49 protein-coding genes and 3 pseudogenes (1 of these 52 running past the window's edge) are annotated in these 57,671 nt (G+C 46.8%); 29 read left to right on the top strand and 23 right to left on the bottom strand.

Annotation, left to right across the window (positions count from 1 at the left end; translation table 11 throughout):
- Both ACFVS2_RS15660 and ACFVS2_RS15655 read left to right on the top strand, forming a co-directional pair.
- Window positions 1-1,014 carry the 3' end of a BclA C-terminal domain-containing protein gene (locus tag ACFVS2_RS15660; RefSeq protein WP_390235328.1) on the top strand. Its footprint begins 1,611 nt before the window's first position, so the window shows 1,014 of its 2,625 coding nt (coding positions 1,612-2,625); its start codon lies beyond the left edge, outside the window; its stop codon occupies window positions 1,012-1,014.
- 146 nt (window positions 1,015-1,160) lie between these two features.
- On the top strand, window positions 1,161-2,303 hold the full coding sequence (locus ACFVS2_RS15655; protein ID WP_390235325.1) for a histidine kinase N-terminal domain-containing protein: 1,143 nt from the start codon (window positions 1,161-1,163) through the stop codon (window positions 2,301-2,303).
- Between the two features lie 85 nt (window positions 2,304-2,388).
- Here ACFVS2_RS15655 and ACFVS2_RS15650 read toward each other — a convergent pair whose 3' ends face one another.
- The 7 genes from ACFVS2_RS15650 to ACFVS2_RS15620 all read right to left on the bottom strand — a co-directional run bounded on the left by ACFVS2_RS15650 (window position 2,389) and on the right by ACFVS2_RS15620 (window position 9,843).
- Window positions 2,389-3,429 (bottom strand): acyltransferase family protein, encoded by a 1,041-nt coding sequence (locus ACFVS2_RS15650; RefSeq protein WP_390235323.1) that lies wholly within the window; start codon window positions 3,427-3,429, stop codon window positions 2,389-2,391.
- A 189-nt stretch (window positions 3,430-3,618) separates the two neighbouring features.
- Window positions 3,619-3,927, bottom strand: coding sequence for a hypothetical protein (locus ACFVS2_RS15645; protein WP_016741286.1), 309 nt, complete (start codon window positions 3,925-3,927; stop codon window positions 3,619-3,621).
- Between the two features lie 84 nt (window positions 3,928-4,011).
- Window positions 4,012-4,218 (bottom strand): cold-shock protein, encoded by a 207-nt coding sequence (locus ACFVS2_RS15640; protein WP_016741285.1) that lies wholly within the window; start codon window positions 4,216-4,218, stop codon window positions 4,012-4,014.
- Window positions 4,219-4,370: 152 nt separating this feature from the next.
- Window positions 4,371-7,259 (bottom strand): ATP-binding protein, encoded by a 2,889-nt coding sequence (locus ACFVS2_RS15635; protein ID WP_390235320.1) that lies wholly within the window; start codon window positions 7,257-7,259, stop codon window positions 4,371-4,373.
- Window positions 7,256-7,618: a response regulator transcription factor gene (locus ACFVS2_RS15630; RefSeq protein ID WP_390235318.1), complete on the bottom strand. Its 363-nt coding sequence runs from the start codon at window positions 7,616-7,618 to the stop codon at window positions 7,256-7,258. The genes ACFVS2_RS15635 and ACFVS2_RS15630 overlap by 4 nt, the downstream gene beginning before the upstream one ends.
- A 12-nt stretch (window positions 7,619-7,630) precedes the next feature.
- Complete coding sequence (locus ACFVS2_RS15625) at window positions 7,631-9,253, bottom strand: GGDEF domain-containing response regulator (protein ID WP_390235315.1); 1,623 nt, start codon at window positions 9,251-9,253, stop codon at window positions 7,631-7,633.
- 110 nt (window positions 9,254-9,363) lie between these two features.
- Window positions 9,364-9,843, bottom strand: coding sequence for a hypothetical protein (locus ACFVS2_RS15620; RefSeq protein WP_173616780.1), 480 nt, complete (start codon window positions 9,841-9,843; stop codon window positions 9,364-9,366).
- Window positions 9,844-9,921: 78 nt separating this feature from the next.
- Here ACFVS2_RS15620 and ACFVS2_RS15615 point away from each other — a divergent pair.
- Window positions 9,922-10,124: pseudogene (locus ACFVS2_RS15615) on the top strand (YwbE family protein).
- 49 nt (window positions 10,125-10,173) lie between these two features.
- Here the strand turns inward: ACFVS2_RS15615 and ACFVS2_RS15610 are convergent.
- The 3 genes from ACFVS2_RS15610 to ACFVS2_RS15600 form a co-directional block, all read right to left on the bottom strand.
- Window positions 10,174-10,599 carry an NUDIX domain-containing protein gene (locus tag ACFVS2_RS15610; protein WP_390235312.1) on the bottom strand — a complete coding sequence of 142 codons (426 nt, stop codon included), beginning with the start codon at window positions 10,597-10,599 and terminating at the stop codon, window positions 10,174-10,176.
- Between the two features lie 114 nt (window positions 10,600-10,713).
- A complete protein-coding gene (locus ACFVS2_RS15605) occupies window positions 10,714-11,271 on the bottom strand; it encodes a cysteine hydrolase family protein (protein WP_390235309.1) in 558 nt (185 codons plus the stop codon).
- A 215-nt stretch (window positions 11,272-11,486) separates the two neighbouring features.
- Window positions 11,487-12,035: a GbsR/MarR family transcriptional regulator gene (locus tag ACFVS2_RS15600; protein ID WP_173616776.1), complete on the bottom strand. Its 549-nt coding sequence runs from the start codon at window positions 12,033-12,035 to the stop codon at window positions 11,487-11,489.
- Between the two features lie 260 nt (window positions 12,036-12,295).
- Here ACFVS2_RS15600 and ACFVS2_RS15595 point away from each other — a divergent pair, with 260 nt between their 5' ends.
- From ACFVS2_RS15595 to ACFVS2_RS15585, 3 genes are read left to right on the top strand one after another with little or no spacing between them, the layout of a single operon-like run.
- The gene (locus ACFVS2_RS15595; protein WP_390235306.1) at window positions 12,296-13,522 is read left to right on the top strand and encodes a quaternary amine ABC transporter ATP-binding protein; all 1,227 of its coding nucleotides are present in this window, start codon (window positions 12,296-12,298) and stop codon (window positions 13,520-13,522) included.
- Window positions 13,519-14,364 carry an ABC transporter permease gene (locus ACFVS2_RS15590; protein WP_173616774.1) on the top strand — a complete coding sequence of 282 codons (846 nt, stop codon included), beginning with the start codon at window positions 13,519-13,521 and terminating at the stop codon, window positions 14,362-14,364. Before ACFVS2_RS15595 ends, ACFVS2_RS15590 begins: the two co-directional genes overlap by 4 nt.
- Window positions 14,365-14,381: 17 nt before the next feature.
- The gene (locus tag ACFVS2_RS15585; protein ID WP_390235490.1) at window positions 14,382-15,308 is read left to right on the top strand and encodes a glycine betaine ABC transporter substrate-binding protein; all 927 of its coding nucleotides are present in this window, start codon (window positions 14,382-14,384) and stop codon (window positions 15,306-15,308) included.
- Between the two features lie 53 nt (window positions 15,309-15,361).
- Here ACFVS2_RS15585 and ACFVS2_RS15580 read toward each other — a convergent pair whose 3' ends face one another.
- The 3 genes from ACFVS2_RS15580 to ACFVS2_RS15570 form a co-directional block, all read right to left on the bottom strand.
- Window positions 15,362-16,783 (bottom strand): DUF1254 domain-containing protein, encoded by a 1,422-nt coding sequence (locus ACFVS2_RS15580; RefSeq protein WP_390235304.1) that lies wholly within the window; start codon window positions 16,781-16,783, stop codon window positions 15,362-15,364.
- 94 nt (window positions 16,784-16,877) lie between these two features.
- Window positions 16,878-18,362, bottom strand: coding sequence for an amidase (locus tag ACFVS2_RS15575; RefSeq protein WP_390235301.1), 1,485 nt, complete (start codon window positions 18,360-18,362; stop codon window positions 16,878-16,880).
- Window positions 18,363-18,441: 79 nt separating this feature from the next.
- A complete protein-coding gene (locus ACFVS2_RS15570) occupies window positions 18,442-19,299 on the bottom strand; it encodes a helix-turn-helix domain-containing protein (protein ID WP_390235298.1) in 858 nt (285 codons plus the stop codon).
- 124 nt (window positions 19,300-19,423) lie between these two features.
- Here ACFVS2_RS15570 and ACFVS2_RS15565 point away from each other — a divergent pair, with 124 nt between their 5' ends.
- Complete coding sequence (locus ACFVS2_RS15565) at window positions 19,424-20,035, top strand: DedA family protein (RefSeq protein ID WP_390235295.1); 612 nt, start codon at window positions 19,424-19,426, stop codon at window positions 20,033-20,035.
- A 9-nt stretch (window positions 20,036-20,044) separates the two neighbouring features.
- On the opposite strand, the gene ACFVS2_RS15560 is transcribed toward ACFVS2_RS15565, so the two are convergent.
- Together ACFVS2_RS15560 and ACFVS2_RS15555 are read right to left on the bottom strand one after the other, a co-directional pair.
- On the bottom strand, window positions 20,045-21,586 hold the full coding sequence (locus tag ACFVS2_RS15560) for a vWA domain-containing protein (RefSeq protein ID WP_390235292.1): 1,542 nt from the start codon (window positions 21,584-21,586) through the stop codon (window positions 20,045-20,047).
- Window positions 21,587-21,744: 158 nt separating this feature from the next.
- The gene (locus ACFVS2_RS15555) at window positions 21,745-22,632 is read right to left on the bottom strand and encodes an alpha-helical endospore appendage domain-containing protein (protein WP_390235290.1); all 888 of its coding nucleotides are present in this window, start codon (window positions 22,630-22,632) and stop codon (window positions 21,745-21,747) included.
- Window positions 22,633-22,879: 247 nt separating this feature from the next.
- Here ACFVS2_RS15555 and ACFVS2_RS15550 point away from each other — a divergent pair, with 247 nt between their 5' ends.
- From ACFVS2_RS15550 to ACFVS2_RS15530, 5 genes are all read left to right on the top strand, one after another.
- Complete coding sequence (locus tag ACFVS2_RS15550; RefSeq protein ID WP_173616768.1) at window positions 22,880-23,944, top strand: AAA family ATPase; 1,065 nt, start codon at window positions 22,880-22,882, stop codon at window positions 23,942-23,944.
- Between the two features lie 3 nt (window positions 23,945-23,947).
- Window positions 23,948-25,747 carry a vWA domain-containing protein gene (locus tag ACFVS2_RS15545; RefSeq protein ID WP_390235288.1) on the top strand — a complete coding sequence of 600 codons (1,800 nt, stop codon included), beginning with the start codon at window positions 23,948-23,950 and terminating at the stop codon, window positions 25,745-25,747.
- Window positions 25,748-25,995: 248 nt separating this feature from the next.
- Window positions 25,996-27,204, top strand: coding sequence for a chromate transporter (locus ACFVS2_RS15540; protein ID WP_390235287.1), 1,209 nt, complete (start codon window positions 25,996-25,998; stop codon window positions 27,202-27,204).
- Between the two features lie 408 nt (window positions 27,205-27,612).
- Window positions 27,613-28,212, top strand: coding sequence for a TetR/AcrR family transcriptional regulator (locus ACFVS2_RS15535; RefSeq protein ID WP_173616765.1), 600 nt, complete (start codon window positions 27,613-27,615; stop codon window positions 28,210-28,212).
- A gap of 64 nt (window positions 28,213-28,276) precedes the next feature.
- Entirely contained in the window at window positions 28,277-29,506 is a 1,230-nt protein-coding gene (locus ACFVS2_RS15530; RefSeq protein WP_173616764.1) for an MFS transporter, read from the top strand.
- 38 nt (window positions 29,507-29,544) lie between these two features.
- Here the strand turns inward: ACFVS2_RS15530 and ACFVS2_RS15525 are convergent, their stop codons facing one another.
- Window positions 29,545-30,723, bottom strand: coding sequence for an oxalate decarboxylase family bicupin (locus tag ACFVS2_RS15525; RefSeq protein ID WP_390235284.1), 1,179 nt, complete (start codon window positions 30,721-30,723; stop codon window positions 29,545-29,547).
- Window positions 30,724-30,904: 181 nt separating this feature from the next.
- Between ACFVS2_RS15525 and ACFVS2_RS15520 the strand changes: the two genes are divergently transcribed.
- Window positions 30,905-31,660 carry a DUF4241 domain-containing protein gene (locus ACFVS2_RS15520; protein WP_390235282.1) on the top strand — a complete coding sequence of 252 codons (756 nt, stop codon included), beginning with the start codon at window positions 30,905-30,907 and terminating at the stop codon, window positions 31,658-31,660.
- 14 nt (window positions 31,661-31,674) lie between these two features.
- Here ACFVS2_RS15520 and ACFVS2_RS15515 read toward each other — a convergent pair whose 3' ends face one another.
- Entirely contained in the window at window positions 31,675-32,235 is a 561-nt protein-coding gene (locus ACFVS2_RS15515) for a YEATS domain-containing protein (protein WP_390235280.1), read from the bottom strand.
- Window positions 32,236-32,390: 155 nt separating this feature from the next.
- On the opposite strand from ACFVS2_RS15515, the gene ACFVS2_RS15510 reads away from it, so the two are divergent.
- The 9 genes from ACFVS2_RS15510 to ACFVS2_RS15470 all read left to right on the top strand — a co-directional run bounded on the left by ACFVS2_RS15510 (window position 32,391) and on the right by ACFVS2_RS15470 (window position 41,261).
- Complete coding sequence (locus tag ACFVS2_RS15510; RefSeq protein ID WP_390235278.1) at window positions 32,391-32,978, top strand: TetR/AcrR family transcriptional regulator; 588 nt, start codon at window positions 32,391-32,393, stop codon at window positions 32,976-32,978.
- A gap of 293 nt (window positions 32,979-33,271) precedes the next feature.
- A complete protein-coding gene (locus tag ACFVS2_RS15505) occupies window positions 33,272-34,360 on the top strand; it encodes an ABC transporter ATP-binding protein (RefSeq protein WP_390235276.1) in 1,089 nt (362 codons plus the stop codon).
- Window positions 34,357-35,511: an alkaline phosphatase family protein gene (locus ACFVS2_RS15500; RefSeq protein WP_390235274.1), complete on the top strand. Its 1,155-nt coding sequence runs from the start codon at window positions 34,357-34,359 to the stop codon at window positions 35,509-35,511. Before ACFVS2_RS15505 ends, ACFVS2_RS15500 begins: the two co-directional genes overlap by 4 nt.
- Entirely contained in the window at window positions 35,512-36,399 is an 888-nt protein-coding gene (locus ACFVS2_RS15495) for a carbohydrate ABC transporter permease (RefSeq protein WP_390235271.1), read from the top strand.
- Window positions 36,400-36,415: 16 nt separating this feature from the next.
- Complete coding sequence (locus tag ACFVS2_RS15490) at window positions 36,416-37,237, top strand: carbohydrate ABC transporter permease (protein ID WP_390235268.1); 822 nt, start codon at window positions 36,416-36,418, stop codon at window positions 37,235-37,237.
- Between the two features lie 32 nt (window positions 37,238-37,269).
- Window positions 37,270-38,595: an ABC transporter substrate-binding protein gene (locus ACFVS2_RS15485; RefSeq protein WP_390235265.1), complete on the top strand. Its 1,326-nt coding sequence runs from the start codon at window positions 37,270-37,272 to the stop codon at window positions 38,593-38,595.
- 34 nt (window positions 38,596-38,629) lie between these two features.
- Window positions 38,630-39,364, top strand: coding sequence for an HAD hydrolase-like protein (locus tag ACFVS2_RS15480; protein ID WP_390235263.1), 735 nt, complete (start codon window positions 38,630-38,632; stop codon window positions 39,362-39,364).
- A gap of 17 nt (window positions 39,365-39,381) precedes the next feature.
- On the top strand, window positions 39,382-40,293 hold the full coding sequence (locus ACFVS2_RS15475) for a sugar phosphate isomerase/epimerase family protein (RefSeq protein ID WP_390235261.1): 912 nt from the start codon (window positions 39,382-39,384) through the stop codon (window positions 40,291-40,293).
- A 17-nt stretch (window positions 40,294-40,310) separates the two neighbouring features.
- Window positions 40,311-41,261, top strand: a complete 951-nt coding sequence (locus ACFVS2_RS15470) for an NAD(P)-dependent oxidoreductase (RefSeq protein WP_390235258.1) — start codon at window positions 40,311-40,313, stop codon at window positions 41,259-41,261.
- A 46-nt stretch (window positions 41,262-41,307) separates the two neighbouring features.
- Here ACFVS2_RS15470 and ACFVS2_RS15465 read toward each other — a convergent pair whose 3' ends face one another.
- From ACFVS2_RS15465 to ACFVS2_RS15445, 5 genes are all read right to left on the bottom strand, one after another.
- Window positions 41,308-42,456, bottom strand: coding sequence for a Ger(x)C family spore germination protein (locus ACFVS2_RS15465; protein WP_390235255.1), 1,149 nt, complete (start codon window positions 42,454-42,456; stop codon window positions 41,308-41,310).
- Between the two features lie 2 nt (window positions 42,457-42,458).
- Window positions 42,459-43,985, bottom strand: a complete 1,527-nt coding sequence (locus ACFVS2_RS15460; RefSeq protein WP_390235253.1) for a spore germination protein — start codon at window positions 43,983-43,985, stop codon at window positions 42,459-42,461.
- Window positions 43,963-44,724: a GerAB/ArcD/ProY family transporter gene (locus tag ACFVS2_RS15455; RefSeq protein WP_390235251.1), complete on the bottom strand. Its 762-nt coding sequence runs from the start codon at window positions 44,722-44,724 to the stop codon at window positions 43,963-43,965. Before ACFVS2_RS15455 ends, ACFVS2_RS15460 begins: the two co-directional genes overlap by 23 nt.
- Window positions 44,694-45,005: a GerAB/ArcD/ProY family transporter gene (locus ACFVS2_RS15450; RefSeq protein ID WP_390235489.1), complete on the bottom strand. Its 312-nt coding sequence runs from the start codon at window positions 45,003-45,005 to the stop codon at window positions 44,694-44,696. Before ACFVS2_RS15450 ends, ACFVS2_RS15455 begins: the two co-directional genes overlap by 31 nt.
- A 267-nt stretch (window positions 45,006-45,272) precedes the next feature.
- A complete protein-coding gene (locus ACFVS2_RS15445) occupies window positions 45,273-45,401 on the bottom strand; it encodes a hypothetical protein (protein ID WP_390235249.1) in 129 nt (42 codons plus the stop codon).
- A 185-nt stretch (window positions 45,402-45,586) separates the two neighbouring features.
- Between ACFVS2_RS15445 and ACFVS2_RS15440 the strand changes: the two genes are divergently transcribed.
- The 3 genes from ACFVS2_RS15440 to ACFVS2_RS15430 are packed head-to-tail and all read left to right on the top strand — an operon-like array spanning window position 45,587 to window position 49,739.
- On the top strand, window positions 45,587-47,869 hold the full coding sequence (locus ACFVS2_RS15440) for a DEAD/DEAH box helicase (RefSeq protein ID WP_173616748.1): 2,283 nt from the start codon (window positions 45,587-45,589) through the stop codon (window positions 47,867-47,869).
- On the top strand, window positions 47,859-49,229 hold the full coding sequence (locus tag ACFVS2_RS15435) for a ribonuclease H-like domain-containing protein (RefSeq protein ID WP_390235247.1): 1,371 nt from the start codon (window positions 47,859-47,861) through the stop codon (window positions 49,227-49,229). The genes ACFVS2_RS15440 and ACFVS2_RS15435 overlap by 11 nt, the downstream gene beginning before the upstream one ends.
- A 45-nt stretch (window positions 49,230-49,274) precedes the next feature.
- On the top strand, window positions 49,275-49,739 hold the full coding sequence (locus tag ACFVS2_RS15430) for a hypothetical protein (protein WP_390235244.1): 465 nt from the start codon (window positions 49,275-49,277) through the stop codon (window positions 49,737-49,739).
- 49 nt (window positions 49,740-49,788) lie between these two features.
- Here ACFVS2_RS15430 and ACFVS2_RS15425 read toward each other — a convergent pair whose 3' ends face one another.
- Window positions 49,789-50,775: an SRPBCC domain-containing protein gene (locus ACFVS2_RS15425; RefSeq protein WP_390235241.1), complete on the bottom strand. Its 987-nt coding sequence runs from the start codon at window positions 50,773-50,775 to the stop codon at window positions 49,789-49,791.
- A gap of 242 nt (window positions 50,776-51,017) precedes the next feature.
- Here ACFVS2_RS15425 and ACFVS2_RS15420 point away from each other — a divergent pair.
- The 4 genes and pseudogenes from ACFVS2_RS15420 to ACFVS2_RS15405 all read left to right on the top strand — a co-directional run.
- Window positions 51,018-51,521, top strand: a pseudogene (locus tag ACFVS2_RS15420) (MBL fold metallo-hydrolase); the annotation flags it as partial.
- Window positions 51,522-51,668: 147 nt separating this feature from the next.
- Window positions 51,669-51,926 carry a hypothetical protein gene (locus tag ACFVS2_RS15415; protein WP_390235495.1) on the top strand — a complete coding sequence of 86 codons (258 nt, stop codon included), beginning with the start codon at window positions 51,669-51,671 and terminating at the stop codon, window positions 51,924-51,926.
- A pseudogene (locus ACFVS2_RS15410) lies at window positions 51,895-52,150 on the top strand (type II toxin-antitoxin system RelE family toxin). The gene ACFVS2_RS15415 and the pseudogene ACFVS2_RS15410 overlap by 32 nt, the downstream one beginning before the upstream one ends.
- Window positions 52,151-52,464: 314 nt before the next feature.
- Window positions 52,465-57,582, top strand: a complete 5,118-nt coding sequence (locus ACFVS2_RS15405) for an ATP-binding protein (RefSeq protein WP_390235238.1) — start codon at window positions 52,465-52,467, stop codon at window positions 57,580-57,582.
- The last annotated feature ends 89 nt before the right edge of the window (window positions 57,583-57,671 follow it).

Below are 57,671 nucleotides of genomic sequence, written 5' to 3'. Positions count from 1 at the left end.
GGAACAGCTGGAACAACTGGAACAACTGGAACAACAGGAACCACAGGAACCACAGGAACCACAGGACCAACTGGAGCCTCGGGAGAGACCGGAGCAATCGGATCAACTGGACCAACCGGAACGACTGGAGCAACAGGGGCGACCGGAACAACCGGAACAACCGGAACAACAGGAGAGACTGGAACAACTGGAGTAACAGGAGAGACTGGATCGACTGGAGCCACCGGAGCCACCGGAGCAACCGGACCAACCGGAGAGACCGGAGTAACCGGAGCAACAGGGGAGACCGGAACGACCGGAACGACCGGAACGACCGGACCAACCGGAGCCACTGGAACGACTGGAGCCACTGGATCAACCGGAGCCACTGGAACGACTGGAGCCACTGGAACGACTGGAGCCACTGGAACGACTGGAGCCACTGGAACGACTGGAGCCACTGGAACGACTGGAGCCACTGGAACGACTGGAACCACTGGAACGACTGGAGCCACTGGAACGACTGGAACCATTGGAACCACTGGAACCACAGGAGCGACTGGGACAACCGGAGCCACCGGCCCCACCGGCCCCACCGGATCAACTGGAGCCACCGGTACAGTCTTCACCAACATCAACGCCTTCGGGGCCAACACCTCAGGATCTCTCATATCCGTAGTCCTAGGAGGAACGAATATCCCTCTACCGAACAACCAGGTGTTAGCAGGTGGCATTACGGTGAATGGCGCCAATACGGTATTTACGGTTCCTTCGGCAGGTAACTACTTGATTTCGTATTCCATCAATACAACAGCTGCCTTACTGGTTAGCTCGAGGATCTTGATAAATGGGACGGCATACACTCCAACTATCATCTCACCAGCTTTATCACTTTCATCGTTCAATAATACCGTCATCGCCCCTCTCACGGCGGGAGCCACAATCACGCTGCAACTGTTTGGATTATTGGGAACGGCTACCCTTCTGACAGGGGCTGGAGCGACCTTGACGATTATAAAAATAAGTAATACGTAGTATGCAAAAGGAGCTACGATGACAAGTAGCTCCTTTCCCCTTGCTATTTCTTTTTTATTAAAGTAGTAAAAATATTTAGTTAATTAACGGTGATGATAGTATAATAGCTTGGAAGGGGATTTGCCTATTATTCGGAGTGGGGATAGATGCCGATGGATGACTTGGCAGTATATTTGGACGAGCACGAGGCAACGATCGTGAAAGAATTCAAGCGAGGAATTGCCGTTTCGGACAGTGATCAATACAAAGGATTGATCCATCTGAATGGGCGAGCACTGTATCGTATGGTTATTGAATATTTTCGTTCGGAAATCACTCTTGAGGATATTAAAGAATTGGCTTACAAGGTCGCCTATGAACGAAACCGGGCAGAGACCAACATTGGTGATTTCGTTTCCAACGTGTGCATGGGCCGGGAAATGGTTATCGATCTTCTCCAAAAAGGTCCGTTTACGCCTGCCGCTTTAATGCCTGCCTTATTGAAAATAAACGAATGCTTTGATGTCTTTTTGGTACACGCTGTTTTCAAATACACCGATCTCAAATACAACGATTTGGAAGAGAAGAAGCTATTTATCGAGCGTTCTCACAAAGACAGGCTCACGATTCTGGGGCAAATGGCATCTAGCTTCGTCCATGAATTCCGAAATCCGCTTACTTCCATTATGGGATTCTCTCGTTTGTTAAAAGAAGATTATCCGAATCTCCCTTACGTAGAGATTATTGAAAATGAGCTGCGGCAATTGAATTACCGGATTTCGCAGTTTTTGCTGGTCTCGAAAAAGGGCGCGGTCTATAAGCAAATGGAGGTTTTTAGCGTTTGGGAGTTGTTCGATGAGATTCTGTCCTTCCTCTATCCGAATATCGTTGACGTGAATGTGGATATCAAATGCAGTATCGATCCTACCTTTCAACTAAAAGGCTACAAGGATGAGATGAAGCAGGTGTTTATCAACATCATTTCCAATGCGCTGGATGCGTTACATAAAAAAACAGGTGATAAGGAGATTGACATCGAGGTGTCCCAAATGCCTGACAGGTCCTTAATTACCGTTTCCAACAATGGATCGCCCATTCCACCTGATCTGCTCTCGGTTATTTTTGAACCGTTTTTCACGACGAAGGAGCTCGGTACTGGAATTGGCTTATACGTCTGCAAAGAAATCATTGAGCGGCATGGAGGAACGATTACGTGCGAGTCTACTGATCAGCAGACGAAATTTTCCATGCAGTTCAAGCCTTGCGACACATGTACAAGTGGCTCGATGTCGATGAGTCATCATATCTAATGCCACAAAAAAAGACCTATCCATGAAGGCACGCTCTTTAACAGACGTGCACCATGAATAGGTCATTTTTTTGTGAAAAAGCTGTTTATTTGCTAGCGTGAAGTGGCCTGCGTGTTTGTCGTATGGTTTTGGAGATACGCTCCAGTCTGTTTACCAGCCAGACCAGCATGAGCGCTAACAGACAACTGCACCCGATAATCAGGAGCAAATACAGCAGCGAGTACCATGTGTTTTCAAACAGCCAAGCGACCTCACCGTATTTCGCAAACAGATAATCTTTGAACATGATCAAAAAAGCAGAGTGGAACAAGAAAATAAAATACGTCAGCCCTTTTCGAAACTTGATGTGCAAACGGTCGACGCGTTCCAGAAAGAAGACCATGAGCACAAGAAACGACAGAAGCGTGGCGAAGACAAAAGTTAAATGCACAGCCACATACAGCTTGTTTGAGACAACAAAAAACAGCGCAGCCGCAGTGGAAACACCCGTCATCAGCGTCAGGATGGAGCGGTTGTTTCGCAAAAAGGATAGAATCGATTCACGGTACCAATACAACACGTGCCCCATGTACAGGGTAAAAATCCAGCTCGGGAGCATATGACGCGTGGTAAGCCCGAACCAGCCCTGATGGATGTAGTTGATGTACACGTACTGAATACCGAGCAGAATCCAAATGACATACACAATGTTGCGCTTGGTGATCACACGGCGAAACAGGTAGGCAAAAACGTAATACTGGCAAATCATAAACACAAAGTACAGATGGTCACCCGTTTGGCCTAAAACAATGTTCGTAAAGTCCTGGGCAGTTTGAGGCATCCCTTTTTTCAACAAGTAATGGTACAGGACACCAGATACTAAATAGGGGACAAAAATATACAGAAGCTTCCCTGAAAAAAACTCGCGAGCAGTAGGGCTCTTGGCTTCAAAAGAATAAGCAGTCAAATAACCAGTGGCGATCGTCAACAGGACAGTGCCGTAGCGACTGATCTGATTGAGGGCCACGATCCAAAACGGATCTGTAAAAGAAAGTGCAGAAGCCGTGAAATGACCGACTACAACGAGAAAACTTGAGAAGAGCTGGATGTAAAACAGAGATTTCAAGATTTTTGAATCTGTATACATTTCGATATTCTCCATTTCATCGTTTGTCGGCTGACGTTGTCGCTCAAACAATTAACTGTGAATGGTTTTTATGATAATAAAGTTTTCTTTGAATCATATTTGGACAGGAGAGGGGAGTTCTGGAAAGGGAAAATAGAAAGAAAGCCACACCCGCGCGCGTAGCTTTCGCACGAGTATGGCTTTCATACATTATTTCGGATTCTTTTTCATTTCATCGATGGTCTCACTGACCACAAACGCCAAATCGTCATTGCCAAACAGCGACAATACACCGAGGAGAGTCGCATCAGGAATATCCTCTGCTTCTTCTTTGGGAACGGTATTGTCCAGCATTTGAGCGAGTAACGTATTTTCCCCTTGAGCGGGATAAGCGCGGCGGTATAATTCGCGTGCATCTAGACCGTGATTCACACACCATTGGGCAAAAACGAGAATCATCATACCCTCGTCACGCTGATAGGCTTGAATCACTTGATCTTCCATCTCTTTTCGGTTCATGGGCATACTCCTCTAACATTCGTACGTCATGAATTTATTGTAGAGAAGAGGAAGAATCCCCGCAAGAAAAAAGAAAAGAAGGGCTCAAGAGTTCCGCTTGCTGCTGTGATTGGTTAGGACCGGTAGCATGCGCGTGTCTTTTACCATACGGGCATGGCAAAAGGGGCAGCTCGGGCTCTTATCAAAGGAAAAGTTATCTCTCATCCAGCACGTACAGCCCTCATTACTGCACGTCCATACATCTGTTTCCTCTTCTTCGATTGGAACGACTGCTTTTTTTGAGAAATACACATGAACTCCTCCTTTGCAGGGCAAAAGTGCACAAAGTAACCTCTATTAATGTGTGATGGAAAGCGCATGAATATACCAAGATTTTCTTTGGTAGAAGGTAAAAAAAGAGGCCGCACTTGCATAGCTGCAACCTCTTCTGTCCATTAATATCCTTACTGTTCATCGGGAATGAAGATTTGTCCCGTTGTTTCTTGATTCGTGATGGCCAGCAAAATCGCTTTAGATAAGGTATCTGGATGATAAGGCTTGATCAGATAGCCAGTTGCTCCCAAATCAAATGCTTTTTTCTTTTCCTCAAAAGCACTGGAGATCACGATCGGAATAGTCCGTAAATCCGGGTTTTTCCGTATTTCCTCAATGACCTTCCAACCACTCTCGCCGTCCTTCAAGATAAGGTCAAGTACGACAGCATCCGGTCGAAGCTCCTCGATTGCTGCTACTGCTTCAGTCGCCGTAGAGAAGGAATTGACATGGAATCCAGAGCTCGTCAACTCATCACGCAACAGCTCGGTTAAGTTCAAATCGTCCTCGATGATCACAACGTTTCCTATGCATTGACCAGTTGGAGAAACTGCCTCCTCACTTCCTGCTGGATGGCCAGGGGACAAAGCATGCTCAGTCAGTGGAAGAGTAACCGTAAATGTACTACCCTTGCCCGATTCGGACGTAACGGCAACTTCTCCATGGTGCATATGGACGATCTCCTGAACAATGGCGAGACCCAATCCTGTACCGCCGATCTCGCGGCGATCCGAATTATCTACGCGATAAAATTTGGTAAACAGGTGAGGGATGGCTTCGGAAGGAATGCCTAGCCCTTCATCCTGGACCTCCACGAGCAAGCGATTGCCATCTTGTCGACAACTCACCCGGACATGACCACCATGCGGGGAGTATTTGACGGCATTACTGATCAGATTCACAAATACTTGTCGCAACTTGGCTTGGTCTCCATAAACAACCGTTTGCTCCGTTTGCAAATCGAGTTCAAATCGATGGAGAGGGGACTGGACTCGATGAAGTCCGAAAATATCCCGGATCACTTGATCAATCGCAACGCTCTCTAGCTCGTACGTCTGTCTGCCGGATTCCATGCGTTGCAAATCCAAGAAATCGTTGATTAGCGCAGTCAGGCGGTTAGCTTCTTGATAAATGGTCGCTATATACCGCTGTTGACGTTCGGGCTTGAGTTCTTTCGTTAACAGCAGCTCCGCAAAGCCAAGCACACTGGCGAGAGGGGTACGCAGCTCATGGCTGACCGTACTGACGAATTCCGATTTCATTTGGTCGATCTCGTATTCCTTGGTGAAGTCACGGTAAACGAGCAAGGTACTCCATTTCTCTTGGTTCCGGTACAGTGGCTCTGCATAGAGCTGAATATAGCGTACTTGCGGTCCGGTCATCTGAAACACAATACCGCCTGAAGGAACGGCACCTTCGTCTAAAACGACAGCTCTGACATACTGAATCAGCCGATCAGTCTCTGAGGTTCGACTCTGTAGATGGGAAAGGAACTGTTCCAAGTCAAATCCTTGCGAAGCGAGCTGATGGTCGTAACACAAGAGCTCACAAAAATTCCGGTTCACCTGCAGTGTTTCTCCATTCAGATCAATGAGCTGAATGCCTTCTTGTACAGAATCGAGCATATCCTGCGTCATTTTGCGCTGTCGCTCCGTCTCTTCAAACATCGCGAGCTTATCGAGCGCCAAGGAGATCTGCTTGGCGAGCCCGATGATGACTTGTAGCTCCTGATCCGTGAATTTGCGATCGATACGGGAGAGGATGATACATGCCACAATGGTTTGATGTGCATCCAATACGGGAAGGTAGAGCTCGGAAGCACGTGAGATTTCATCCGTGTAGCCGCGCTCAGCGTCTGTACTTTCACGGATCAGGACATATGGCTGGCTCGTTTCCTTGATTCGCAAGAACGGACCGTCGTCCAATCCTTTTCGCAGTTGCTCCAGCACGTTCTGGGAAACGCCAAAGCTAGCTGCATCCCTGTCAGCGTTCAGCATGAAGATGACACCTTTATCGGCATCCATGACCTCGGTAATATTGCGAATGATACTGGACAGTAGCTTGCTTTTATCCAATGTATTCGCGAGAGAGAGGATGAAACGGTTTTTCTTTTCCAAATACCGTTCATTTTCCTCCATCTTACCTAACGCTTCTTGCAGCTCTTCTTGCTGCATCATCAGTTCATCCTGCTGGGCTTGCAGTTCTTCGTTTTGAGCCATGAGAACTTCTTCTTTGGCTTGAATTTGCCTGATCAAATAGTCGAGGGAGCGGGAGAGCCTGCCGATTTCGTCAACCCTGTTCAAATCCTGCAAAAGAGGTGTACCGCCATTGGCAAATTGCTCGGCATCTTTGGATAGACGAACCAACGGCCTACCGATATCCCGTGTGGTTTGAATGGTGACTACCACCATGATCACGAGTACCATCAGCGCGTACACGAGAAACCAGGTACTTTGCTGTGATAGCTCTTGGAACAGTGTTTGATTTTTCTTGTACAACACCTGTTCATGCTCATCCTCGTAACGCACAGCATATTGAAGCAGGTTGTTCACTGTCTGATTCAAGCCACTGGACGAGAATTTTCGCAGGGATTCATAGTCTCCGGTCTTTGCATAATTCGAAGCTGTCGGAAACACATTGGTGAAAAAGTTCGTGAAGAAAGACTCGATGGAAGCGACAAGCACTTGTTCCTCTTGATTGAGCGGCAGTTTTTTGAATGCTTCCAGAGCTTGTTCCAGCTTCTCTTTCTCTAGAAATAGCTCATTGTACTCATATGGGTTCAAAAAAGCGTAATAACCCCTGGCCCTAAAAAAGATCTGGCTCGTATGCTCAGAGATTTCTCTGACTAAATTTTGTTTTTGCGTGGTAGTTTGTAATGCTGTCTGATATTCGGTGAGTGCGCTGTGATTCAAATCTTGAACGATGCCAGCGCCCGCAATCAACAGTGACAGAAAGAGAAGCATCATTGCCATGAAGCGACGCGTGATGCTTTTTCTGATAATCGCCCAGAGCCCGGTCATGTGAGCATTTCCTCCACTTTCCGGATAAGATCCATCGGGCTAAAGGGCTTCGGCATGAAGTCATCAGCACCAGCTGCACGCATTTTCTCCTGTTCGGCATGTTGACTTTTTGCCGAGAGGATCAGGACCTTGACTGCCTTTTTATCGTCCATCTGTTTGAGCTGCTGCAATACTTCAAAGCCTGTCAGCTTTGGCATCATATAATCTAAAATAATCAAGTCATACTCATTTTGACCGATTTTTTGCAGGGCTTCCTCTCCATCGCAAGCGATATCGAGCTCATGTCCCTCGTCTTCGAGCGTGTCGCCAATCAGCATGCGCAACACGGCTTCGTCTTCGGCCAGCATAATCGTTGCCATCTCACTACCTCCTTACAACATTCGCTTAACCAGTCGCTTGATGCGAGCCTCCAGTTCGCGTGTACGGAATGGCTTGGTCATATAGTCGTCAGCACCGAGCTGAAGGGCACGGACAATGTCTTGCTCTTCAGTACGACCTGTTAGCATAATCACCGTATATTTCTTGGCATTCGGCAAATTCCGGATTTTCTGGAGAACCTCGAGGCCATCCATCTGTGGCATCATCCCATCTAAAATGACGAGATAAGGCTCTTGTCCCTGATGCCAGGTGGAGTCAAAGAAAGCGGCTCCTTCTTCGTATGTTTGGATGTCGACGTGCATCCAACCGTCAAAACTGGTTTGGATGGAATCGGCAAGCATCACGCGAATCATCGGATCGTCATCAATAATGGCGACTTTCAGCTTTACCTTAGGGGAGTCATGCGTCTCTGTGATATGGGCGGTTTCAATCCGGCGCCGCCCTGCATTTTTGGCCGCATACAAAGCAGTGTCCGCAGCTTCTACCCAATACGTATGCGGTTTATGAGGATCATCTACTTGTACGATTCCGCCGGAAAAGCTCAAAGAAAACGTTCCTTCAGAAGCATCGAACGTAAGAGAACAAAAAGAAGAGAGCATCTGCTCCAGGCGCATCTTTCCTGTCTGTACAGTCGTACGCGGCATCAGCAGGATAAATTCCTCTCCGCCGTACCGGAATAATACATCATGTTTTTCCGCGCTCTGCCCGATGAAAGTAGCAAAACGAGTCAGCACCTCGTCGCCAATCAGATGACCGTATGTATCATTGACCCCTTTGAAAAAATCGATATCTAAAAATGCCAGTGAGAAGGGGGTGTTGGTTCGTTGGGCATCAGAAAGAAGCCGTTGGTACGTATCAACAAAAGAATTGCGATTGTTGACACCCGTGAGCTCGTCCAAAAACAAGATGCTATTCATCCAGCGCTTCCGGCGAAGCTGGCGATCGAGGCGTACAATCAGCTCTTCCATATCAAGCGGTTTGCACATGACGTCATCTGCCCCCAAACGATAGGCACTCAGACGCGTCTCCCGTTCGCAATCGATGCTGATGATGGTGGTAGGCACGTATTGCTTCTTTATTTTTTCACTGATCGTCTGCATCACTTGGAAGCCGTCCGTTTCCGGGATGTTCAAATCCAGAATGAAGCAGTCAGGGTTCATGTCGTGAAAATAGTCGAGAGCCTTGTGAGGATAGACCGTTGCGATGACAGACCAGTTGCGTTTTTCTAAATATTCTTTTAGATACATAAGCAGGGTGACGTCATCATCCAGGATGAGGACCAAAGGCTGTTGCTCACAAGGGGATTCCCGGTGAAGAGTGGGGTTCTCGATAAAAACTTCCCGTTCTGGTCGCTTCTCGCAGCATAAGGTGATCAGCTCTTGCAAAAACGCTCGCCATTCACTCGTTGGCCAGTTCTTGGCAGGCATGTCGTCCATTTGTTCCAAGAGAAGCTGAGACAGATCAGACAAGTCGGTCAATCCAATCGTCCCCGCTGTCCCCTTTAACGAATGGAGAAAGCGATACAGATCATCATGAGAGACGGGAACCTCCTGGTCGTACCACGTCTCAATCTGTTTGTGGATATTCGTAAGAAGCGTATCTCTGTACTTGATCATGTCGTACCGTCCCCCTGTGTTGGGATGGCGCAAGCAGTCGGTCGCTTGCGCCAGTTTGATCAAAACATCTACAATTTGGTATGGTACATGTAGCAGGGAGAAGGAAGGGCTTATTGTTGCAGGGAAAATCCTTCTTCAATCAGATACTGCTCCGCTTCCACGTACGATTCAAAGGAAGCTTCCAGGTTCATCCCGTGGTATACGTTCCACAGCGCGTCTTCCTGTTGCAGCAAGAGCGTGCGGTTTTGCTTGTCGACCCATGTTTGCTCCAATTGTTCAGCTTCATTAGTAGCTTTCGGAGCTGGTTCACGTTTCACAGAGAGGGATTGGATTGAAGCTTCGACTACCTTGCGCAGCTCGTCCGCCGAGAAATCACGGATGTTGACATAGCCCTTGTCGTCTTTTTGGTAGCCCTTCAAAAACGCGGCAAACACAAAGCCGTTGCCGTTCGGATGCAGATGATAGACCACTGTCTTTTTATCATGAAGGCTTTCCTCATAATGAAAATTAACCCGTTTCATGGAGACGTCATTCCGAGTCAGTTGTGGAAAAGATTCAATAATCGCTAGTTTTTCTTCAAAAGTAAGCATGGATTCCTCCGGTGAGATGGATTTGTTTGTCGATTATATCACAGGTGGGACATAGAACGAAAAAAGGAGAAGGGAAAAATGAACGGAAAAAACCGAAAAGATATCGTAGCAGTCTTGAAGTCGAGATTGTATTGAAACAGGACCAACGCACTGGCAAGCGCATCCGTGGGATCGTCAAGGATATCCTGACGAACTCCAGTACACATCCGCATGGAATCAAGGTTCGTTTGACAGATGGGCAAGTGGGGAGAGTGCAAGAGATTATCCAAAAAGGGGAGTAATCTTCTTCAAAAAACGGACAGGCCACATGGGCACTGTCCGTTTTACCTTTCATGAACGGTTCCGGTTCTGCAAATGCTCGATAGCTGGTACGGCGAAGAAAGCCAGATTCGACGGAAGTGCATCGAGCGAAAACCAGCGCATGTCTCCAATCGCCCCGCCTTCCTCTAAATTACGTGCTTCTCCACTCAGGATCGTGACTTCGTAAATGACCGAAACCCAATGCTCGGCACTTTCTGGGCGGATGGTTTCTGCGGTGCATAGCAGGGCCTTTACCTCGACATCGAGATTGACTTCTTCTTTGATCTCACGGATGACACTCGTCTCCAGTTGTTCATAGGGATCAACTTTTCCCCCGGGAATGCTCCACGTATTCTTCTCTGGATCTCTGTTTCGTAAAACCAGCAAAAGCTCATTCTTGTCGTTTAGGATGACAGCTCCTACGCCCAATCTTGGTACAGCTATAGTAGTAGACATGGTTTCTCCTTCGATAGGCAGTTTCGTTTCTTCCATATATAGCAAGGCCCAATCGTAAGCAGGACAAAACAAGAAACCGCCTGAAGAGACGGTTTCGAGAAGTTCAGCAAAACGTTAGCGGTAAGTATCATGGGTAGGGGCGAAGACATCCTCTGTTGATTCCCGTACCAAAATAAATGGTTCAATATTCCCCAATCCATGCAAGCATGTATTGTGATGGGCGATGATTTGTTCTGCTGACAGTACCTGATTGTCCGATGTAGAGTGCCCGTCTTTGACGAGCGTCACATCATAGCCGAGTGTCGTCGCTTTGCGGCAGGCGCTGTCGATACAATACTCGGTTTTGCACCCCATGATGACAAGGTGGTTAATCCCGAGTGCTTGTAGTTTTTCGTGCAGATCTGTTCCGTGAAACGAGTCTGTCGCTAGTTTTCGAATCACCGTTTCTGATGGCAGAGGGGCGATCTCAGGGTGGATCGCATTGTCGTCTGAACCGACTTCTCCGACATCATCATCCTGAACGTATAGCACAGGAATATCCTTGCTATAGGCATCTTCTCTTACTTTTTTCAATGTTTGGACAAGTGTAGCTGGCTGAAAAACAGGACCAAATTGCCCTTCGATGATACCTACTTGCGCATCAATAATCAGTAGAGCTGTTTTTCGAATCAATCCATTTCCTCCTAGGTGAAAGGGGGTTAGTATTGGTGTTCCCCTTTTTGGTTGTCTGGTACACGCACAGCTTTATAAGAACGTTGATTCATGTCCTTTTTCATAACTGACCCCTCCTTTCATCATAGAAGAGCGTGAATCCGCTCTGGATAATTGTACCACAAAAAAGACTCATTCCTATTGTTAGGAACGAGTCTTTTTCGATTGCGAACTTCTTATGATTCATTTTCCTTTTTCGGTACAAACTGAAAGATATCATGTGATTCGAAGGAGTCGATCAAACGGGATAGCCACAGATAATATTCCAACCCATTTTCAATGCGCTTGATACTAAGGTCAACCTGTTCCTTAACTTCTTCCGTAAGCTCCTCGGATTTCTGGAGAGCGCGAAGCTCAAGGAGCGACTTTTTCAAGGCGTGTACATTATGTTCACAGGCGTGTCGCCACTTCACGGAAAAGAGGTCGATGAAGTTCTGGTACCAATCCAGGTTGACCTCGTAATGATCCTTCCGTGTCCCTTTTTTCCATATCTTTTCTACCATATTTAAGTCCATCAATGTGCGGACGCCAGTGCTCATGCTGGTTTTGCTCATGCCCAGTGCTTCGCCCATCTCATCGAGTGTCATTGACTTGTCCTGAAAGAGCAATGTGCCATACAGCAGTCCCGTTGACATGGTAATTCCATACAGATCCATGTTGCGAGCTAGCGTTTCAATCACGCGTTCCTGAGCTTTTTCGAGGATTTTTTCTTGATTGGTATCCATTTTGAAAAAAGCAGCTCCTCTAGTCATAGTAACCTGACTAGAATTGTACGTCTCCAAAAGCAAAAAGTAAATGGAGATATCGTACAGTATATACGTGATAAACTGAGAATACAGGAAGTAAAGTACGTAAAGTTTTTTCTGAACGCTGAAAATGCCCGATTATCCTGCCTCATCCAGTTTGAGGTAAAAAAATTGGCTGGTTACAATTGTAAGGGTAAAGAACAGTCCGGATGCCGGGCGTAAAAGTTGGAGGTGACCATATGCCCAAGATCAAAGTAGAGAATTTGACCAAAATCTTTGGACGCCAACCCCAACGCGCATTGTCCCAGGTGAAGCAGGGGAAGACCAAGCAAGAAATCTTGAAGGAAACGGGTCTTACCCTTGGGGTGAATCAAGCGAGTTTTGAGGTGCATGCAGGCGAGATATTCGTCATCATGGGGCTTTCGGGAAGCGGGAAGTCGACCTTGGTTCGATTGTTGAACCGGTTGATTGAACCAACAGAAGGCAAAATCCTGATTGACGGTACGGATATCGTCAGTATGAACACCGAGCAGTTACAGGATGTAAGAAGAAAGAAGCTGGGAATGGTATTTCAAAAGTTCGCCTTGTTCCCTCACAGGACAGTACTTGAAAATGCGGAGTACGGCCTGGAGATTCAAGGGATGCCAAAGGCCGAGCGTGAGGCAAAAGCGAGAAAGTCACTCACACTCGTCGGACTCGGCGGTTGGGAAGCAAGCTACCCGGATCAGCTGAGTGGCGGGATGCAGCAGCGTGTGGGCCTCGCCCGTGCACTCGCGAATGAACCCGATGTGCTGTTGATGGATGAGGCATTCAGTGCCTTGGACCCGTTGATTCGAAAGGACATGCAGGATGAGCTATTGGAACTGCAGAGCACCATGCAGAAGACCATTATTTTCATTACGCATGATCTGGACGAAGCATTGAAGATCGGGGATCGAATCGCTCTGATGAAAGACGGAGCGATCGTACAGATCGGCTCGCCGGAAGAAATCATGACCAATCCAGCAAACGAATACGTAGAACGCTTCGTAGAGGATGTGGATCGTTCCAAGGTGTTGTCCGCTGAAAAAGTCATGAAGCGGGCAGAGACGATCACACTGGACAGAGGGCCTCGCGTCGCACTGCAAATGATGCGTGAGCGCGGTGTCTCCAGTTTGTACGTGGTGGATAAACGAAAAACATTGCTGGGTGTGCTGACGGCAGACGCAGTAAACGGAGCCAAGGAAGCAGGACAGTCGCTGGAATCTGTGCTGCGAACTGAGGTACCAACTGTCGGACCACAGACGCTTCTCAATGAGATGTTTGACCTTGTCGCGTTTTCAGATATTCCCGTGGCGGTTACAGGAGAACAAAATCGTCTGTTGGGCGTGATTGTAAAAGGAGCCGTCTTGGGTGGATTGGCAGGAAAAGTAAATCAACAAGTTCCAGAGCCAACGATTGAAGAGGGGCAGGTGAATCCATCATGAGTCAAAACCAACTTTTTCCGAAGCTGCCGCTCGACAGTTGGATAGAAACGATTGTAGATGGACTGGAAGAGCATTTGGGCTTCTTGTTCGACTTTATATCAGCTGTAATCGGTGGAACCGTTGACTTGTTTTCGTGGATTCTAACAGGAATCCCGTTTTGGGTCCTGATCATTTTGTTTACGCTGCTGGCGTATCGCGCTGGCAAAGTGGCAATTGCTCTTTTTACCTTCATTGGACTTCTTCTGATTCAGAATCTGGGTTATTGGGAGCATTCAATGGAAACACTTGCGCTGGTATTGACGGCAGGGTTGATCTCGGTGATTATCGGGATTCCCGTTGGTATCTGGTGCGCGAAGAATGATTCCGTGCAAAAGGTCGTCACACCGCTGCTTGATTTCATGCAGACGATGCCGGCGTTTGTGTACTTGATTCCTGCCATCTTTTTCTTTGGGCTCGGTAAAGTACCGGGGGTTATCGCTTCTGTCATTTTTGCGATGCCACCGACGATCCGTCTGACCAACCTGGGAATTCGTCAAGTTCCTGCCGATCTGATCGAGGCTTCTGAAGCGTTCGGTTCTACCTACTGGCAAAAGCTGACGAAGGTACAGCTACCGATTGCCAAGACGACAATGATGGCCGGGATTAACCAGAGCATTATGCTCGCGCTGTCCATGGTCGTGATTGCCTCCATGATTGGAGCAAAGGGCTTGGGGGCGGACGTGTATCGTGCCGTAACACAGATCAAGATCGGTGAAGGTTTTGAGGCGGGTCTGGCTATCGTTATTTTGGCGATTCTGCTGGATCGTCTCACGCAAAGTGTTGGAAAGAGAAAAAACGCGTAGGAGGGGTTTTCATGAAAATGAAAAAAGGCACCTTGAAAGGGCTGGCAGTCGCACTCGGACTCAGTATGGTGATGGCAGGATGTTCAAATGCGGGAACACCGCAGGGAAATCAGCCTGCCGAGGGCAATACCGGTACGTCTGCACCGAATAGCGTTGGGGCACAAGTGGATCATAAAATTATCGGAATCGATCCTGGCGCTGGTCTGATGAAAGCGACGGAAAAAGCCATGAAAGACTACGATCTGAAAGATTGGGAACTGGTGGAGGGCTCCAGTGCAGCGATGACGGCAGCTCTGACACAAGCCTACAAAGACAAAAAGCCGATTATCGTGACAGGCTGGACACCTCACTGGATGTTCTCCAAGTTTGAGATGAAATACCTCGAAGATCCGAAAGGCACTTTCGGGAAGGATGAACAAATTCATACCATCGTGCGCAAAGGACTGAAGGAGGAGCACCCAAGTGCGTATGCGTTCCTCGATAAGTTTTCGTGGACACCTGCGGACATGGAAAAAGTGATGCTCGATATCGAGGGCGGCAAAAAGCCGGAAGAGGCAGCAGCCGAATGGGTGAAAAACAATGAGGCTACCGTCAACAAGTGGGTAGAAGGCATCCAGCCTGCAGAAGGCAAAAAATTGACGCTCGCCTACGTCGCGTGGGATTCTGAAATCGCCAGCACGAATGTGGTGAAGACGGTTCTGGAGCAAAAGCTGAAATACAAGGTGGAGCTTAGCCAAGTAGAAGCCGGCCCAATGTGGGTAGGTGTATCAAACGGTGATGTGGACGGAATGGTAGCAGCATGGCTGCCAACGACGCACGCAGACTACATGGAAAAGCTGGGTAAAGACGTAGAGGATCTCGGTCCGAACCTGCAAGGAACCAAGCTGGGCTTGGCTGTTCCAGCCTATATGGAGATCAACTCCATTGAAGATTTGAAGAAGTAACAGACTCAATACAGAAGGCACCGCTCACGATGGGGCGGTGCCTTTTTGCTGTGTTACGGTATTGGGTTGCTTTCCGTGACAGCGGGCCAAGCGTGCTGTTTGTCCAGCGTTGCAGGCTCCGGTGCAAATACCCGCAAAACGAGATTGAACTCGCCTTCAGGGAGCGGGAGCCAGTTGCCTTCTTTGCCTTTGGGCGGTTGCTGTTGCAAATACAGATCGAGGGAGCCATCTGGATTGTACGCTAGCGTTCCTGTATTGCTGCGAACCGATGCGCGATCGGCCGCTGTTTTGGCTAAAAACAGTTGGTTGTCATAGACGTTGATCGACCAGAATGCAGACGTCCTGGGAAGCTGTTCCTTTGTAAAATGCAGCGTATAGCTTTTGGCTCCCGTCAGTGGTTTTCCTAATCCATCTGTCAATGCACGATAATAGGCTTCCTCTCTCGGTACATTGGCTCCAATACCGGAATAGGCGATAAAGGAACGGGCGAGAAACTGATTTCCATATGTGCCGATGGGGGAAAAGGAGCCCCATCCATTACGGAAGGTGGCGTAGCTGGGAAAGCCATTTTGTACGATGGACGGGGCATCCTGTAAGGCATGCTGTAGGCCCGCAAGTTTGGCTGGACCGAGCCCGGAAGGATCAAAGCCTTTTTGGACATCGATCCCGGCTTGAGCGAATTGATCGAGCAGGACGCGATCACATTCGGGCGGGGGATTGCTCTGGATCCATTTCGTCATGACTTGAAAAAAGGAAAGGGATGACAACACATCAGGGGGAAGCGCTTCGGGAACATGTGCCGTTTGCAATTTTGGGTGGACAGGGGCAATCGCGATTTGTTTTTCAAACGAGACAGCCTGCGGCAAATCAGCTTCACCCTTTACCTCGACACGTCCAATGAGCCAAACGGTATTCGTAGGGGCGTAGATCACAGATATATGGGCAGGGGTAGGCCCTTTCCATTGTGGGCTTGCAATGATGTATTGCCCGGCCTGCTGTTTGGTGGAACGATTGGAGACATTGCGAAACGTATTTGTGTACGCATCCAGCATTTGCACGGTATAGTAGCGGTTTTGCGGATTAGCGGGGACAGTCAAGCGGACGGGCGTCTCTGACAAATCCAGCCATGCGCTCATATACAATGTATCGGAGTTCGGCGTCACGATATCCCGATAAGCTGGGGAAGCGAGTGTGTCCGCATAAAAAAACTGGTTGATTGGCGCCCGATTTTTGACCATGGCTTCCATCGTTTTGGCGGACATCACTAATGGATAGCCATAGATGTATGCTTGAATGCCGAGCGAGTAGGCAAGCCTCTCCTGCGATGGAAGAAACGACTTCGTTTGGGAGAGATGTGACTGTTGGATAGATGGAACGTTTGTTGTCTCTTTTGCAAAGGACAGGCCGGACAGGTGCAGCGTCATACAAAGCATAGAAACGATCAGTGTCAGGCGCTTTTTCAATAATAGAAGCATAAAGCCCCTCCTAACTACCAGAAATGGGGTTCGCACTGGTAGTTTTCTTCATAGGAAAGGGGCTTTATGCAAGTTGGGCTGGAATATTTTATTCTCAATGCGGCTCCACAGAAATTTCAGGCGCCCGCCACTCTGGGCAGGTCGCATACAATTTCGACGCTCCCTGTAGCAATTCCCTATCACGCCATCGCTTGCCCACACACTGTATGCCAATAGGAAGACCTTGCACATCAAAACCAATCGGCATCGTTACGACCGGACTTCCGGTAACATTAAACAGATTCGTATAAAAAGTCGTAGCGGCCCAGTAGTTTTGCGGGTTCTCGTCTACGTACAGCGGTTTGTTGTAAAGCGGCTTGTAGCCCCACATTTTCGATTTTGCCAAATGTGGGAAAGCTGTCGTGCAGCTAACCGGACACAAGAACAAGTCACAGTCTGCCATGAATTGCTCAAAGCCGCGAATGAGCTGCTCCCGAATGGTTAAGACACGCATGTAATTTTTGAACGTCAGCGGGATGAGCATGGTAGCCGTGGGAAGCTGGCGGTAAATCGGCATCGTTAGGAGATGAGCAAAACCACGAATGAGTGGAGGTGTCGTTGAGTTTAACTCCGCGTCGATGATTTTTCCCCATGTTTCCCAAGTTTTGCGTACATCTAAAGGTGGTGCCGTCACTTGTTCTACGCGCATGCCTTGTTGCTCCAGCATTTTGACAAAGCGACGCAACTGATCGCGAATGGCTCGACTCGTCGGGTAGCCGGGCAGTTCCTCCATCCAGCGAATGCGTAGGGGCTGTTCCTGGATGGTCGGTGGCAAGACTTGTGGTCCATGAGGCAGGCCAGCGTTGCCGTTTCCACCACTAATGATGGAAAACGCCACTTCCAAATCCTCGATCGATCGGGCCAAAGGACCATAGCAGGCCAAGTGACGAGACGATGTAAAATCAGACATTCCTTCAAAGCCGGGCATGTGTCCTCTTGCCGGAACGGCTCCTTCTGTCGGCTTCAAGCTAAATACGCCACAGAAATGAGCCGGAACACGCAACGATCCGCCAATGTCACTGCCAATATCCAAATAGGAAAGCCCGGCAGCAACTGCGGCTGCCGATCCTCCGCTGCTTCCGCCTGTTGTTCTCTCCAGATTCCACGGATTATTCGTCCTGCCGTAAATATCATTGTCTGTTTGCATGTCCATCAGAAGAGGAGGGACATTCGTTTTGCCCAGGATGATGGCTCCTGCCTGCTTCAGTCTGCTAACGACTGCTGCGTCGTGTTGTGGAATGTACCCTTTTAGAGGTGGGAAACCAGAAGTCGTGGCGAGTCCTGCTGTGGCAAAAGAATCTTTGATTGTGATTGGTACCCCGTGAAGAGGGCCACGATAGTTGCCTTCCCCTATTTCTTTATCTGCTTGTTTGGCGGTTTCGATTGCAGCTTTTTCATCATACGCGACGATGGCATTCACTTTGCCATTGAGGGAGTCGATTCGTTTAAAAATATGCCGGGTAGCTTCCTCGGCGCTTATTTTCCGCTCGCGAATCCAAGTGCCCATCTCCGTTGCTGTCAAATAGGTCAGTTCTTTCATTCGATTCACTCCTTTTCACACGTCTAGCGTACGACAGGAAAACGAGGAAAACTTGATCGAAAATGCGAACCGCTATCGACTATTCTCGGGCTAGAACGGGTATATAAATGAAGCAAAGCGAATCAGGATGGTCATTTCCGAGAAAGCGGTGATCGTAGTATTCAAAATCGTATCGGGCATAAAGCTGGTCGGATGCGGATGCATGTGTCATCCAGCTCCCGTATATGTATTGATACGTCAGTTTGAGATTTTGCACCGATCCTTTGTGAGGGAAAACAAGATAACCAGATGCAGGCAGCGTGAGTGATTCCAATCCGTCTGTGCCAACCTGCTCCGTAGTGTGTATACCAGCAAAATAGGCAAAGCTCAACGAAAGCCCGAAAGCATCCGGGTAGCGAATGACCCCATAACGCTTCTGGTTCTTCTGCACCTCGATTTTCTGCCCCAATTGGTTCCAGCAATGGACAATATCTGCTGTCGAACGGGTAGTGGAGGAGTAGCCTACCAGGTTCAGTTCGTCGTGGGCAGGGACATAGACGGGTTCAATCGATTGCAGCTGAATATTTTCTAAATATGATAGCTCGAGACGCTCCAGCATTGTGTACCGCGGCATTTTTCCAGATCGCCTAAGTGCAGAAGGAGGCAGGCCAAAGCGTTTGGTAAAGGCGCGAGTAAAGGCTTCGTGAGAATCAAAGCCGTATGTAAAGGCGACCTCCGTCACGCTCTTTTGCTCTAGCAACAGTGCTTTGGCAGCCTCGGTCAAGCGTCTCTTCGAAATGTATTGGCCGACAGTGTCTCCTGTCACGTGAAAAAACAACCGTTGAAAATGGTACTTGGAATATCCGGCGGCTGATGCCACTTCATCGAGTGTGACTTTTTCCGTTAACTGCTTCTCAATAAAAGAGAGGGCATATGTTATTTGCTCTATATAGTTCATGACGTCACCTGAAAAAGGAAATAAGATCTTTTTTTAGGATACCATATGCTCTGACCTGGTTTTTTGTAAAAAAGCCAGAATGCCAAAGAATAGGGAGAGAATACAATGAAGTAGGACAACATTATTGGAGGTAGCCGTGGAGCAGCATTTGGACCTTTTTTTGATGAAATATGGATATGTCGGCATCTTTTTTTCGCTCACACTTGGTGTTGTAGGGCTCCCCATACCCGATGAGGTACTGATGACATACGCTGGCTATGCGGTTTCCCGTGGTGTTTTGCATATGCCGTTTACAGTGCTGAGCGCCTTTTTGGGAGCGGCAGTAGGGATTACGATCAGCTATGCCATCGCGTGGAAGTGGGGGCTGCCGTTGCTGATGAAGGTTGGACCGTACTTGCATATTTCGCCGAAAAAAATAGAGTCAACCCAAAAGATGTTTGCCAAGTACGGTCCATACCTGTTATTGATCGGCTATTTTTTGCCTGGCGTCCGTCATATTACCGCCTATTTGGCAGGAGTCTCTACAATGGGGTTTCGACGATTCGCTTTATTTGCTTACGCCGGCGCATTTCTTTGGAGTGTCACTTTTTTACTGTTGGGACGGGCGCTTGAGAAAGAGTGGCTCAAGGTTGTCGTTTATATACGTCATTACGGCATCACATTTTTGCTAATCAGTTCGGCGATTGGAATGATGGTTTATATTTGGATGAGATACAGGCGCGACACCAGAGCCTAGGAACAAGCATTAGTTCCTGCTGATCGCCATGCTATCTTTTACCAAGCGGACAAATTCGAGCTGTTCCTCTCCAGTGGCTGTGGCTTCCGCCAGTTTGAGTACATCGCCAAGGGAGCTTCTTTCGGCATACGGACTCTCTCGCAATATTTCCCCGTACTCTGCTACAGCAGCAAGGAACGTCACATCAGGAGACAAGGTATTTTGCACCTTCACGGGCTCGGAGAGTTCCTCAACTTTTTGGGAAGAGGCATGATGATAGCGCACGCGAACCGTCCCGAGATCTGCATGGGCAGGGGAAGCGAGCTTCACTTCATAAAGAGCGGTCACACTATGTCCAGCGCCGATCTCGCCCGCATCTGTCTTGTCGTTGCGAAAATCTTTGTCGCGGACATCGCGGTTCTCATAACCGATCAAGCGATACGAGTCTACCTTCTTAGGATCGAATTCTACCTGAATTTTTACGTCACGAGCGATCGTTTGGAGGATGCCTGTCAATGATTCCGTAAAAATGCGGCGCGCCTCGGAAAACGTATCAATGTAGGCGTAGTTGCCTTCTCCTTTGTTCGCCAGCTGCTCCATCAGGACATCATTATAATTTCCCATCCCAAAGCCAAAAGTGCTCAAGTAAATGTCTATTCGCGCATAGTCCTCGATCGAACGCAAAATGCCCTCGGCCCCTGTTTCTCCGACATTGGCTACCCCGTCGGAGCATAAAATCACCCTGTTAATGGCAGTAGGCTTGAAGGAACGGGCCGCCATTTCATAACCGAGGACCAGACCTTCTTCCGCATTAGTGGATCCTTCGGGTTGCAGCTCATCGATGGCTGATAAAATCGCCTGTTTGTCTTCGGCAGAGGTTGGAGGCAAAAGAACGCGTCCCTCTGATCCATAGACGACGATCCCTACTGAATCTGTAGGTTGGAGTTGATCGACAAGAACATGTAAGCTCTTTTTCACCAGCTCTAAACGATTTTCCTGATTCATCGAGCCAGATACGTCAATGACAAAGACGAGATTAGCGGGCTTCCGCTCTTGGGCGTGTAATTCCTTTCCTTTGATCCCGATTCGCACTACTTGAAGATTTTTTTGAAAGGGAGAGGGGCCACTATCAGCCTGAATCGCAAATGTTTGATTGGTTGGCGCGGGATACGAAGTGGGGAAAAAGTTGATGAATTCCTCCACCCGAACAGCTTCTGCTGGCGGGAGATTCCCGTCTTTTATAAAATTGCGCATCATGGTGTAAGAGGCGGTGTCCACATCAGCGGCAAAAGTAGACAGGCGGTCCTTCGCCGTAGAAACAAATTGGTTGGTGCCGTAATCTTTGAAGTACATGTCATTGGGGAGGGGATCGACCGATTTTTTCAGCGCGTAATCAGCTAGTTGGCTGGGAGGACTTGGACTGGAGGCTACCTGATTGTTTTGACTTTGCGCAACAGATGCTGCTGGTTTGTTTCCACTTTCGCTTCTTGATGCGAACTGCTCGCTCGAGCTGCATCCGATCAAGGATGCGACCAATAGGGTGATGCCACTGGCTTTCACGATTTTTCTCATCTTTAATGATTCCCCCTTTGCCTATGTGACGTGGTAAAAAAAGGAATGTTACATAAGGAGGAGAAGTAGGCTTGTCCGCAGCAAGGGCTTCACTCGCAACGACAGCCAGGATCGAGTCGTAGCTGCGGCTCCGAGTGGCGTAATGATTTATGTTTGGATTAGTCGGCGATCTTCACTAAAGTGAGGAAGCCGGTAACCGTCGTCGTTCCGTCTGCGAAGCTTTGCAAAAACTGGTCTGCGATACCTCCCGTACGGAATATGTCTACGATGTCTCCTGCTACTAATCGGGTGAAAGAGGTAACCATGCCGAATGCATTTCCATCCTCTGCACTATCCGCACTGCTTGAAGTTCCGGCAGAGCCCGTAATATTGGCGCCATTCCTTCTGATAATGAAAGACGCTTCACTCGCTTGTGCAGTAGTAACACGATAGCTGATGAGATAGATGCCGCTTGCAGGTACGGTCACTTGCCCGCCAGCGAGTAAAAAGCCAAGTGAATTGTCTGCATTCGACACATTAAGTGGGACGATCGTATTTGGCGAAATATCGATAGCCGAGGATAGCCAGAAGTTACCGAAAACACTGGAAACAGTACCTGTTGCCCCCGTTACCCCGATGGCTCCAGTAACACCTGTAACACCTGTAACACCGGTGGCCCCTGTTGTTCCTGTTCCCCCTCCATCTAGTCCGGTGGCTCCTGGTAGACCAGTCGCTCCAGTGGCTCCCGTTGGTCCTGTGAGACTAGCGATAAACGATGCTGTTAATACGGAATTCAGCTTGTTGTACAGCAGAATCTCTTTCTTTGTTATCTCTCTGAGCGTATTTACTACACTAGCATTAACGTTCAGCAAATCACTAATGGTTGCAGTGGGACCTGTTAATCCTGGAAGCGTACCAAGGACATATTGAAACTTTTCCGCCTCTGCATTAATGATATGGCTTAACCCTAGCTCTTCCAATGCGATAGATGCCAGTAGCAAGTTTGCGACTTGGCTTTGTGTGATGGTAATGAGCGGGGTAATGTTAGGGATATTTGCTTGTGACAAATGAAACGTCCTCCTTTTTTCATGTCTTCTCATCCTATTCCGATACTGTGCATAAGGGGATTGGTCGGTTTCGTTGTTTTTATTCAGGTACGGTTTACCATGTGATGCCATTCTTTCTTGCTCCTTATTCAATCTTCTTGTAATATTAGGAAATATTTGTGGTGTGACGGTCGCTCTAGTCAATGGAAATCAATCATGGAAAGAGGTAGATTGCTGCAAAAATCAATCAAACAAGAGAGGTTATGAAATGAATCTAGGAATTCAAGTAACGCAAAATCAACTGATGGATGTGCTGCTAAACGTTGCAGTAGCTCGTCCAGTCTTTATTTGGGGCGCACCAGGAATCGGCAAGTCGTCTCTCGTCGAGGCGTTTGCCGAGCAGGTGGGCCTGCCTTGCGTATCGTTATTGGGTAGTCAGCTGGCACCTGAGGATATTATTGGTGTCCCACAGATCGTAGACGGGAAAAGTAGATTTTGCCCACCTGCGCAAATTGCGCGAGAAGAACCGTACTGCTTGTTTCTTGACGAATTGAATGCATGCTCGCAAGAAGTGCAAAAGGCGTTTTACAGTCTGATTCATGAGCGGAGAATTGGGGATTACCATCTGCCAGAAGGGTCCATTGTGATTGGGGCAGGAAACCGCGCGCAGGATAGCGCGATTGTCAAACCGATGTCGTCTGCTCTGATCAACCGGATGTTCCACGTGCAATTGCTAGTCTCGTATGAACAATGGATGAATTGGGCGTACAGCAACGGCATCCATTCTTACGTGCTGCAATTTTTGGAGGTGCGCCCGGACTATTTGTGGTCGCAGCCACCGAAGAGCGAGGAACCGTTTTCTACTCCGCGTTCCTGGCACATGCTCTCTGATGCCCTTAAAGAATTCGGTGAGAACTTGACGACAGAGATGGTGGGGGTACTGGCCTTCGGATGCTTGACGCCCCAGCATGCTGCTCAATTTCGAGCTTTTCACAAAAACATTCAAGGCAAATACCAGCTCAACCGTATTTTGGAGGGAGATGCTTCTTTTCCGACGGCTCCAGAGGATCGGGACGTACTGTATTTTCTGGCCGATTCATTCCGTTCGCAGATCAAAAAAGAATTGCCAGCGGATAAAGCCTCCGTGGGGGAGCAGCATAAACGGTTTGCACACCGAGCGAAAGCTCTCTTGAAGGAGCTCGCATCCATCTCTCTGGAAATGGCGCAGATGGTAGTGGCGCGGCACGAGGATGGCGACGGATTGCCAGACTGGTTCGTTGTAGAGGTAATTCGTGATTTACCGCGTCTAGCCATGGACAGGAAGGGAAAATAGCCAATGGCCAGAGGAGTTCAAAACGACCCGGCGACGCAAAACTACGAGCAGGCCGTCCATTTTTTGAGTCATCACCCGATGTTTGGTCCGCTGTCCTCGCGAGCGCACTTTACTCGTTCCGAGCGAAGTATTTGTCCGGATAACGGTTGGGTAGTCGTGACCCGGGAAGGTAGCTTGTACGCGCATCCGAAGCGCAGAGGGGAAGTCGGGGAATGGATTTATGTTCTCGCACATGCGCTGCTGCATTTGGGCTTCGGACATTTTGTGGAAAAAGAGCAGCCGATTTTGTGGAACATCGCATGCGATTGTTATATTACGCGTTTTTTGAGAGACATGAAGCTGGGGAAGCCTCCTGCTGAAATGGCCTTTGAGCTGGATAAATCGGGAAAGAGCGAAGAGGAACTGTATGACTGGTTCGTGGAGCATGGGGTGCCGGAGCATTTGAAGCTGTTTGGAACGGGCGGTGAAAAACAAGCAGATATGCTTTTCTCGGATAAATACGTCCGGTACACCTACAATCGAGATGTGAAGTGGGAGCGGCTCTTGGGGATTGGGCTGGCGCAGGCGGTGCAAAGTGCTGTCAGCGTAGCGGGCGGCTATTCCGATGCTCTCGGGAATGAAGAGAACCAGCTGTCCGAGGCACAAAAGGCCAAGCGCTGGTTCATCAATCATTATCCATTGCTGGCTTCCTTAGCGAGTCATTTCACGATTATCGAGGATTCACAGATCTGTCAACGGTTGCAAATCTCGGTGGCAGCCATTGATGTAACATCCAACGAAATCTTCATCAATCCTGCGGCGGGCTTGGATGAAGAGGAATGCAAATTTGTGATGGCACACGAGCTATTGCACGCAGGGCTTCGCCACCATGAGCGCTGCCAAGGCCGCGACCCGTATTACTGGAATGTCAGCTGCGATTACGTGATTAATCAATGGCTGATGGAGCTCGGAGTGGGACGTTTTCCGCAAATTGGCGGACTGTACGATCCAGACTTGAAGGGACTGTCGGCAGAGGCCATTTACGATCGAATCGTGACGGACATGCGTACGTATCGCAAGCTCTACACCTTACGTGGAATCGGCATGGGCGATATTTTGGATGGAGACGATCCGCGTTTTTGGGATAGGGGTCCGGGAACGACGCTGGATGACTTTTATCGCAATGCGATGTCGCAAGGCTTGATCTACCACCAGGAGAAAGGACGAGGGCTTTTGCCTGCGGGTTTGGTAGAAGAGATTCGCGCCTTGGGGCAGCCGCCGATTCCGTGGGATGTTCAGCTTGCCCGTTGGTTTGACGAGCATTTTCCCCCGTTGGAAAAGAGTCGTACGTATGCAAGGGCAAGCCGCAGACAGTCCTCTACACCTGACATTGCCCGTCCTGCCTGGAGCTTTCGGGAAACGGATCAGCTGGCACGCACGTTTGGCGTCGTGATTGATACATCCGGCTCGATGGATACCAAGCTGCTCGGCAAAGCATTGGGGGCGATCGCGAGCTACAGTGAAGCGCGAGATGTTCCGTATGCGCGCGTGGTCTTTTGTGATGCGCAGGCGCATGATGCGGGCTACCTTTCTCCCGAGGACATTGCAGGACGCGTCAAAGTAAAAGGACGCGGGGGAACGATCCTGCAGCCGGGCATCGACATGCTGGAGAAAGCAATCGATTTTCCAAAGGACGGACCGATTTTGATCATTACCGATGGGGAATGTGATCGGATCAAAGTAACTCGTAGTCATGCCATCATGCTGCCGAAGGGGAGCAATCTGCCGTTCGTGGCGAGAGGACCGGTATTTCGAATGGAATAGCAGGGTTTAGGCTCCGTATCGATGCGGAGCCTTCTTCAACGTGTAGGAAAGTTTAAGTGCTTCACAGTGCAAATTCGACTATATTTAAACTTTTCGGAGCGCATAAAAGCTTTCCGCTAAAACGCGGTCGCTCCCCCATGAATAGGCCGCGATAGAGGTTTTTTTATGATCTTTTTACAATGATAGGGTAGGAAAAGCGATAAAATAGCTTGTATGATGAAGCGGAAAGCGGAGAGGTGTACAGCTAAGTGAAGAATAATCTCTTAGAAGTAACCGGGCACAACAAAATAAGCAGATGGGAAGCTGTGCGTGAAGTTTTTCTCGTTTCTACCAAGCTGGGATTGACCTCATTCGGTGGTCCCATCGCGCATCTCGGTTATTTTCACAACGAATACATTCGACGAAGAAAATGGATGGATGAGCAAAGCTACGCGGATTTGGTTGCGCTTTGTCAGTTCCTCCCTGGTCCCGCAAGCAGTCAGGTAGGGATCGGAATCGGAATCATGCGAGCCGGATTGTGGGGAGGGGTAGCTGCATGGATCGGCTTCACTCTGCCATCGGTATTGGCGCTTCTGATATTTGCGTTCACTTTACAAGGAGTGGACAGTGGCAGTGCTTCTTGGATTCACGGTCTAAAATTAGTAGCTGTCGCGATTGTTGCTCATGCCGTATGGGGGATGGGACAAAAGCTGGCCCCGGATCGAACGCGGGTGACGATGGCGATCAGCGCTGCTACCATCACGCTGTTGTGGCATTCTGCATGGAGTCAAGTCACAGTCATGATTCTAGCAGGAATAGCAGGGGTGCTTATCTTCCGGCAGCAAAAAGTTTCGGAGCTCCCTGAATTTCGTGTGCCGATCAGTCGTGCACTAGCCATTGCGTGCTGGATCGTTTTCTTCGGACTTTTGCTAGTGCTGCCGATCCTCCGAGAGAGCACAGGCTTTTCCTTGCTAGCGCTGTTTGAGAGCTTTTACCGTGCAGGCACACTTGTTTTTGGTGGAGGTCACGTTGTATTGCCTTTGCTGGAGAGGGAGGTAATTCCGACAGGCTGGGTAACGCAAGAGTCGTTTCTGACCGGCTACGGGGCTACACAAGCGGTACCGGGGCCATTGTTTACCTTTGCTGCTTATTTGGGAGCAATGATTGCAGGAGGAGTCGGTGCAGTAGTGGCTACGATTGCCATTTTTCTACCGGCCTTTTTACTCGTCATCGGCGCATTGCCGTTTTGGAATTCCTTGAGGAGAAATTCGAAAATCCAAGGAATGCTGGTAGGTGTGAATGCAGCAGTCGTCGGTATTTTACTGGCAGCCCTGTACGATCCGATTTGGACGAGTACCATTCTTGCTCCGCTGGATTTTGCGGTAGCGGCTATTTTGTTTATCATGCTGGAGCATTGGAAGCTGGCGCCATGGCTGGTTGTGATTACGGGGGCTTTGTACGGTCTGTTGCTGTCTTAGACTGAAGTCATTATCATCCTAAGTTTTAAAAGGTCTCAAATGAACTAATAAAGCTGCTGAGAAGAAAAAGCACAGAGCTCGTAGACCTTGACAACGCCTGCCCAGTCGGAACTTCAAAAAGGGGACCCGCTTGTCGAACACTGCTTCCTTGAGAACCTTCCGCCCGTAGGGTGGCTTTGGCTCGACGGTCCCCTTTTTGAAGTGGAGACGGCCAGTGAATCCCCCCTGCTGGCGTGTCAGAGTCGAAGGGACCTGTGCTTTTTCTTCTCCTTCACTATGTTGACTCAAACCAAAATGCCCTTCATAGCTCTTTCTTATCGCATAAGAAGGTTTGCCAAGGATGTTTGTAACGCTTATAATACTGAATGAAAGTTCAGTATTGCTGGATGGGAAGTTGGTGAAGGATCATTGAATAAAAAGAAGCAGCAAACGGAGCAGACAAAGAAGAAGATTGCGGATGCGTCCAGAATTTTATTCATGCAAAAAGGCTACAAGGCCACATCAATAGAAGATATCGTGAAAGCTACTGGATACAGCGGCGGTAACATTTATTATCATTTCAAGAGCAAGGAAGGGCTGTTTTTACATCTGATTGAAGTTTGGAACAGAGAATGGGAAGAGAAGTGGCTGGCCAAGGAACAGCTCTACACGACCTCGATCGATAAATTGTATGGTATGGCTGAACATTTTGCGACCGATTTTATGAACCATCCGCTGACCAAGGCTGCTGATGAATTTTTCGACATGTCGGAGAAGCCTTCGGATGTGGAGGATCGTATCAACGAAATGATCCAAGGTTATATCGACTTTAATAAACAGTTGCTCCAGAAGGGGATCGATAACGGCGAATTTGAAATGACGAATGTAACCGGAGTCGCCATTATCCTGGACAGCCTGATGTTTGGTTTAAATCAACACTCGCGACGAATGGAACGAGAGGAAGCGCTGGCGACTTTTCGGTTAGCGATGGATGTGTTTTTATTTGGCATTGTCAAACCGTCCCGCTAGCTTTTTTTACGCGATTATCTAGAATAGATATTCAGTGTTTTGTGATGGATTGGAGGAATAGTAAATGGCTTTATTATTAAAAAATCAGGGAGCCCTATTGATTCTGATGTTCAATATTTTCCTTGTCTTTACGGGGATCGGGCTTGTTATACCGATTATGCCAAAGTACATGGAGAGTTTGGGAATTACCGGGGGGACTATCGGCCTGTTAGTGGCAGCCTTTTCACTGACGCAGCTTCTTTTTTCCCCAATTGCCGGGCGATGGGCCGATTCATTCGGAAGAAAAAAGATCATTGTGATCGGCTTGGTCGTGTTTGCTATCTCAGAAGGGCTGTTCGGTATAGCGAATTCTCCAGTCCTGCTGTTTGTTTCTAGGTTGCTAGGTGGCATCAGCGCTGCACTGATTATGCCAGCCGTAATGGCTTACTCAGCAGACATTACAACGAATGAAGAACGAGCGGCCGGTATGGGGTATATTACGGCAGCCATTACGACTGGTTTTATCATCGGTCCAGGCATTGGAGGATACATTGCTGAATTTGGTATTCGCGTACCTTTTTATTCGGCAGGAATTGCGGGACTGATTGCTGCATGCATCACGTTGTTAATCCTTAAGGAATCGAAACCTACGGAAGAATCATTATCGGACTCTTCTTCTAGTGAAAAACAACGAAGCAGTCTCCTTTCCCAGTTAATGTACTCCTATCGAGAGCCTTATTTTTTCAGTTTGATCATTGTGTTTGTCATGTCTTTCGGACTGGCTAATTTTGAAACGGTCTTTTCATTGTTTGTCGACCATAAGTTTGGATTTGAGCCGAAAGATATCGCGTTTATCATTACATTCGGGTCAATAGCAGGCGCAGTGGTTCAGCTTACTGCCTTTAGCTGGATAATGAATCGCTTTGGCGAGAAAAGGGTCATTTCGGTCTGTCTGCTCTTTGCTGGTTTGTTTATTGTCCTGACGCTTTTTGTTCACGGATTTTGGATGATTTTTGCCGTTACCTTTATCGTATTTCTGGCGATCGATATTTTGCGACCGGCCATCAGTACCCAGATGTCGATGCTTGCAAAGGATCAACAGGGTTATGTTGCTGGCCTTAACTCAGCCTTTACCAGTCTTGGTAATATTGCAGGTCCTATCGTAGCTGGATTTTTATTCGATATAGATATCAACTATCCGTATGCACTAGCGTGTCTGATTTTGCTTATCTGTTTCGTCTTATCGCTAGGAGTTAAAAACCGCAACCTGAAGGATGCGAATGCGGCCTCCAGTCAAGTTTCCATTCATGGATAAAAGAAGACCAGTCCATTCGGGCTGGTCTTTTCTTGCATTCACGGGACATAGCCATATCCAGGATATTTGACAACGGGCCATTTATCCTTGCGCAAGGCATCTAATAGTTCAGGACCTACACACAGGTTGGAAGCGACGAGTTCATGCGGGGTGAGCGCCATCCATTGATTCAGCGATACATCGACAAAGCGGTCGCTCTTGAACATTTCCAAAAACCACACCGTTTCCGTCCCAGTATTTTGGATATAATGCCCCGTCGCAAAAGGAACGTAACCAACATCACCTGCTTGGTAGTCAAAAGTTCGGGCGTTTCCGTTTCCGATAAAAACAGTCATCCGCGCTTGGCCTGAAATGTAATATTGCCACTCGTCGTTATTGGGATGCCAATGAAGCTCTCTCATGGCACCGGGACGTAGCTCTACGAGTGCTGCCGCGATTGTTTTGGAGATCGGAAAGTTGCGGGAATCGACGATGCGCACACTGCCTCCAGGTGTAATGAGGGGGCGTTGGGCGAGTAAGCGATGGGAAAAAGGGAGGGGGACGGTTCCGTACGGAGATTCCACTTCATCTGCATCAATGGAATCCGGAACCTCGTCCTGATAAATGTACACTTGCTTGCAAGGAATGTCGGCAAAGGCAGGTTCAGGCACACCAAAATTCGCAGAAAGCACATCTGTTGGCGTATGAGCAAACCAATCGGAGATCGATAGCGTATTCAGATCGGAAAAATGCCCATCGTCGAAAACGAGCAAAAACTCGCAGCCTTCCTCTAGTCCCTGAATCGAGTGAGGGATGCCGGGAGGGAAATACCACAGATCGCCTTTGCCGATATCCGCGATAAAATTCCGTCCGCGTTGGTCAACGGATGTAATTCGTGCACGACCCAGCAGCATGTAAGCCCATTCCGCCTGCTGATGCCAGTGCAACTCGCGCACACCACCTGGCGTCAGGCTCATGTTTACACCCGCAAGTGTAGTGGCGATTGGCAGCTCGCGTATGGTGACTTCACGGGACCAACCGCCATGATTTAATGTCATCGAGGCATCTGAGAAGGAAAATTTCAGATTAGGCAGCAAGCCCGCATCTGTGACGGGAGGAACTAGCATATTCGGATTTTGCCGATCACGCATGACGTTCCGTGGGCCGAGATCGACCCATCCGGTCCCGTCACTCCTCATTGGCTGAGGAATTTGATTCCCTTTGTCTGGCGGATTCATTCGGGGCAACCTCCTTCATCCTTGGACAGGCATAGGCTTTGTCGTATTTCATCCACTAACCATGCCTATGCATCGGCTTGCCCGTTATGCAAACATCCGAGTTGTTCTACCGTTTCTACGGGTGATTTTGTATAATTTTAGGAGTGATTTACAAATTGACAATAGTAGGATGGGTATAAAGATGAATAAGATTCCAAACGAGCAATGGTTAGCACGATATGAACAAAAAAAACAGATGTTAGAGCCCCATGTTGATTTACACACCTATTTCACATCAACGGAGATCAGTGGGAAACCAATCAACTTGCTTTCTTTGGGAGAAATCACGATTCCCACTGGAGACATCATCGTTCGTGATCCACTTGTGTATCTGGAGAAAAATAGTGCCCCGTATTTTCGAAAAGTGCCTACAGGAACCTTCTCTTTAACCGTTTGTGTGGTAACCGTTGAAGAAGACCACTACAGGTATGCAGCGGTTAAGGTGGAGTTTACAGATAAAACTCCCCAAAAATTTACGGAAGCCCTCATTGGAAACGAGGATCTCGAAAATCTTGGGGAAGGCGAATATTTTGGGTTTAATGTGGATGCAGGCCTTGCTACTGTGGTAGATGTCAAAACGAGGGATGCTTATCTGGAATTTTATGATAGCTGGAAAAAAGAGAATCCAGAGGGCAATATTTATGATGAATATTTTGCTAGTGTTTTTGCGCAAAGTTACAAAGACCATCCACAATACCAAAGAAGCGCTGGAGATTATATAAACTGGACGATACCAGGCACCAATTTATCGATTCCGATGATTCAGACGGGATTTGGAGACGGAGCCTATCCTGTCTATTTTGGGTTGGATGAAAACGATCAAATTTGCCAGCTGGTGATTCAATTTATTCCCATTGAACTTGCATTTGGGGAGGATGACAGTGAAGACGAAAGCTAGTAGGAAGCCTCTCACTAATCATTTTTGGAGACGGTGTTTCGACTATCTTTCTTTGGAAAAAGAAAATAGCTGGCTGTAATCAACAGATCAATCCCCAGAACAACGGTCCATAGCTGGAGAATATGCCATAAAGAAGCAGTTCGCTCCGCATCATCGATAAAGTAGATGGTTCCCGCTAAGAGAGCCGCCCCAATTACATAGGAGTAGAGATGTCTAAACCAGCTTTTGGCGTAATGCTTGGCGTACTCCATACCGTATAACTTGGGCTTCGCCGTACCTTGCTTGGTGACGTATTGCTGAAATTTTTCATCCGCCCATTGAATCATGCTTTTCCCAAACGCAAGCGATACCCCAATATAAACGGCAGCCAGCGCATGAGGAATTGTAGCGGTAGCTCCACGATACAAATCCACGCTCGTAACGACGAGCAAAACTACATCAACAACAGGCGTCAGGGCGAGAAGAAAAAGCCCGGCCTTTTTTTGTTTGAGCACGTACCTTGTGAAAAGGCCAAGTACAATGACCACCCAAAATGCGATTTCGCATGCGACAATCATCCATGCAACAAAATTCACTATAATAGGTCCCCTTTTCGGAAATTTCTTCTCCTGTATGAGAAGTTTTTATAATACAATTGTACTAACAAAAAGAATCTTATCATCAAACTTAAAATAATACAATGGTATTACTAAAGTTGCTTGTCCCTTGCAAATCTTGTTAAAATACAACTATGCCAAAAATAATCGATCACGAGAAAAGAAGAGAACAAATAGCAGAAGCAACGTGGCGTGTCATTGTCGAGCAAGGAATGGAGGGGGCAACGGTAAGGGGCATAGCAAAAGAAGCAGGACTTTCATTAGGTGCTTTGCGACATTACTTCGCAACACAGGATGAACTGCTGATGTATGCCATGCAACTCGTAAAAGAGAGGGCAATAGCTCGAATTGCTGAAATCCACGCTAATGATGAATGGGCGCCAAAAGAGAAAATCACCAAAATCTTTCTGGAGCTTCTCCCTACGAATCAAGAAAAGATGGTCGAAATGGAAGTGTGGTTTGCTTTTACCGTATACTTCCGACACAAGAAAGAAGGCTTTGATGCACAGCACGACGGGATCTATGCCGCCGTCCGCAAGCTGTTGGACTCTGCTGATCAACTGAATCTATTACGCAAAGAGCTGGACAAAGAGATGGAAGCAGAGAAGCTCTATGCCGTCATCGATGGTCTGGCACTGCATGCCTATCTCGAGCCACAACGTGTCAATGGGGAATGGATTAGGAAAGTGCTGGAGCACCATCTCGCATCCTTATTTCTTTAACTGACTTTTACACTTTTTTTACGAAAAAGATGCTCCATTCTTCATACAAGATAAGAAACACATACAAATACTCTCATAAAGAAAAGCAATCGGATCAAGGAAAGGTTGATCTGATTGCTTTTTTTCGTCGTGTGCGTTGGTTTACAAAGAACACAATGGGCTTTGATACGCAGTTAACAATGCTGGATTACGATGAATGTACAAACATTTTTGAACAAAAATGAGTTTGTTGGTGTGTATAAGAAAAAATAACAATTGTCCAATAAAGATTGAATGATGAAGGGGTTTTCAACATGTCGAGTATTATGCTGAAGTCATTGTCCAAGCAATATACCAACGATAAATACACCCTGGACGATATCAGTCTGGCAATCAAAGACAAAGAGTTCCTAGTGTTATTGGGACCGTCCGGATGTGGAAAATCTACACTGCTCAGAATGATTGCCGGGATTGAAGAGATCACCCAAGGCGATGTGTACATTGGCGATGTTTGTGTCAATGAAGTGGAGCCAAAGGATCGGGGAGTTGCGATGGTTTTTCAAAATTATGCCCTTTATCCGCATATGACCGTATACGAAAACATGGCATACGGCCTGAAAATAAAAAAGATCAAAAAAGCAGAGCGAGAAAAGCGCATCAAGGCAGCAGCGGATATTTTGCAAATTGATCATTTGTTGAAACGGTTCCCCAGCCAATTGTCTGGTGGGCAAAAACAGCGGGTCGCAATCGGGCGGGCCATCGTGAAGGAGCCAAAGGTCTTTTTGATGGACGAGCCGTTGTCCAATCTGGATGCCAAGCTGCGAAATGAAATGAGAATTGAGATCAAAAAGCTACACGAGCGCTTGGATTCAACGTTCATTTACGTGACGCATGATCAGGTGGAGGCGGTTACCTTAGGGGATCGAATCGCGATTATGGCGGAAGGCAAGTTCCGACAAATCGGAACGCCGATGGAAATCATCGATTGCCCAGTGGATATGTTCGTTGCCAATTTCATCAGCTCACCCCCCATTAATTATATGGAAGCGAGTCTGATTCAGCGAGATGGCGGGGTCTATGTGGAGGTAGACGGGCTGCTGCTGGAAACCAATCTCTCGCTCGACGTGATGGAACAAGCTCCTGAGATTGTCGCGGGAGTCAGACCAGAGCATTGCTTTCTCACCGAAAGCAGCGACGATGCACTCGCTATGGAGGTACTGTTCACGGAAATTATCGGAACGGATGTGTTGGTTCATCTGAAGTATAAAGAGAGCAATTTCATCGTGAAAAAAAGCTTTACCCAGACGTATGCAAAGGGTCAAAAGGTGAACGTAGGGATTAATGCCGCCCATGTCCATGTATTTGACAAGCTCACGCAAAAGAATCTGAGGTGCCGCCCATGAATGTACTCATCTCGCTAGACGGCATCAGCTATCAAAGCTTTGAACCTTACGCGCAGCACTGGATAGAAAATGATTACTCCTTCTGCAAAAAACTGATCACGACGTTTCCCTCGGTCACATTTACCGCACATGCGGCGGCGATGACTGGGAGCCAACCGGGGAAGCATGGTGTCTTTGATAATATCGTAGCTCGCCCGGAAACGATGGAAAGAGTGGCGTTGTATGGCGACCACGAGATTCTTTGTAACGAAGCACTTCATAAGCAGACGATTTTTCATTCGTTGGCGAGACAGGCAGGGACGAGCTGTTGCATTCATTGGCCCATGACGTCCGGAAATCCGTATATTCATCATTTGATTACGGAATCGGGCAGCAAAAAAAAGCTGAAGTCAAAGGTTTCAGTAGAGGAAATCGATCATGTCGCACTGACTGAAACGATGCGGGCGATCAAAACGGAAACCTATGATTTTATCGCGGCAAGGTTTATCGGTTATGATGCGCTGTCTCACCAATATGGGAAAGACTCGCCTGAGGCAATGCGGTGTCTAAAGGAGCTGCTTACGTATCTCGATCAAATCGAGCAAACGTTGAAAAAGACACAAAAACCATTCAACCTGATCATTTTCTCGGATCATGGTCAAAGCGACATTCACTCGTTTTTTTATCCGAATGAAATTTTGGCTAAAAGCCAGTGGAAGCAGCATTTTCGAAACAAACAAATCAGATTCGTCGGGGACGGCAGCGGGGCGTTGTTATTTTATAGCTCGTTAGATCATCAGCAAAACAAAGAAATCATGGCGTTTTTTGAACAGATGCCAGAAGTGCATCACTTCTATGAGCTAGCAGAGGACACTCCTTCAGCGTGCAGGCCATTCGGTATCCTCGATTTGAAGCATACGGTATGCGGCGAAGATATCGCGTTTCCCGAACAGCCGAAATACAAGGAGATGAAAAGCCTACACGGGTATCATCCCGCGAATGTCGATGAGATGAATGGATTTCTCTTGTGCTTAGGGGATGCGTTTACGAAAAGCAAAGTGATGGAAGAAGCAAACATCGAAAACATTGCCCCCACACTGGCGCAGTTGTTCCGAATCGCTCATCCATGTGATGGGCAACCGATCAAAGATATCTTCAAGGAGTACGAGTAAATGGGCAGACCAATCAGCAAAACGATCAAGGATAACGCATGGTCGCTGGGGTTACTTTTGCCGACACTGATTCCGTTAGTTATTTTTTGGATCTACCCCATGATCAAAACGTTCCAAATCAGTTTTACCGACTGGAACTATATTTCACCTGACTACGACTACGTAGGGCTGGAAAACTACCAAAACTTGATGAGCGACGCTTTCTTTGGGAAGGTGCTGCTGAACACCTTGGTGTTTACCTTTTTTACAGTCGTTCCGCCGATTCTTTTCGGGCTATTCGTAGCGATCCGGTTAAACAAAATACAGAAGCTTCGCCATTTCTTTGTCGCGAGTGCATTTTCATCGTGGATCACGCCGACTGTGGTCATGTCCATGGTATGGGTCAGCATATTCGATACCGATTCGGGGATTGTCAATTATGTCCTGAAAGGTTTCGGTATGGAGCCAGTGAAGTGGCTGGGTGGACAAACGACAGCGATGATTGTCGTCATTATCGTCACCATCTGGCAGTACATGGGGCTGGGGATCTTGCTACTTTCCTCTGCTCTCGCAAAATTGGACCCGGAAGTAGAGAAAGCGAATGATTTGGATGGAGGGAGAGGATTACGAAAATTATTCAGAATCACCTTGCCTGCGATCTCACCGATTCTTGTTTTTCTGTTCGTCTTTTTTACACTGAATTCTCTCAAAGCCTATGATCAGATTTATATTTTGACGCAGGGCGGACCTTCAGGAGCGACTTCGACCATCTTGTACTACTTCTACGTGCTCGCTTTTGAATATTTTGAAACTGGACCAGCATCAGCGTTGGCGATGATTTTTTTGGTCATGTGTCTCTTGATCAGCGCAGTGAATTTCTTCTTGTCCAAACTACTGTTTACCAAATGAGGTGGGAGCTTTGTCCTTGGCAAAATTAAAAACAGGCATAAATTATGCAATGTTAATTTTGTTAAGCGTGCTGATGGTGTTTCCGTTTCTCTGGATGTTCTTGATTTCGATCAAGCCCAAAAGCGAGGTGTACAGCGGGAGCCTGCTGCCTTCCAGCTTTCAGTTTGAGAATTACATCCGCGTATTTACGGAAACGAAGATGCTGCTTTATTTGTGGAACAGCATTTCTGTCAGCCTGATCATCATCGTTTTTCAAATTTTCACCGCGATTTTTGCGGCATATGTTTTCGCGACGGCGCAGAAAAGATGGGTTCGGTACTGTTTCGTGCTTATTTTGGCGATGTACATGCTTCCATCAGCAGTAACGTACATTCCATCCTTTATTTTGCTGTCCAAAGCGAATTTGCTAGATACGCACATCGGTTACATTCTCAGCGAGCTCATCAGCATCTTCGCCATCTTTTTCCTGAGGCAATCATTTGCGCAGGTGCCAAAGGATGTGGTGCATGCTGCCAAGCTGGATGGGGCGGGGCATCTACGACTCATTTTTACCGTGTATATCCCGTATTGCAAAAACGCGATTGCTTCGCTGGTGTTGATCACTTTTATTTACAGCTACAACAACTATATGTGGCCCTCGCTCTTGATCAAGTCCGAGGAAAACATGTTCGTCACGATTGGATTGCGGCGATTGTTTATGAGTCAGGCGGGCTACGGGATGGACTTCCCACTGGCGATGGCAGCGTGTGCGATTTCACTAGCACCTATGCTGATCCTGCTCGCAATCGCAAGCAAAAGAATTATTCATTCCATGGCTAATCTGTATGTCAACAAATAGACCAAGACAGCTATTTACTGGGAGGAGTCATTGTGAAAAATCGGAAGCGAAACACCAAGAGCGTCATTCTTTCCATCCTGAGTTCTGCGCTTATTTTTACCGGAGCCGTCGGTTGTTCGAACAATGCTGCGTCTGACAGCAACGCAAATGCACCATCCAGCCCGAACGAGAAAATCAAGCTGGAGTTCTACTACGGACTCGGCGGCAAGCTCGGGGAGACGATGCAAAAAATCGTGCAGGACTTCAACAGCAGCAATGAAAAATACGAAGTCGTTCCCATTGTCCAAGGTGACTACAGCGAGACGTTGCAGGCGCTCCAGGCCTCGCTGGCAGCAGGCAAGCCACCAGCCTTGGCGATCAATGCGTATCCGGAATTTATGAAGCTGGCGAAAAGCGAAGCATTGCTGCCGTTGGATGAGCAAATCATTCAGCCGGAGTATAAAAAGGATGATGTTCTGCTGCTAGAGCAAGGGAAGTACAACGATGCGATGCTGGGTGTTCCTGCTTATGTCAGTACACAAATGATGTACTACCGCAAAGATATTTTTGACAAATACAAGATTGACTACAATGCGCTCACGAGCTTCGAGCAATTGGCGGATGCAGCCAAGCTCATCAAAGAAAAAGAAGGAATCAACGGCTGGTCCATCATGTGGTACACGGAGCATATGATCGACTATGCTCGTTCTGCTGGCGGCGATATCGTGAGCGAAGACGGCAAGACTGTTACGATCGACTCGGAGGAATGGGTGTATGCGTGGGACAGCATTCGCAAGTACATTCATGAGGACAAAATCATGGATACCGTCTATGGCGGCAATGGCTGGGAATGGTGGTACAAAACCATCGACAACGTGATGAACGGAAAATCCGCAGGTTACACAGGCTCTTCCGGTGACGGGGGCGATCTGGATTTCAACAAGGTAGCAACTGGCATGCAAAAAGGCTTCAATGGACAACCACCTAGACCTGTCGCGATTTCCGTCATGTTCAACCTGTTCAAAGCATCCTCGAAAGAACAGCAAGAGGGCGCGTGGGAATTCGTGAAGTACTTCTCGGAAGCAGAAAAAACAGCGTACTGGGCCGTACAGACAGGCTATATTCCGATTCGGGACAGCGCCGTGAACACAGAAATTTACCAAAACAAATTGAAAGAAAATCCGTACTTCTCAGTACCTTTGGAACAAGCAAAAACGAACGGAATTGCTCCTTTTGTAGACCCGACAGGCGGCAAAATTTATGCGGAAATTGAGTTGGCGAAGGACAAGGTGCTGATCGAAAACATTCCTGCCGCAGAAGCGCTCAAAGTGGCGAAGGAAAAGGCACAAAAAGAACTCGACAAAGCACTGAAGCAATAAATCATAAAACATAGCGAACAGGAGAGATGGAAAAATGAAAAACGGTATCGCATTGGCTGTATTTGATCTGGCAGGAACGTTGGTAAAGGACGATAACGCAGTGAGAGATTGTCTGCATAAAGCGGCTGTGGAATACGGATTAAACGTGACACCAGATGAAATCAGCACGCACATGGGAACGAACAAAATTCATCTCTATCAATATTTGATTGCGAGAACACAAGGAAATAGGATCGACTTCAAAAACTTTGAAATCGATATCGACAGCTCGACACACGAGGAAGCAGTTAAGCTGTATGAGCGATACACCGAATACATGATTGCATTTTATCAGGAAAATTGCCGCGAAATCGCGGGTGCAACCGAAACGCTGAAATGGTGCCAGGAGAATGGCATCAAGGTAGCGACTGGGACAGGGTTCCATAAAGAGATCAACAGCGTCATCATGGAGTCGCTCGGATGGGTGAAGGACGGCTTGATCGATTACGCAGTAGACCTGGATATGGTACCAGAAGGCAAAGGACGCCCGGCTCCGTTCATGATCTTCAAGGCAATGGAATATTTGAACGTGCAAAACGTCAGACAAGTCATCAAGCTCGGCGATACGCCAGCGGATATGCTTGAAGGCTACAACGCTGGCTGCAAAGCAGTCATCGGCGTGATGCAAGGCTCGACCCCAATCGAGGTATGGGGCAAGTACTATCATACACATGTGCTCGACACGGTAAAAGAGCTGCCAGAGCTGATTTTGTCCGGTAAAATCGTATGATTTACCCTGTGGAGAAGATGGCGAGTATCGGCATAGTCTTGCCTAAGCTGTTTCCTTTTTCACAGAGCCGGCCTGAACAAATGCTTCCGAGTCTCCTTGCGATCCTGGAAGACCCATTCTTCACAGCGGTAGAAGTCTCCTATATCGCGGACAAAGAGACGAGGCAGCTCGCCGCAAAGTATATGGCGTACAGCGGAGTCGAGGTTATTTTCAACGGTGGAGATGCAGCCCGAGAATTGCAGATTGATCTCAGCTCCTTGGACCCGGTCGTTCGCAACAAGTCTATCCAATCAGGCAAGATGCTGATCGACCACTGCTATGAAATGAACGCAAAAATCATGCATATCGTAACGGGTAAATTTCAAGGTGAGGAAAACAAGCCGAAAAACATCCAGGCGTCTATTGCTTCAACTACGGAGCTGTGCAAGTACGCAAAAGAAAAAGCTGATACGTACGAGCTGTGCATTTCCTTGGAGATCGGGGATCGGCATGTCGACCGCAACTATTTACTCGGACCTACTCATGAGGCGGTGCATGTAGCAAACGTGATCCGCAGCGAGTACGACAATTTTGGACTCTTGCTGGATCAAAGCCATCTGCCGATTATGGGCGAAGACCCGCACAAATCCTTGTGGCTGGCCAAAGATTATTTGACACACATTCATCTCGGAAACTGTTACTTGAAAAACAGGCAAGCCAGCTATTTCGGGGATAAGCACCTCCCGTTTCACGTCGAGGATTCAGAGGTTGGGGTGAACGAGCTGACGACGTTCATCACGACGCTCACTGACATTGGTTTTTTCAAGAGCCCTAAACCGACTAGAAAGCCAGTCATGACCTTTGAGGTGGGGCGCTTTGAGAATGAATCGCCTATGCTGGTAATCGCCAATGTAAAACGTGCTTTTTACGAAGCATGGGCCAATGCATAAACAAAAAGACTGGGGCTGTGGCAGAAGTGAATGTATTGATTACGGGATACTTTACCGATTATTCCAAACAACGCGTGACACAAGCGTTTCCGCAGGATTGGCGCATCCAAATCGTGGAGCCTGAGCAGATCGAGTCATTTATCAGCGAAGCAAATGTGTTGATTCCCGAGCATATCCAAGTAAACGAAGAGTTGCTGAACAAAGCGCACAACTTGAAGTTTGTCCAGACGGGTGCGGGCTTTGACAACGTGAATATTGAGGCATGCACGAAGAAAAATATTTGGGTGAGCAACGCGGCTGGCGTGAATGCAGACGCAGTAGCTGAGCATATTATGGCGCTCATTCTGGGGTATTACAAAAACATCTCTTATCTCGATCAAGCGATGAAAAATCGGGAGGATGAGACCAAGCTCGTCTACGTCGGTGGCGAGCTCGCAGGAAAAACCATCGGTACCATCGGCTTTGGCGCCATCGGCTCTCGCGTAGCGGAGCTGGCAAAAGCCTTCCGGATGAAGGTGCTGGCGTACGACACCAATCCAAACAGGCAGAGCGATGATGCCGAATTGGTTGATCTGGACACGCTGATTGCCAAATCTGACGTGATCACCCTGAACATTTTTCTGAACGAATCCACAAGACATCTAGTGGACAAGCAGTTTTTAGCTAAAATGAAAAACGATGCACTTCTCGTCAATACAGCGAGAGGGCCGATCATTTGTGAAGAGGACTTAATCGAAGCATTGAAAAACAATGGGATTGGCGGAGCATGCCTCGATGTATTCACAGTGGAGCCTCTCAGCGTGGACAGTGAGCTGCGCGCTTTGAAAAATGTCGTGCTGACGCCGCATACAGCAGGCATGCCTGACGGAACCAAATTCCACGAGAAAAGGTACCAATTTTTTGTGGAAAACATACAGCGAATCCAACGAAATGAAACGCCGCATAGTCATTTAAATCAGCTTTTCTAAACAAAAAAAGCCGGGATCAGTCATCAGAGACTGGTCTCGGTTCGTTTTAATGCTCCCGGATCTTGGACAGATTTCCACCGAACAGCTCCAGCTCTACGTCCAGACGGGAAATCGTATCGGGACGAAGAGACAGCTCCCCATTTTTCGTTAACTTGTGCCATGCCTTGGGATTCTCTCGATATAAAGCATCTGACAATTGAAGAACATCGATTTGTGATTTTTGTCCCAAAAGGTACGTGTGCATGATCTCCTCAGAAATGCTCTTCTCCGCATATTCTTGTAGTTTCTTTTCTGGAATGGCTTTTACCAATTGGGGCATGTTTGCCTTCGTGCTTACCTTGAGCTGAAACGTTACTTTGTCATTTTCCACTTTGGGGGTGATGGACGGTTTGATCTTTTCCATCACAAGTGTTGCGATGGGGTGGCCATCATGATAAACCGTAATTCCTGGTCGTTTCGTATCTTTATCCAACCAGCGCAGACCCATGATGTCTGCACGTGGCATGCATTGTTTCAACTTCTTGTTTTGCAAAAAGCAGACGCCGCTCATGATCAGTTTGGGATGCTTTTTTTTATCTTCAGTCCACTGTACTTTGTTGATCCCCATTTCGGGCAACTGCATGGTCTGCCCACTTTCTTTCCACTTCCAGATAAACTTGTATAGATACATAGGAGCGACGACTGAGCTTTGTCTGTAAATATCCTGCGGGTCGTTCAATTGGGAATACAGGACAGAGATATTCAAAATAGGCTTGGCGTTAAAAATATCTTCGATGGGTTCTTTCGTAGCAAATGTCCAGATTGTATAGCGGAATTCGTAGTAACGGTCGACGACATCCAATAATTGATTGACGACATCCTGCTTCAGGGCAGCCTCGGAAAAGACAATAGCTTTGATATGGCTCCAGGAAAGTCGCTGTTGTGCGGTCGGGTACAGATTGAATATCGCTTCATCCAGCGTTTTCCCTTCTCCCTTACCGATGGAAATGGATTGAGGAAGTCGTTGTCCACCTGCTTCTTGCTTGCCAATATTACCGAAGCTAATGATTTGCGTATAAAACACAAATTTCCCTTTCACATAGTCAACTCCAATGGAATTGACGTAAATCAAATGCTCAATTTCTTTGGCGCCCCAACAACCGCTTAACATGGAACAGATCAAAATCGTCGTGAAAAAGCAGCGAAGTTTTTGCATAACTATGGTTGATTCTCCTCGCTTGATCTGTTTTTCTGTAGCATGTGAGGGACCTTGTACCATTTTCCCCATGGGATCCGAAAGATTACTTTCCACAAATCCTGAAAAATAGGGGGAGAGAGCGGCTCCAAATAATAAACCCCAAATGATCGCAGATTGGTCAGATACAGCACGATCATCCCCACTGAGATGAAAAAGCCAAACAGCCCGGCCATACCAGAAATGACCAAGATGATGAGTCTGAGCAAGCTAACCGTACCGACGAGGTCTTGATTGACCAGTGAAAAGGTGGAGAGAACGGACATCGCTACAATTACGAGAATCCCGGGAGCTGTTAACCCTGCACTGATGGCGGCTTGACCGATGATCAGACCGCCAACCACGGATAAAGTTTGGCCAAAAGCCATGGGAAGACGTATACCGGCTTCACGAAATAATTCAAACAACAACAGCATGACGATTGCTTCCAACGGGACAGGAATGGGGACGCCCTGTCTGGATAGGACAAGCGTTGCCACCAGTGTGTAAGGAAGCTGATCCTGATGATAAGTGATCAAGGCAATCCAGAATCCAGGAAGAAATAAGGCCACTAGGAATCCGAACAATCTCATTAAACGGGTAAAAGCGCTATACCAAAAATACGAGTAGATATCTTCCGGTGTATTAAATAAAAAAGTCAAGGTCACAGGAGCGATCGTGGCGATCGGGGAGCCTTCCACAAAAATGAGAAATTTCCCATGCAACAGCGCGTTAACTGCAAAATCAGGCCTGCCTGTATACTCAAACAGAGGAAACAACGGTATGCGGGCGCCTGTTAGCATATCTTCGAGCTGCGTATTGCTGATAATCGCTGTTACTTGCAGTTGTTCAAGCTTGGTTCTGATTTCATCCAATGTTTCCGGGTTTATCTTATTTTGGAGGAACAGCAAATTGACTCTTGTTTGTGTCTCTTCACCTAGCCTGTACTCTTCTACAGCTAACCTATTGGTTTTTAATCTTTTCCGGATCAAACCGATACTGATGTGCGGCTCTTCGGTAAAACCATCTCGCGGTCCTTTCACAGAGACCTCTGTAGTCGGCTCTTCCGGAGTGCGCTGCGGCGGGTTGGAGAGCTCCATCCAATAGAGCTTGTTAAACGAAGAAAAGAAGAGGAGGAGTTCCCCTCCGAATACTTTTTTGACAATGAGGTCCGGATTGCGATCGTCGAGAATCACTTTCAAAAATAACTCACTGTATTGCTCAAGGCCTGAAGCACTCAGCGGGGAAGTCGTTTGATACATGTGGGATAGCTTCGGAATCACATATTGGTTGATCTGTTTGATATCGCATAGACCCTCCGAATAAATGATGGTAACGTCAGAGGAATTCTGCTGATCTTCTGCGGAGGGGAAACGAACCGAATCTATGATGACATCTGCACAAGAGGCAAACAATTGCCGAAAATATTGTTCGGTTAAAGGCTGATCGTTTGGGATGGACGGTGGATGTTCGTTAGGGACGAAAACATCATTCCCTCGGACTCTCCTCATAGATCATACCCCTCCTTCTACTGGACCAATGTACGAGCACGATGATAATGAACGAGTAGAACAACATCGTATAAAACATAATTGGAAGGATATGGGCGGTTAACATGTCCAGAAACGCGTTATCGCTGAAGGGTAGAGCGGCAATGGCAATCAATAGGGAATAAAGCAGGATGAGGACAAACAGTTTTTTCGCTTTGTTTTCCATTCGAAAGATATCTACGATGAGAAAGATCGTCAAAGACATGCGAATAAAAGCACCTGAAAACCACTGGTAAATACTTAAGAAATCCATATGTTCAATGTAGCGGCCAATATTAACCAAGCGCCATTCTTCGTAAGCAGGATATCTCAGCTTCTCCGACTCGCCAGTGCCGAATTCGGCAATTGCCCCCGTAACAGGTCCAAAGGTCAGTCCTATTAACACGATGGCAAGAATCAAGAGGGGCAGCAACGAATACTTGGAGCGAATATGCTGTTGCATAAACAGAAGGATGATCAGTTCAATATAACCAGCTCCGACAAAGACCATGCCTTTCCACACAGGAAGCATCCCGAACTCCAGGAATGGTTTCAACAACATATAGCTTTTATGCGCGTAGTTGGAAGACATGACGAAGAAACCGAGAAAGATGACAAGCGGCAGGAAAAGGACCGCTGTGTTTGCGATAGAGCGTATGCCCAAGTATGCATTGCACAAGCAAATGCCAGCTAGCAAAAGGGCAATGAAAAAAGTGGGCATCTTGGGGGAAAAAGCGACGTGTATCCAGGTACGGTATCTCTCATCGTAATTGCACACATCATGAATAAATAGACACAGGCAACGCCCGCCAATATATAGGAAACGACAGGGTGGTACGCTTTTTTCAGCAAAAGAAAAAGATGCTGCTGACGAGTTTTGGCAATTGCCGAATACAGAAGGCAGGTCCAAAAAAGAAAGAGGACACCTGCCAAAATAACTGATATCCATGAATCCCGTTTTGCGGCATCTAATAAAATCGGGATGACAATCACATGGTTCATTAGGCCAATGGTGAGCATCAACATACAGACAACTTGAAAAAAAGTCAAAGAACCTTGTTTCATGCGCATACCTCTACGTACTTGAGTTGATAGTAGTATCTGTTCAAAGTGGATCTTTATTCCATGTTTACATGACGAGCGTATGTTCGTAAGAAAGGAGCAAGTAAGAAGGTGACGAATAACTGAGGAAGCAGAATAATGAAAAGACAAAAAGCCACGAATCTCCTTTTCATGGCTTTTTGTATACTTATAGGCTATCTAAACTGATCAACGCTTTTTCAATTCTTCTAGGAGTTCAATTATTTTATCATTTTGCATTGTAATTTTTTTTACACCGAATGCGATTGGCAAGAGCAAAGCAACTATCAAAGGGAGAATTACTAATTCTAAGATCAAAGGTAATCACCTCCAAATAGTCATTAGGAAGTATGTCGATTACAATTTATAGAAATTACCTATATTTACCTCCCAGAAAATATAAATTATCTCTCGACTACACATAGACCGATCAAAGTGGATCTTTATTCCATGTTTACATGCCGAACGTCCATTCGTAAAATGGAAGCAAGAAGGTGACGAAAATGAATGTGAAAAAAAATATCGCAGCCATATTGGATCACATAAAAACAGAGGAACGATTTCGCGATAACATTGCGCACTGGAGGGTTATTCCTGCTCGGGAAGCAAAGTCTGTTCCATTTCCAGATGAACTGGACGGACGAATTCGAGATGCCCTGACGAATAGGGGCATTCCCTCCTTATACACGCATCAAGAAACGTCTTTTCGCCATGTGCGCGAAGGCAAGCACATCGTCGCGGTTACGCCCACGGCTTCAGGAAAAAGCATGTGCTATCATTTGCCGATTCTCCAGACGTTATCGGAGGACACGCAAGCGCGGGCTCTTTACTTGTTCCCAACCAAGGCTTTGGCGCAGGATCAAAAGGCGGAGTTGCACGAACTGATTACGGAAATGGGCCTTTCAATCAAATCCGAAACATATGATGGTGATACGCCTGCAAATATTCGGCAGATGGTACGCAAAGCAGGAAATATCGTCATCACCAACCCAGACATGCTGCACTCCGCCATTTTGCCCCATCACACCAAGTGGGTGTCCTTTTTCGAGCATCTCAAATACATCGTGATTGACGAGCTGCATACATATCGCGGCGTTTTTGGCAGTCATGTCGCCAATGTCATTCGGCGGTTGAAGCGCATTTGCGCCTTTTATGGGAGCCACCCGCAATTTATTTGCACATCGGCTACCATCGCCAATCCGAAACAATTGGCAGAAGCTCTGACAGAAGAAGAGGTAGAGCTGGTCAACAACAATGGTGCTCCGTCTGGCATCAAGCATTTCCTTTTCTACAATCCGCCTGTGGTCAACAAGCAGCTCAATATTAGACGCAGTGCCACATTGGAAGCGCGAGACATTACCGAGCAGTTTTTGATCAATGGCATACAGACGATTTTGTTTGCGAGAAGCCGTGTACGTGTAGAGATTTTGCTGACGTATTTGCAGGAGTTGATTCGCCGCAAGCTTGGGCCAAAAACGATCCAAGGGTATCGCGGCGGCTATTTGCCGAGCCAACGTAGAGAGATCGAACGCGGCTTACGTAATGGCGACATCATGGGCGTGGTCAGCACCAATGCGCTGGAGCTCGGAGTAGATATCGGGCAGCTTCAGGCGTGTGTCATTACTGGCTATCCGGGCTCGGTCGCAAGCACATGGCAGCAGGCAGGACGGGCAGGAAGACGGCAGGGGGAATCCGTCGTCGTTATGGTCGGTAGCTCCACCCCGTTGGATCAGTATGTGATCGCCAATCCAGAGTACTTTTTCGACCGCAGTCCTGAGACAGCGCGGATCAATCCCGATAACCTGATTATTTTGGTGGATCATCTCAAATGTGCGGCATATGAGCTGCCGTTTCGTGAGGGAGATACCTTCGGGCGGGCGGAAATCGTGGAAATTCTTGAGTTCTTGACCGAGGAGCAGGTGCTTCATTACTCGCGGGGCAAGTGGTTCTGGATGAACGATTCATTCCCGGCCCACAACATCAGTCTGCGATCAGCTTCGCAGGAAAATGTCGTGATCATCGACATCAGTGAACGGGGAAATGAGCGTGTCATCGGGGAAATGGACCGTTTCAGCTCCATGACGCTCTTGCATGACGAGGCCATCTACCTGCATCAAGGGACGCAATTCCAGGTGGAGAAGCTGGACTACGAGGAAAAGAAGGCGTATGTCCGGGAAGTCCAAGTCGATTATTACACGGACGCCAACTTGGCCGTCTCGCTCAAAGTATTGGAGCAGGATCAGTCCCGTCGTCATGCACAGAGCACGTTGGCTTATGGCGAAGTGGCTGTGAATGCGATGGCGACGATCTTTAAGAAAATCAAGTTCGAAACGCATGAAAATATCGGCTCGGGACCGATTCATTTGCCGGAAGAGGAGCTGCATACAAATGCAGCGTGGATCGGTTTTTCCGAAGCGTTGCTCGGCGAGATTGGGACAGAGGATGTGGAACGTGGCTTGGTCGGTTTGGCTCATGTGTTGCAGCACGTAGCTCCGCTGTTTGTCATGTGCGACCCGATGGACCTGCACGTGATACCGCAACGAAAGGCGGTTCATTCGCAGGAGCCGACGATTTTTCTGTACGACCGTTATCCGGGAGGCATCGGCTTGAGCGAGCAAGTGTATAAGGAAATGGAGACGATTTTGACCCAGGCAGAGCGGATGATTGTCTCTTGCCCGTGTGAGTCAGGCTGTCCGTCTTGTGTGGGAGCGACAGATGACGGCAGCAAGGGGCTCGCCATGACCTTGCTCCGAATCGCTCAAGGGGGAAGTACTTATGTCTCTTAAATCCAAGCTGCAACGGATGAAGGGACATCTCTCGCTGGAAACGGACAAAGCGGTAGCGCCAGTAGTCGATGCGGAAAGGCCCATTCTCCAGAAAGAGCCGAGGGAGGCTGTACCTGCGGATAGCAGCGCCGAGCTACAGATACCTTTTGCCGACAAGTGGAAGGAAATGCAGGCATCGCCCTACATCTGGGATGACGAGTACGTCATGATTCGCGAGGTTCGCTATCCGATCAATCAGCAGCATGGCGCTTACGCCTTTTCCGAGCTGCATGAGGCGATCCGTATGTGGGAAGGGGCTGGTCGAGAGCATCCGCTGTCCGCTAAGGGCAGGAAGCCAGAAGACTTGCTGTTTTTCGATACGGAGACGACAGGGCTGTCAGGTGGGGCAGGCAATGCGATTTTTCTTTTGGGGTATAGTCGTTTCGAGGGGGAGCACGTCGTGGTGCGCCAGCATTTTCTCCCGGGCCCGCATGCAGAGGTGACCTTGTATCAATCGTTTTTGGAGCAAGCACAGAAGTCCTCGCATCTGGTGACCTTTAACGGAAAGTCCTTTGACTGGCCGCAGGTGCGGACGAGGCATACACTGGTGCGTGATCAAGTGCCTGCTTTGCCTACCTTTGGTCATTTTGACCTTTTGCATGGGGCGAGGAGACTGTGGAAGGCGGAGCTGGAATCGTGCCGATTAGGTATTATCGAGCAGGAAAAGCTGGATGTTTTTCGCGAGGATGATTTGCCAGGCTATTTGGCACCGGTGCGGTATTTCGACTTTTTGCATGCCCAAGACCCTGATGTTATCGAAGGCGTGCTGCGACATAACGAGACGGACGTCTTGTCTCTGATCACGATGTACATTCATATGACGCGGCTATTGGTAGGGCAAGGGAGTGTAGCGGTATCTCTCGAGGAAAGCTACGAAATTGCCAGATGGTACGACGCGCTTGGAGATCAGGATGCCGCTATGGCAGGCTATCGTCTCGTCGCAGACAGTGAGCATGCGTGCAGTAACCGGGCCAAGCTCGCTATCGGTCATCTGTATAAAAAGCAAAAGGATTGGCACCAAGCCCTAATCGTTTGGGAGTCGTGCATTCAGTCCACCGGATATGTCCCAGAAGAGGTGTATATTGAGGCTGCCAAGCTGTACGAGCACCAATTGAAGGATTGGGAGAAGGCTTTGCACTATACGAGGCAAGCGTATGAGCAGTGGAAGAAGCGCGGGAGTCTGTTGCGAAATAGGTCCAAGGCAGATGCAGAGGCTTATCACAAGCGGATGGATCGGTTAGAAGCAAAGCTTCGCGGAAATGAAGCGGAAGAAGAGAGCCTGTTGTCCGGATTTTTGGATTGGGCGGATGAGCAAGAGTGATGAGGGACTGTAGATCGAAGACCTATCGATCAGAGGGGGAGTAGGATGAGACAGATTGTCTTCATTCTATTTGCGATGCTACTCATTAGCGTTGGCGGTTGCTCTGCGAATGACGACTGGGTTCATACATTTACGGGGGAGAGCGACAATTGGAGCGTGGTCATGGAGATCAGGCCGACTGAGAGTGAACACACACATGTTGTTTATCCATTTTACTTGACGAAGAAAATGGAGAATGACGTCACGAAGCTCCATTTCGAGGCTCATCTAGTTAACGGTAATCCGAGCGGTAATTTCGACCACGAATCTATAAAAAAGCTCAATGATAAGCAACCGTTTCTGCTTTTTAAGGAGTACCCGAACCTTCTCTCGACTGATTTTCCTGCAAAAGATACGCCGAAAGAACAGCTCGAATATTACTTCTCTGAGTTGAAGATGGATATAAAATGGACAGATGATCAGGGAGAGCATCAAGAACAAATCCCCCTGAAACTGCAAAAAGCCCCCTGACGAAAAAGGGGGCTTTTACTGCGTTTTCCGAGCAAACGGTCTATGGTGTTCATTCACATCTACTAATAATTGATTTTGCCAGGATGTCTGGAGCCATCACGACTGATGAATGATCTTGCCCTGCTAGCGTTTGATGTTTAGCCAGAGGCAACAGTTCGGCGAGTGCTTTGGCTGCGTCATCGAAAAACGGCCCGCTGTTTTCCCCTGTCATGATGAATGTTGGGGCGTTCACTTTCCATCGATCGGTTGGGAGTGGTTTGCCCGATTGTGTCTCGCCCATGATCATGCCATCATAGGCAAGGGTGTGAGCCAAACTTTCCATGGACTTCCAGGAAGGGTCTGCTTTCATAAAATCGAGGTATTCGGCGGGGATACCGACAGCTTCGGTCATAAAATGAGCGGCAAGCTGCTCGGCGAGTCCAGCTGCATCACGGTGATCGGAAATCGCAGACGATACCAAAACGATGGCAGGTCCGTTCCCGTGCTTTTGGTAAGCAAGCTTTGTTCCATCTTTTGAGATAAACGTGTTCATATGACCTCCTGCTAACGTTTCGATATATTCTTCCAGTCGATCGAAGGCATCCGTGTACCCCTCGATCATTCCCATTGCTTCGGCATTGTCCAGTTCATGGGCACTTGCGAAACGAGTAACAATACGAAGCTTTGTGCCCTCGGCTGCTTCCTCAAAAGTAACGGTCGTATGCATTTGGCTGTTCTCTACGATGTTCCAATCCTTGTCGACGAACGAATCGATGTAAACCAGTCTGGAAGGTTCGCAAACCTCTTGGTAGACGGCTATGCAAAAAGCTTCTTCTCCCGTACCGTCGTCTGATTGCAGACTGTAACGCCAGATTCCGCCGGGGCTTACATCCATCTCGTAGATGGTTGTCGTCCAGTGTCTGGGTCCCCACCATCGAGCGATATGTTGCGGTTGTGTCCATCCTTCCCATGCAAGCTCGGGAGACAAGTTAATGATACGCTCGATGGTTAACTCTCGACGCTCTCGATCTTTAAAGACACTTGTTGGTCTTCTCATCGCGTTTCATCCTCGTTATATATTTTTCCAACGCGTCAAGCCGGTCGTTCCAATGTGTATATACGCGTCAATGTATATAAAAGGAGTTTTTTAAATCCATACTCCCTGAAAGGGAGACGAGCGACTATTACGATAAGAAGGTGCCGATAAAAGTGAAGTTTGGTTTACAGATGTTTACAAAAAAGAGCCTAACGTAATAATATAACCTTACGTAAAAATTAAATTTTAAGGAGGTCTGATTGATGGAAATTTCAAAGGGAGTAGAAATGCTTCATCTAGATTTTCATGGGAATATCATTCACCCCGTTCTTTTGTGGGATCGAGACATGGCTGTTTTAATAGACACCGGATTCCCAGGGCAAATGGATGATTTACGCGTGGCGATGGAAAAGGTAGGCGTATCGTTCAACAAGCTAAAAGCTGTGATTTTGACGCATCAGGATGTGGATCATATCGGCAGTCTTCCTGAGATTTTGCAGGAGTGCGGGGATCATGTTCGCGTGTATGCGCACAAACTGGATAAACCGTATATTCAAGGGGAGATACCGCTTTTAAAAGACGGGCACCTTGAGAATCCCCCGAAAGGCAGAGTGGACCATACCGTGAGTGACGGTCAGGAACTGCCGTTTTGCGGCGGGATTCGTGTCATCCATACTCCTGGGCATACTCCTGGTCATATCAGTCTTTATTTAATGCAAAGCAAGACTCTCGTTGCCGGGGAAGCTACGTTTACGATAGAGGGTATAAATTTAAGAAGGAATGTAAGCGCATCGGATATAGGGATCCGGCGCTTTTTTTCCAAATTAGGGTGAGAACAGTGGCATGATATATGTAAGATACTACTTCACAAGTAGTGAAATTTGACTGTGAGAGTAGTGTTTTAATTTGGAGCGATGGTAGTTCGAAAAGAAGACCTTCGCAATTTGATTGAACGGTTAAAGGAAACAGATCAAAAGACAGAATTTGATTTTCTACAATATTTAATTGACCGTTCGGAGAAAAAAGCAAGATCATGGGAAGATATTGATAAAGAAGAATCAGACCAAGTACCGTTAACTGATGAAGAGAAACGTCAACTAGAAAGCGACCCTGAGTATATGTCAGGGGAGGATGCCAAGCATGAGTTCAGACTACAAGTTTATCTACCATAAGGAACCAGTAAAGTTTATTGCCAAGCAGGAAAAGGCTGTACAGGAACGGATTGCTTCTGGATTAAAAGGTTTCTGGAAGTCCCTCCCGAGGGAGATATTAAGACGATGAAAAGATATGAAGGACTTTTTCGTTTGAGAGTAGGAACTTTCAGAGTGTTGTTTCGAGTGGATCATCGAGAGAAAGTTATAAAGCTGTTGGTTCTCGTAGAGATGTTTATAAGTGATGGAAAAGTGCTATCTAGTCATCAGAAATGACGGAGGGATGGCATGTTTTATTTAGGATACTCGCTAATAAAATAATTAAATGAATCTAGTCATCCATCATGGTTATACCATAAAATGTTTTGTCTGATAAAACTACTTTTTCCTCTTTTGACTTCACGAATTGCTCCTCATTCTAAGATAGTTTCTTCCGAGGGAGCTTTCTAAATACCGTCTAAATAAAGATGATATGTATTATTTCCAATATACAGGCTTTATGAGAAAATCACAGTAATAATCATTTTATTTCTTAACTCTAAAAAGGGAGGAGACTAAAGTGACCGAAACATTAAAGGAACAAAGTAATCCTTTTTCTACTGGTGGTGGGGGAGGAAACTTTGAAACACGTGTTCAAGCTGCGTTTACTGTCCTAATGCTAACTGGACGGATAGCTCCATGCTTACCGGCTTGGCCAATAGTGAAACTTAAACTTCAAGGACGTTATGCAGGTTTCAATACTGATGATTTCATTGTTTTCACACAAGACCCACAAACCAGAACTGAGGCAAAGTTACTTGCGCAATTAAAGCATTCAATTAGCATTACAGTAGGCAATGAAGTTTTTGGAGAAGTTGTCCAGGCGGCATGGAATGATTTTAATGATCCTTCTATTTTCAATGTTGGAACTGATGCTTTTGCATTAATAACAGGACCGATAAGCGCTACTGAAATCAACAACACCCGTACACTCTTAGAATGGGCTCGTCATTGTGAGGATGAAAAAGAATTTATACAAAAAGTAGAGACGAGTGGCTTTAGTAATGAAGCTAAAAGGAGTAAATTGAAGGTTTTAAAAACACATTTGAGCAGTGCGAATGGTGGGATAGATGTTTCTGATGAGCAACTTTGGAGTTTTCTCAAAAGCTTTCATCTTCTTGGGTATGATTTAGATACGGAATCGGGATCTACTATTTCACTTTTGCAGTCATTGATTGCACAAAGTTCTACTGAGTCTGCCTCTTTACTATGGTCGAGTATATTAGACGCAGTACAAACAGCAAACCAGACTGCAGGAACAATTACTCTAGAAACCTTGCCAGAAGAAATTAGCAGAGCATTCGTTACAAATAATAAAACACAATGGGATTTAGATATTAAAAAGCTCAAAGAACATGGGGATTACATCATTGAGGGGATTAGATCTAATATTGGTGGGTTACACATTAATCGCCCGGAGTATTTCGATAATCTCATCGAAGTTGCTGAAGAAGCTAAGTTTGTATTTCTCACAGGTGAACGTGGCTGTGGGAAATCAAGCCTACTACGGGAGTTTGCTGAGCATATGAAAGATAATACACCAGTGTATTGTCTTCGCACAGAAGACTTGGATAAGGCGCATCTTGACCATGTGTTTTCGGGAATCGGCCTTACAAGTTCGCTTGGCGAACTTGAAGTAGGTTTCGCTTTGATTCCAAAGAAATATCTGTTATTAGAGTCGCTTGAGAAGCTGCTTGAACTACGGAACACTGCTGCATTTACAGATCTCATTCGATTTATACAGAAAAATCAAGGTTGGACAATCATTGCCAGTGGGCGGGATTATGCTTATCAGCAGATAACTTTCAACTACCTCGGCGCAGCGGGGGTCAGATGTTCCTCTATTGTGATAGAGAATTTTAAAGATGATGATATCCAACGTCTTTGTGATAGCTTTGAGTTTCTAAAGCCACTATCGAAAAATCAGTTGCTAAAAAACCCATTTTATGCAGACTTGGCATATAGAGTTGCAGAAAATGGAACTGTATTCTCAAACGATGATAGTGAACGCGAATTTAAAATAGCGGTCTGGAGAGATGTAATCACAAGGGAACAGGTTCGGGCAGAAGGAATGCCATTAAAACGAAGAAGGGCCTTTATTGACATCGCTGTGAAAAGAGCAAAAAGGATGGTTTATGGTGTACCTGAAACAATGTACGACTCAGATGCTTTACTAAAGCTAGAAGAGGACAATTTAATTCGTAGAGACCCATCTAAAGGTATAGTCAGTCTATCGCATGACGTTCTTGAAGATTGGGGACTTGAGAGTTTTATCGAAGAGACTTTTCAAAATAATTCCAACAGTGTAAAGGATTTTCTTGATGCCGTTGGTCACGAACCTGCCATGAACAGAGCATATCGTTTATGGCTAAATCAAAAAATGAGGTCCGGGGAAAATGTGACCCAATTTATTCTTTCAATTTTGAATGATAAAATCATTGCAAGCTGTTGGAGGGATGAAACCATAACAGCGGTGCTTCTTGGTGATAATCCTTACGAGTTTCTAATGCTAATGAAAGACAAGCTTTTTGAGAATGAGGGTGAACTACTGAAGCGTTTCTGTTTTGTGCTTCGCATATCCTGTAAAACACCAAATCAAGAACTTATAAAACAGTTGCCTGACATAAAGAATGAGTCATCAAATGAGTTAGGCACGCTATTCCTGACTCCATATGGCTTGGGATGGGAATCCATTATTCTTTTCCTATTTGAGAATCGAGACTGCATTGCCGAAGAAATTCTACCACATGTAATTGCTGTACTTAATGAGTGGTCTTCTTTGATACATATCGAAGAAGAGTTGCCTGATTCATCTCGTGAAGCAGGTCTGTTGGCGCTACATTTACTCAGTATGATTAAGGATTCATACCGCGATGAAGGAGAAAGGAAAAAATTACTTGGGGTAATTATACGGGTTATCCCAGTGATACTAAATGAGTTTAATGGGCTATTGGACAGTGATGTTTTTGGTAACCAGAACAAGAGGCGCCGATTGTCTTATGTGCAGGAATTGTGTACTTTGTCATTGACATGCATGGAATCGGCATTTTTGTGTAAGCACATTCCTGATACCTTGATAAAGCTCGCTTTCCATAAATGGGTAATTGATGAAGGGCAAATGAATAAATATACTGATTTTCACAAAGACGTGTCAGAATACTTTGGTCTTCATGAATATGGATCGGAAGTGAATTTTTTTCCAGCTAGTGGGGTTAGGGGGCCATTTAGATCTTTACTTCGTTTTCATCCAAGAAAAGGCCTTGATTTTATCATCCAACTCCTGAATATTAGCGCAGAAAAATATGCACATTCTGATTTAGATTCACCGGAAATGTATTCAGATCTTAGACTCGAAAATTATCGCTCGGAGGTAGAACAAGTTGAAATCGTATTGAATGACGGCACAACGGTTAAACAATACTGCTCTCAACGATTATGGAATGGTTATCGTGGTCATTCTGTAGTTCCCTACCTACTGCAATCAGCCCTAATGGCATTGGAGAACTGGTTAATTGCTTGGGCAGAGATTCCCGAAGGTAATGAAACATTAGAATGGATATATAACTATATATTGAGAAACAGCAATTCTGTAATGCCAACGGCAGTTTTAATTTCTGTGGCCACAGGATTTCCAAATAAGCTTGCAAAGGCGGCTATTCCACTAATGCGAGTGCCCGAACTATATAGTTTGGATTTAACACGAACTATTAATGAGCGGGGAGGAAATGAGGTGAACTGGTTCGGAGTAAGTAGAGATCCATTTTCAAGATTTTATGCTGAGGAAAGGCGTACCGCAGCTTTGAGACCTTGGAGAAAAGAAAGTCTAGAGACATTGATTACACGCCTTCAATTTACTGAGTTCAGAGAAGAGGTTCTTAGGATTATTGATGAGCTACGTTCTAAAGTTTCTTGTGATGAGGGATGGCAGTTTAGGTTTCATAGAATCGATAGTCGTGGTTGGGAACCAGTAGCTGATGAAGAAAATGGAAGAATTATCTTCACCTCCGGAGCATTAGAGCCACACTTGGAAGAAGTTCAACAAAAGTTTGAAGCAGAACAGACAATTACTAATCGTTTTATGCAACTGTATTTATGGTCAGATAAGGTTCTCAAAAATGAGGTGCTTGAACGTGAATATTATGCAAATTGGCGTGATGCGCTAAAAGAGGTTAAGGAACTGCTTGAAATATTAGTGAAAGGTGAAGTCAACGATTTATCACGAATGCATGCTGGTGCTGTGATAAAAGCCGCATCCATATTTATAAGAGATCATTCTAAAGAGATGAATGAAGATGATCTAGCTTGGTGTTTTAAACTAATCTGCGAGGCAGTATTGTCATACGCAGATACAAAGAACATGATAACAGACAGCTTGGATCATAACGGTTCGGCAGCAGCAGCATCGGTACTGCCGTTTTTTATGGATTTTGCTGAGAGGGACGAAGAGAAATTTTTTGTTAAGAAAATGATTGCTATTTCTCTTACTCATTCGGACGAGACTGTAAAAGTGGCTGCCGCTGATGGAATCAAAAGGCATTTGTGGTTAAGAGACCCTGTATTTGCTGAAAAGTGTATTATTGGTGTCATTAAATATGCAAGATTGGAATCAGAGAACTTCACGACAAGACGAAATCGCGCATGGGAAGGTTATGATATCGAAGAGAAGTACAGTGATGATCAGGATGAAGCATGGTTAGAAAATTTCCGTGAACAATTAGCACGTGGAGAAGTTACAACTGATCTGGAGAGTATTTCATTCCGCTCACATAGTCCATGGTGTATTTTAAATTCCTGTTTTATGATTCCAAACGGATCGACTGACCATAGTCACGTTATACTTCTTTCTCGCATACTCACTCTTATTTTCGAAGCTGAAGAGTCAGAGAGAAAATATCGCTATGATGAATCGGAAAAAATTGAACTTCCCTATGAATTACCTAGCAAATTCGCAGAAATGTTCGCTGGATATTTTTTAAGTATATCTGAAAAAAATCCAACCATGTTCATTGAAATATTACGGAGTGGATGCGATATCGCTCCAGAATTTATGAGTTCATTATTGCTTTATGTGGAATACTTTACTGAAAAAATGGGGAATAAGAAGCTATATTGGGGACTTTGGAAACAGCTATCTGATAAAGTTCAAGACATCGCTCTAAGGATAGCACATAAACAAGACCGAGATTTTAGACATGATGAAAAGACCAAACTAATTCGCGATATGCTGCATGCCGATGTTCCATGGCAAAAAGTAGACTATGAAAAACAAGATATCGCTCTTGGTAAAGATTTAATCCTGGGATTTGTAAATAACGCTGGGATCAATCCGGATGTTTTTGGAGCGATGGCTTCCCTTTTATACCACTTTCCTACAGTTTTTTTGGAGCCTGGTTTGCATATCCTTTCAAAACACCAACGCCATATAGGTGGAACTCAATTATTGTGCAGAGTGAATACTCCATTTTATCTGGAAAGGTGTATTCAGCGATACTTACTGATTGATAACCCTACACCAGTATCAGAAGAAATGCATCAATCTTGTTGGATTTTACTTGATGCAATTATTGAGACGGCATCATCAGAAGCATACTACCTTCGGGAGCATCTGATTAGGTCTCGTCGAATTAGCGGCAATTGAACAAACAGAAATTGAAAAACCTAAAACTAGTATATAAAATCTGCTATTGAAAAACTGCAACAAGTTAATCATAGCGTAGGTGAAAGTAA

Source organism: Brevibacillus sp. NPDC058079, from assembly GCF_042885155.1.
GTDB lineage: Bacteria > Bacillota > Bacilli > Brevibacillales > Brevibacillaceae > Brevibacillus.
This window is presented reverse-complemented; position numbering and strand designations above follow the sequence as displayed.

Bases quoted from the DNA above. Each gene is read 5' to 3' on its own strand.
- ACFVS2_RS15465 (WP_390235255.1), bottom strand. From the start codon at position 42,456: ATGCAAAAACTTCGCTGCTTTTTCACGACGATTTTGATCTGTTCCATG.
- ACFVS2_RS15545 (WP_390235288.1), top strand. From the start codon at position 23,948: ATGGCCAGAGGAGTTCAAAACGACCCGGCGACGCAAAACTACGAGCAG.
- ACFVS2_RS15650 (WP_390235323.1), bottom strand. From the start codon at position 3,429: ATGTATACAGATTCAAAAATCTTGAAATCTCTGTTTTACATCCAGCTC.
- ACFVS2_RS15575 (WP_390235301.1), bottom strand. From the start codon at position 18,362: ATGAAAGAACTGACCTATTTGACAGCAACGGAGATGGGCACTTGGATT.
- ACFVS2_RS15525 (WP_390235284.1), bottom strand. From the start codon at position 30,723: ATGAATCCGCCAGACAAAGGGAATCAAATTCCTCAGCCAATGAGGAGT.
- ACFVS2_RS15495 (WP_390235271.1), top strand. From the start codon at position 35,512: ATGGGCAGACCAATCAGCAAAACGATCAAGGATAACGCATGGTCGCTG.
- ACFVS2_RS15435 (WP_390235247.1), top strand. From the start codon at position 47,859: ATGTCTCTTAAATCCAAGCTGCAACGGATGAAGGGACATCTCTCGCTG.
- ACFVS2_RS15500 (WP_390235274.1), top strand. From the start codon at position 34,357: ATGAATGTACTCATCTCGCTAGACGGCATCAGCTATCAAAGCTTTGAA.
- ACFVS2_RS15645 (WP_016741286.1), bottom strand. From the start codon at position 3,927: ATGAACCGAAAAGAGATGGAAGATCAAGTGATTCAAGCCTATCAGCGT.
- ACFVS2_RS15450 (WP_390235489.1), bottom strand. From the start codon at position 45,005: ATGAACCATGTGATTGTCATCCCGATTTTATTAGATGCCGCAAAACGG.
- ACFVS2_RS15570 (WP_390235298.1), bottom strand. From the start codon at position 19,299: ATGAACTATATAGAGCAAATAACATATGCCCTCTCTTTTATTGAGAAG.
- ACFVS2_RS15425 (WP_390235241.1), bottom strand. From the start codon at position 50,775: ATGAGAAGACCAACAAGTGTCTTTAAAGATCGAGAGCGTCGAGAGTTA.
- ACFVS2_RS15505 (WP_390235276.1), top strand. From the start codon at position 33,272: ATGTCGAGTATTATGCTGAAGTCATTGTCCAAGCAATATACCAACGAT.
- ACFVS2_RS15455 (WP_390235251.1), bottom strand. From the start codon at position 44,724: ATGCCCACTTTTTTCATTGCCCTTTTGCTAGCTGGCATTTGCTTGTGC.
- ACFVS2_RS15600 (WP_173616776.1), bottom strand. From the start codon at position 12,035: ATGGATACCAATCAAGAAAAAATCCTCGAAAAAGCTCAGGAACGCGTG.
- ACFVS2_RS15510 (WP_390235278.1), top strand. From the start codon at position 32,391: ATGCCAAAAATAATCGATCACGAGAAAAGAAGAGAACAAATAGCAGAA.
- ACFVS2_RS15625 (WP_390235315.1), bottom strand. From the start codon at position 9,253: ATGATCAAGTACAGAGATACGCTTCTTACGAATATCCACAAACAGATT.
- ACFVS2_RS15520 (WP_390235282.1), top strand. From the start codon at position 30,905: ATGAATAAGATTCCAAACGAGCAATGGTTAGCACGATATGAACAAAAA.
- ACFVS2_RS15595 (WP_390235306.1), top strand. From the start codon at position 12,296: ATGCCCAAGATCAAAGTAGAGAATTTGACCAAAATCTTTGGACGCCAA.
- ACFVS2_RS15440 (WP_173616748.1), top strand. From the start codon at position 45,587: ATGAATGTGAAAAAAAATATCGCAGCCATATTGGATCACATAAAAACA.
- ACFVS2_RS15530 (WP_173616764.1), top strand. From the start codon at position 28,277: ATGGCTTTATTATTAAAAAATCAGGGAGCCCTATTGATTCTGATGTTC.
- ACFVS2_RS15610 (WP_390235312.1), bottom strand. From the start codon at position 10,599: ATGTCTACTACTATAGCTGTACCAAGATTGGGCGTAGGAGCTGTCATC.
- ACFVS2_RS15590 (WP_173616774.1), top strand. From the start codon at position 13,519: ATGAGTCAAAACCAACTTTTTCCGAAGCTGCCGCTCGACAGTTGGATA.
- ACFVS2_RS15585 (WP_390235490.1), top strand. From the start codon at position 14,382: ATGAAAAAAGGCACCTTGAAAGGGCTGGCAGTCGCACTCGGACTCAGT.
- ACFVS2_RS15480 (WP_390235263.1), top strand. From the start codon at position 38,630: ATGAAAAACGGTATCGCATTGGCTGTATTTGATCTGGCAGGAACGTTG.
- ACFVS2_RS15630 (WP_390235318.1), bottom strand. From the start codon at position 7,618: ATGGCAACGATTATGCTGGCCGAAGACGAAGCCGTGTTGCGCATGCTG.
- ACFVS2_RS15560 (WP_390235292.1), bottom strand. From the start codon at position 21,586: ATGAGAAAAATCGTGAAAGCCAGTGGCATCACCCTATTGGTCGCATCC.
- ACFVS2_RS15415 (WP_390235495.1), top strand. From the start codon at position 51,669: ATGGTAGTTCGAAAAGAAGACCTTCGCAATTTGATTGAACGGTTAAAG.
- ACFVS2_RS15620 (WP_173616780.1), bottom strand. From the start codon at position 9,843: ATGCTTACTTTTGAAGAAAAACTAGCGATTATTGAATCTTTTCCACAA.
- ACFVS2_RS15430 (WP_390235244.1), top strand. From the start codon at position 49,275: ATGAGACAGATTGTCTTCATTCTATTTGCGATGCTACTCATTAGCGTT.
- ACFVS2_RS15635 (WP_390235320.1), bottom strand. From the start codon at position 7,259: ATGACCGGGCTCTGGGCGATTATCAGAAAAAGCATCACGCGTCGCTTC.
- ACFVS2_RS15475 (WP_390235261.1), top strand. From the start codon at position 39,382: ATGGCGAGTATCGGCATAGTCTTGCCTAAGCTGTTTCCTTTTTCACAG.
- ACFVS2_RS15460 (WP_390235253.1), bottom strand. From the start codon at position 43,985: ATGAGGAGAGTCCGAGGGAATGATGTTTTCGTCCCTAACGAACATCCA.
- ACFVS2_RS15580 (WP_390235304.1), bottom strand. From the start codon at position 16,783: ATGCTTCTATTATTGAAAAAGCGCCTGACACTGATCGTTTCTATGCTT.
- ACFVS2_RS15655 (WP_390235325.1), top strand. From the start codon at position 1,161: ATGCCGATGGATGACTTGGCAGTATATTTGGACGAGCACGAGGCAACG.
- ACFVS2_RS15550 (WP_173616768.1), top strand. From the start codon at position 22,880: ATGAATCTAGGAATTCAAGTAACGCAAAATCAACTGATGGATGTGCTG.